Here is a 54,177-nt window from a genome sequence, read left to right on the forward strand (position 1 = left end):
CCCGATAAAATAAAACTGTTTCGTGAACTCTATCCGAATATTCGCGTGGTACTGAACCAGGGCACGCCGGAAGAAATCCGTGCCATGGTCAGTGCCGGTACTGCCGACCTGGGGATTGCTTCCGAAGTACTGTCAAACAGTGAGGCACTGCGGGCCTTCCCGTGGTTTAAATGGAATCATAAAGTACTGATCCCGCGACAGCATCCGCTGGCCGGCCAGCCCGATGTGACTCTGGAACACCTCGCCGCCTGGCCATTAATTACCTATCGCAGTGGTATGACAGGACGGTCAGCCATCGATCAGGCTTTCGAAAGCGCCTCCCTGAAAACCGATATTGTACTGAGTGCCCAGGACTCGGATGTCGTAAAAACCTACGTAAAACTGGGCATGGGGATCGGTATTGTGGCAGAAACGGCAGTGACTGATGCCGATGAGGGGATCAGCGCACTCGATGTCCGCCATCTGTTTGCCGCCAGTACCGTCTGGATGGCCGTAAAACGCGGCCAGTTGCAACGGGATTATCTGTGGCAGTTTATGATGCTGTGTAACCCTAACCTGTCAGTTGATGAACTAAAAGCCAGCGCGCTGCAAAGCACGGCCTCGGGTGAAACCGCCTACAACTTTGAAATCTGACGGCTGCCGCCTGAGCGGCAGCCCTTCCTGTCAGGCCTCACCGTCTGACGGGAAACGAACACCGGTCTGGCGACGTATTTCTGTCAGTAACTGTGAGGTGATCAGGCTGACCTGTAATCCCTGATGTTCCACCTGCAGGCCGGCCACCAGCCCGGCAAAGACTTCTGCCTCATTTCGCATCGAATTATCATATTGCGCGACACCGATAGCCTGCGGCTGACCGCCGCGCGGATACAGGGTCAGTCCTTCACAGGTTGAAATTTTATCCACCCGCAGTGATCCCTGCTCCCCCTGAATCTCACTACTCAGCACAGAGTCGCTGACCTTGGAATGCAGAATAGTTACATCAAAATCGCCATACTCCAGAATAACCGAACCATGGGCATCCACACCGCTCTCCAGCAGACTGGCCTGAGCCACCACCCCCTGCGGTTTGCCCCATAGGGCCACCGCACTGGCCAGCGGATAGAAACCAATATCCATTACCGAGCCATTGGCAAACGCCGGGTTAAAAGTATTCGGATTTTCCCCGGCCAGATAACGGCCATAACGGGAAGAATACTGGCAGTACTGTAACAGGACTTTCCGTAACGTTCCCAGCCGCGGCAGCGTTTCATAAATTACCCGAAAATTAGGCAGGCAGGCGGTTTTAAAGGCTTCAAACAGCACCACCTGATGCTCTCTGGCGCAGGCCACCATTTTTTCAGCCTGCTGAATATCTGCAGCAAACGGTTTTTCGCAAATGACATGTTTACCCTGTTGCATAAACAGGCAGCTCTGTTCACAGTGCAGCGAATTCGGGCTGGCAATATATACCGCATCAAACAGGTCACTTTTGGCCAGTTGCTGCAAATCGGTAAACAGAGTCGTGTCTGCATATTTTGCTGCAAAAGATTCAGCCTGCGCCAGACGACGGGAATAAACGGCAGTCAGCTGGTACAAGCCGCTTTCCAGTGCCGCTGTCACAAAACTATCGGTGATCCAGTTAGTACCTATTACCGCTAAACGTAACATTGAATGCTCTCCCGAAAAATAGCGTATCGCTTCAGCATAATGCTAATTACTGCCGAAGTCGTTTGCTGCTGGCACAACCGGTGCTGTTTCAGCTAAAAGGATCACAGAACTGTCATCTGCTGCTGTCATGCTGAACATGATGATTCATTATTTCGCAACCTGGAGGTTCCCTGATGGCGACAACTTACGCGGTGCAAATTGAAGATATCCTGGCGGCGGGTCAGCGTTACCTGTCCGATGACCTGCTGAGCCCGGAACGGGCCGCGGCCCGTGACCGGGAAGAATATGATGATCAGGGCAGCGCCACTGAACTCTGTTTTGATGAATAACCGATCCACTGCTGTGGTATTCTGCCGCCCGTGATTCGGGCGGTTACCCGCGGTTATGGCAGTAGCATCACCTGCGGTTTCTGCTGCGGCCCTTCCGTACTGACCCTGAGTTCTGCCTGATACCAGCGCTCTAAAATATCCTTTCTCAGTACCTGCTGCGCGGTTCCTTCTGCCACCAGCGATCCCTGATGTAACAGTAACACCCGGTCCGCCCATAAGGATGCCTGGTTAAGATCATGCAGTACACTGCATACCATCAGTTTTCCCTGCCGTGTCAGCCGGTGCAGTAAGCGAAGGATCTGCTGCTGGTGGTAGAGATCCAGCGCAGAAGCCGGTTCATCAAGAAATAAAAAGCCCTGCGGTTCGCCGTCACGCCATAGCTGTGCCAGTACCCTCGCCAGCTGTACTCTTTGCTGTTCACCGCCGGATAATTGCAGATAATTGCGTTCCAGCAGCACCTGACAACCGGTCAGTGCGGCGACTTCTCTGACGATCTGCTGCTGTGGCTGTTGCTGGCGTGGCCAGACCGCCCTGCCAAGGCTGATGACCTGGCGCACCGTCAGGGAAAATGTCAGTGTATTTTGCTGACGCATCACTGCCCGCTGCCGGGCAAGCAACCGGCCGGGCCAGTCAGCCAGCGGTTTACCCTGTAGCAGACACTGTCCGCTGTCCGGCGCAAGATAGCCACTGAGTACCCGCAGCAGGGTCGACTTCCCGGCCCCGTTTGGCCCAATCAGCGCGACCATTTCTCCGGGGACAAATTGCAGACAGATATTACACAACAGCTGGCGTTGCCCGCTGATGACTCCGACCGAGCGTGCCGTCAGTTCATACATCCCCGTTCTCCCGCTGCCGACGGATAATCATCCAGAATAACCAGGGCGCACCGATCAGACTGGTCAGCAACCCGACCGGCATTTCGGCCGGTGTTACCAGAGTACGAGCCAGGGTATCCGCCAGCAGCAGTAAGATAGCGCCACTGAGGGCCGATGCAGGTAATACCATGCGGTGGTCACTGCCAAAACACAGACGCATCAGATGCGGGATCACCAGTCCGATAAAGCCAATCACACCACTGACCGAGACCGCGGTGCCGACCAGTAAGGCATTCAGCACCAGTAACTGACGCCGGGTCCGCAGTACATTTACCCCCATATAATGGGCATCTTCTTCTCCCAGTTGCAGCATATTAAGCTGTCCGGCACAACATAAACTCAGGATTGCCGCAGGCAGGATCAGCACCGCACAGACTGACAGGGCTGGCCAACTGGCCAGGGCGAGACTGCCCATACCCCACAGGGAGAGCTGACGCAATTGTTGATCATTACTGATCCATGAGAGCACCCCGACACTGGATCCGCAGAGGGCATTGATCGCCACACCGAACAGTAATAAACGTGACAGATGTCCGCGGGTAACACGGCTGAGTTTAAAGATCAGTACCGTGACCAGCATGCTGCCGGTAAAAGCCGCCAGCATCGGCAGCCACATTACCAGCACCGGCGGGAGTGCCAGCGGAATAACTATCGCGACTGCCACAGCCAGTCCTGCGCCACTGCTGATCCCGAGTAGTCCGGGGTCAGCCAGAGGATTACGGAACAGCCCCTGCATAACACTCCCCGATACGGCCAGTGCTATTCCGACCAGGGCTGCCAGTAATACCCTGGGTAAGCGGATATTCAGCCAGATATTACGCTCCAGGCTCCCCGGGGCCTGATGCCATAAACTGGCCAGGGATAACTTTATTGCGCCTGACTGACTGGCCACCAGTAATGTCACCAGCAATACCAGCCCCAGCGTGCCTAACCAGAGAAGTGAGCGCTGACTATTGTGCATCAATTTTTTCTGCATCCTGGCGTAAGCGGCGTATTGCCTGTGGTGTATCCGGGCCGAATCCCAGCAAGGCCATCTGGTCAACATACAATAACCGCTGATGCTGCCCTGCCGGCGTCATGGCCAGGCCCGGCAACTGCCAGACGTTAGACGGCCCGCCCAGGGCCGCCACGCCACCGGCATCCATCAGTACCAGATCCGGTGCGGCAGCAATAATGCCCTCAGCAGACATCGGTTGGTAATGAGGCACACTGCCCATCACATTAATCAGTCCGGCACTGCGGATTGCCACATCTGCAGCGGTCTGATTACCGGCCACCAGGGTCGTCATACCACTGTTTGCCATAATATATAGCGCCCTGATAGCTAAGGGATGAGACGGGATAGCCTCGGTTTGCTGCCTGACCTGCTGTAATAATGGCTGTGCCGCGACATTTTCGTTAAGTGCGGCGGCAATAGTGGTGATCTTCTGCAATATGGCAGGCAGTGAGTTTTCTCCGCTCACAGGCACCACCTTCACCCCTGCCTGTGAAAGCTGTTCCAATACCTGCGAAGGTTTGGCCTGTTCACTGACCAAAACCAGCGATGGTTTCAGCGCCAGAATACCTTCTGTATTCAGCTGACGCATATAACCGACATCCGGTAATTTTCTGGCCTGTAGCGGACGAATACTGGTACTGTCACGCCCTGCCAGTTGCTGACCGGCCCCCAGTGCATAAACGATTTCGGTGACATCACCGCCGATGGAAACAATGTGCCGGGTGGCAAACACCGGTAATGCCAGCAGACACAGTATCAGGCCGGCGATTTTCATACGGCCAGGTCTCCGGTGAGGGATTCGATCTGCTCACGCCACTGCCGCTGTTCCGGATTTCCCTCACTGCGCTGTCCATAAAGCTGGATTATCTGCCTGCCGTCGGCAGCAAATAATTCCAGACTGGTGACATGTCCGTCAGCGGTCGGCTTACGGGTGATCCAGCTTTCCGCAATCTGCTGATCCTGAAGATGCAGGGTAAAGTCCCGGTTAAATATATTCAGCCAGCCTTCCCGGGAGGTGATGTTCCCGATAACGCCGGTGAAGATCTGCGTACAGCCACGGTTAGCGGTGAAAATCATAATTTCGTTGCCGGCCTGCTGCACCAGCGCCAGCAACTGTCCCAGTGCCTGTGGGCCGACCTGTTGCGCCAGATCATTACTGACTGCCGAAAAAGCCTGCTGTCTGCTGATATTATGGCGACCAAGCAAACGGAAAAACTGATGTACATCGGTCATTTCACGCCATTCCTGCTCAACCTGTTGTGCATCAAATTGCTCAGAAAACTCTGCCGCCGGAGTAGTATTCAGTGACAGTATTTGCGGATGTGGCAGCACAAACCGGGTGATCAGTGCCTGCCAGGCCGGAAGATCTGTCTTTCCGGTGGTATAAATTTTTAGTACTGCCGCTCCCTTATCATCAAAGATCTGAATACTTTTCCGTTCACCACCGGCTGTCTGCTCCTGAAGATAAAAAGCACTTTGCCATTCAGAGATAAAGAAACGTAAATCCAGCTGGCGCGGGTTAAGGACCAGCCCTGCCCGGGGGCCAATATGCAGATTATGGTAGCTGCCGGTCTGTTGATGAACCGCATACTCATTGCGGGAAATATTTTTGGTTTCCCCGACCCCTTCCAGGGCCTCGAGTAATGCCGGGAAATCGGCACGCAACTGCTGTACGCCTTCAGCCATTCTGGCCTGCAGCAGTGCGGCCTCACTGATACCGATCATTTTTGCCAGATCCCGTGCACGGACTGACGGATGTTGTCGCTTTAATTGCAGATATTGCTGATAAACTGTGTTCATATAGGCTCCTTACTTCTCTGTTCCCTGAGTGCCCTGCCGCAGCGACAAGGCAGATAATAAATAATCAGAAATCGACGTTCAGTCCGAGCTGGAAAGTACGCCCCGGCATCACGGCTAACGCAACATTATTACGATCCTGTGGCGTGGAGGTTTTCAGTTCACGGCTGCTCAGATAATCAATATATTTACGGTCCGTAATGTTATAGACACCACCGCTCAGTTTGACATTTTTCGTCACCCGCCAGTATGCGGTGGCATCGACCATACCGTAGCCCGGGATGCGCATATAAGGGCTGTCCTGTGAGGTAACCGTACCGGTAGTGATGGTATCTCGTGTGGTTTGCTGCGCCTGTTTTCCCTTCACAAAGGTCGCGGTTACCGCACTCCCCCAGCGGCCTGATGGATCATCCCACGCCACTCCCGCCACGGCCTTCATCGGCGCCACACTGTCCAGATCGGTATAGCTGTCACCACTCAGAGAGGACTTCGATTTGCCTTGTGTATAACCCAGCGCCAGACTGGCGCTCAGACCATCAGCAGAGTCGATCCAGTGGCCGATATTGATTCGGGTATTGATTTCACCACCATAGATAAAGGCTTTATCCCGGTTTTCGGCCTGGTAAATAGTGTAGATATTGGACGGTACACGGCTGAACATGCCCGGTGAGCTGCTGCGGTTATAACGTGTATAAGCAATAAAATTATCGTACTGGTTATAGAACAAGGAACCGCTGAAAGTCACCCCGGGGATCAATTGCCCGGTCAGGCCCCATTCAAAGTTATTACTGGTTTCGGTTTTCAGGGCTGAATTACCAATCAGGGCATATTGCCCGCGTCCCGCATAACTGGATCCCAGGTTCCATGAGCCATAAAGCTGGCTGGCATTCGGAAACTCAGCGCCGCGCTGATACTTAATATAGGTCAGTAATTGCGGATTCAGGGAGTATTGCAGGGTCAGAGACGGTAATATCTGAGTATCACTGCTGCCTGAACCGTACAGGGTACTGACCGCGTCCGTTGTCAGTACCGAACTACCGGCAGTCAGTGAAGAGAGGTTCTGTGGTCTGGTTTTCTGGTAGGCAACACGGACTCCCGGCGTAATCGCGAAATTATGCTCCCGGATAGCAAAGTTGATCCGATCGCGGACAAAAGCGCCGAGTCGGGTAGATTTACTGTCTGCTTCAGGCTGCATTACCGAATAATAGGCCAGTGGTAGCGGCGACTGGCTGAACGGGCGTTTGGTCGTATCTTCGCTGGCATTCAGACCAGCACTCAGCTCATGACGCCCTGTAGTTTTACGCCATTCACTGCTCAATCCGATACTGTCTGTATTGTAGTCAGAATGAGTCCGGCCAATCACACCGGTATCGTAGGGAGCCAGAGTATTGTCATGAGCATGGGTTTTTTGCCAGTAAAAACGGGTGGTCAGTGAATCAATCCACGTAGTTAACGGCGTATATTCATCCTGCAGATTTATCCCTGCACGCCGGGTCGCGCTGGACTGGTGACTGGTACCAATAACAGCGGTACCGCCGGAATCCCAGGTATCATAGTGGGTGTGATTGGTTTTATCGTAGTAACTGAAGGTACCTGTCAGTGTGTGCAAATCATCAGGCTGCCAGATACCCGTGGCCAGAAATGCCGTCGAATGCCAGTTAGCAGGATAGGCAGACAGGGTTCCGCTGTTATTCCGGGTTTGCTGGCCATCACGCCGGCTGAGGACAAAAATTCCGCGCAGTGCTTCGTCTCCCGCCGCCGCAGTAATACCGTTGTGCCAGCCACGGTCGGAAGAGTCGTAATCGGACTGATAGCCAAAATAACTTGATTTATCAGGACTCAGATAATCATCAGGAGATTTGGTACGGAAAGATACGATCCCGCCAATAGAGGTATTCGGCTGGGAAACCGCGGTCGCGCCGGCATCAATATCCATGACACCGAACAGATAGGGATCAATATAATCACGCCCGATACCAAAGGTATTTACTCCTGTACGACCAACATACCCCCGGCCGGTTGCTGAAGGTAATTCCACGCCATCCACATCAATGCCGACACGGTTACTTTCCATGCCCCGGATGTTGTATCCCGTATAGCCGCCGCGGTCAAAGCCACTCTTACCGTTACCGGATCCGCCACTGGCGCCGGTCGCACTGACCAGCGTCTGGTAGCGCATTAAGCTGCCAAAATCATTCGCCCCCTGTTTCTGCATCTGCTCTGCGGTGAGTGTTTTCCGGTTATCAGCCCTGAGCTGTGGAGCTGCCGCCCGGACGGTAATTTGAGCCCCGGCGTCCTGATCATCTCCGGCAGAGGGGCTGTCCGTTGCTGCTAAGCTACAGGCAGCATGTACCGAGATCGCAATTGCGGTAACCTGAAATAATACGGGTTTGATTTTGCCCTGATTTATAAATTTATGCATAGTAAAAAGTCCAGACACGCCAAAAATGTCGTTTGCCGGCAGATAAATGCAAACGAATGATTTGATTATCCCCTGATAGATTGTGCGTTTATTCGCCTCTTTTTTTGGGGAATGATAATCTATATCAAAATGATAACCATTATCAATAGTGGGAGGGGGTAAATTTGTGAACCTCTCAGCTGCAGACATCCGGGCCTTCGGGAGGTTGTGGCATGGCTGTTAATGCTGTCAGTAGCAGTATTGGCCGACAACCCATTGAACAGTAAAAGCGGTTAACATAATCGCTGGCAGACTAAAACTATCGGGGAATTACTTAATCAAAACAAAACAATAATTAACAAAATAAAAACAATTCATTAAACTAAATTATTGAAATGAATAAACAGCAGTCGTTTTTATACTGCTGTTTATCCCTGTGAATGCCATTTTCAGGGTAATGAAGGATAAAATGTAGCTACATTTCCGGCCGGAAAAAATTCATTCCATCACTTCTTACGACTAACACCCTGTCCTTTTTTCAAAAATTATGAAAAGTTCAAAATTAAAATAATAATAAGATTATTCCTAGATGGCAGCGATTGTCCGTTGTTCCTTTCTTGCCATCGGTGCACATATAATTCGCTCCAGACTCTCTATTGTTTTAAACGTGCAGGAGCAGGTTATATCCTGACACTGATAGTATGCTTCCTTGGTTGTATCGGTTAAGTAACGGCTTGTACGAGTGTGGGCCGGCTTGTTACAGATCGGGCAACGCATCATAAGTACCACCTATTTTTCACTGAATAATTTTAAAACAAAAAGAGGTATAATTGATCAATCACTGCATTAATGATTATTAATAAATTAAAGATTCTATCTTCTTTTTATCTGGCTGTAGATACTTATTTATCCTCCCAAACAAAGCTATCATTATCTGGTCTGTCACCCACTACACAACAATGTATTTTTTTATAACGTGTTTTGTTGTGTGGGTTATTACAAAATAGAATACGTTTTAATTATATTTCCCGACGTGCTCTTATTAAACCTCATTCAATTACGGAGGTTTAAAATGAAAAACTTAATCGATAAAGTGAAAACGACTGCCTGGAGCCGTGCTGACGCCCTGAAAGTTCACAGTGATGATCCGACAACGACTCAGCCGCTGGTTGGCCTTGATTTCCCGGTAATGAGTGATGAGCTTTTTATCTGGGATACAATGCCATTAAAGAAATATGACGGGAATATTATTTCGGTAAACGGCTGGTCTGTCATTTTCACCCTGACTGCCGAGCGTCAGCCAGAAGTATATAAAGATGCTGACGGTAATTATGATATTGACAGTGACTGGACCAATCGTCACAGCCGTGCCCGTATCTGCTACTGGTATGCAAAAGACAGTAAGAACTGGATCTATGGCGGGAAAGTCATGGCCGAAGGGGTTTCCCCGACAACCCGTGAATGGGCCGGTACCCCTGTACTGGTAAACGAACAGGGTGATATTGAGCTGTATTACACCTGTGTTACCCCTGGTGCGACCATTGTCAAAGTGAAAGGAAAAATAGCGGCAGATGGCCGTGGCGTAACCCTTTCAGGGTTCACTCAGGTCACCGAATTGTTCTCTGCGGACGGATTCCTCTATCAGACAGAGCAGCAAAATGCCTACTGGGGATTCCGTGACCCCAGCCCGTTTGTCGACCCGAAAGATGGCAACCTGTATATGGTATTTGAAGGCAACGTTGCCGGAGAGCGCGGGTCACATATTATTACCAGCGACGATATGGGTGATATCCCTCCCGGTTACGAAGATGTCGGGGGTTCACGTTACCAGACCGGCTGTATCGGATTTGCCGTTGCCAAAGATAAAGAAGGTAATGACTGGCAATTATTACCGCCACTAATTACTGCCGTGGGGGTTAACGATCAGACGGAACGTCCGCATTTTGTATTTAAAGACGGAAAGTATTATCTGTTTACTATCAGCCATAAATATACTTACGGTGATGGTGTTTCCGGGCCTGATGGTGTTTATGGTTTTGTCAGTGATTCATTATTTGGCCCTTACCAGCCATTAAATGGTTCCGGATTAGTTCTCGGCAATCCGTCTTCTCAGCCTTATCAGACTTATTCGCACTGCGTGATGCCTAATGGTCTGGTGACCTCATTTATTGACAGTGTGCCTGAATCCGATGGCGGTTATCGTGTCGGCGGGACAGAAGCACCGACTGTTCAGCTGAAAATAAAAGGCAACCAGACGTTTATGGTGAAAGAGCTTGATTATGGCTTTATTCCGCCAACTGAAAACGTTGTTGTCAGGTAATTAACAATACCGCGCGGCTGATGTCGCGCTTTTATCGGGAAAATGACTGTGGACATAAATAATATCGTGAATGCGGTTAAAGGTGTGGCTCGCGGAGATTCGGTTTTTTTCGGGGTTTTTATTTCCGTCTTTATGGCTTTATTACGGATGATCTATTCGGGACGAAATATTATAGAAACCTTACTTGAAGGCGGGATCTGTGGCTGCCTTACCTTTGTCTCCGTATCTCTGATGAATTATTTAGGTGTTTCCAGCCAGCTGACTGTTTCGGTTGGCGGTTTTATCGGATTTATGGGTGTTAAAAAAATCAGCTTCTGGATCAATCGCATTATTATGAAACGAATCTGATTTCTTCACGGCGCTTGATCGCTGCGGGTAAATATCCGGCCGGGTAAGGGGGCTCTGTGCTCATCCTTGGTTATAAATTTTTATGGGGAATACTGAGTTATCACCACATAACCCTATACATTATAGGGCATTTCTAATATTTGTTAACATCGTGGTTTACATAAGTCACCCGGAGTACCCTGTCTGTTATCAGTAACAGTACCGGGCTCTGTAAGTGCCTTACAGCATCAGGCCGGGAATTTTCCCGGCCTGTTTTTTTATATTTTTCCTCCTCCGGGTCCGGAAAACCAGCCTCTGCTCAGTGACCCTTCTCCTTTTATCACCGGCGTATCATAAAACACCGCGATTATCGTTTTGCCGACTGCCGGAACCCCCTCTCTTTATGGTCCATTCAGGTGTTTGCTGAGGGAAGATTTCGCTAAGGATCACCACAGGAAGGCGCGTAAACCCCATAACAGCCAGCAATTATCCGGCCGAAACCCGCAATCAATGACCACCGCACATCACCACCTTCCGTTAAGCGGGTTTACTTTATGGCTGCCGGGTGGCTATTCATTTTCCCGATGGCAATTCCATTGAAATACAATTTCGTTTTCAGTCTTCATTCTGAATTGTACTGAGCCGCGAGCCGGATTAAGTACGGATCTCTGCAATCAGTGTTGGTCGGTGATAAGACACCATCAGGCAACTGCTCACCATTCCTGCCCGCAAGTCTTTTTACGTTATTGTTTCTGCAACAGGCTATTTCACGACATCCGATTATCTGAAAAATAATATTTCTTATCACGGGAGGGTTATTTTTCTGGCAGGAAAAATAAAAAAACAGAACAGCATGTCATCCCGCTTATTTATTCACAAACGATGTTATTTGTTCCTGCCACCACACAACATAAACTCCTTAATTTTCATTGTGTTTGTTGTGTGAAAGCTGGCAAATCAGTGACTGATTTTTTTTATTTCTCCGGCGTGTTTTTATGAAGCCTCACTTAACTACGGAGGTTTTTAATTATGAAAAATTTACAAGATAAAGTTCAGACTACTGCCTGGAGCCGTGCGGATGCACTTAAAGTCAAAGCGGATGATCCTACCACCACTCAGCCAGTGGTCAGCATTGACTTCCCGGTCATGAGCGATGAAGTATTTATCTGGGATACTCTGCCGCTGCGTAAATACGACGGTAACATTGTATCAGTGAATGGCTGGTCAGTTATTTTTACCCTGACCGCAGATCGTCAGCCATCTGAATATCTGGATGCCAACGGTAATTACGACATTTATACGGACTGGAACAACCGTCATGGCCGTGCCCGTATCTGTTACTGGTACTCTAAAGACAGTACTAACTGGACATTTGGCGGACGGGTAATGGCTGAAGGTGTATCACCCACCACCCGTGAATGGGCGGGTACTCCTATCCTGCTGAACGAAGATGGTGATATTGAGCTGTATTACACCTGTGTCACTCCGGGCGCGACTATCGTTAAAGTTAAAGGTAAAATTGCTGCCGATAACCGTGGTGTGACGCTGTCCGGTTTCGAAGAAGTTATCGAGCTGTTTTCTGCCGATGGTTTCTACTACCAGACCGAACAACAAAACCCTTACTGGGGTTTCCGCGACCCGAGCCCGTTCATCGACCCGAACGATGGCAACCTGTATATGGTGTTTGAAGGGAACGTCGCCGGAGAACGCGGTTCACATGTCATTACCAGCGATGATATGGGTGATATTCCCCCGGGTTATGACGATGTCGGTGGTGCACGCTATCAGACCGGTTGTATCGGACTGGCAGCCGCCAAAGATAAAGAAGGTAATGACTGGCAGTTGCTGCCACCGCTGATTACTGCGGTTGGTGTCAATGACCAGACTGAACGTCCGCACTTTGTGTTTAAAGATGGTAAATACTACCTGTTCACCATCAGTCATAAATCAACTTATGCGGATAACCTGACAGGTCCTGACGGTGTATACGGTTTTGTCAGTGATTCACTGTTCGGGCCTTATGAGCCGCTGAACGGTTCCGGACTGGTATTAGGTAATCCGTCCTCTCAGCCATTACAGACCTATTCACACTGTGTGATGCCAAATGGCCTGGTGACATCGTTTATCGATACCGTACCGGCCAGCAATGGTGACTACGACGGAGAGTACCGGATTGGTGGTACTGAAGCGCCGACCGTACAAATCAAAATCGAAGGCAACCGTACCTTTATGGTCAAAGAATTCGATTACGGCTTTATTCCGCCAATGGAGAACGTAGTCGTTAAATAACCCCCCCCCTCTCAATGCTGACGCAGCCAATGCTGCGTCAGCATTTTTCTGCGTTCAGCCATCTTTTTTCCCGGTTATTCCGTTTCCTGTTGTTCTCTGCCAGCCCGGTCGCTGCCATAAACAGTTCTTCCCCCGCCGCGCGATTAACCGCTATCCGTATCCGCCAGTCCGCAGGCCACCGGAAAAATCTGCCTGCCAGCGCCGGCCACGAAGCAGTGACAGCAGGGATTACCCGTTGAACGGGTCGCCGGTATATCAGCTCAGGTTCCCCGTTGTGGCAGTCTCTGCCACACGGCGGATAACCGGCGAAATAGCAGTACTCACCGGCCATCGAATACAGTTCTGTTACAACAGGGGGGATCACAGGCGTGCAGTAAAAAGAGCAGAGTAACCGCTAACTATTCACAGAATAAAGAGAGAGTAAAGGAACAGACGGCAGGCCCGTCGCCTGCCAGTCCTTGTCAGAGATATAACGAAGCTTCACCCATCGGCCGGGTCTTAAAACGCCGGTGAACCCACATATACTGCTCCGGCGCCCGCATAATCTCTTTCTCAATCACACGGTTCATATACGCAGCTGCCAGGGTTTCTGTGGAAGGAAAATCCTGCAACGGGGCTTCGATATGTAATTTATAGCCTCTGCCGTCCGATTTACGTACCAGCGTAATGGTCAGTAATTCTGCGCGGGATAAACGCGACAGCACATAAGTCCCGTTAGTGGTGGCGACATTATCCACCCCGAAAAACGGAACAAACGAACTGCCTTTACTGCCGTAATCCTGATCAGGGGCAAACCATACGGCTTCACCCTGTTTCAGTTTACTGACCATTCCGCGCAGATCCCTGCGGTCAATCATCTCTTTATTCGAGCGCAAACGACCACGGGTCTGTATCCACTCCATCAGCGGATTATTGTGCGGACGATACGTTGCCATCATCGGCTGGCAAATCCCCATCACCCTGCCACCCAGCTCAAGAGACATAAAGTGAACACCCACACACATGACTCCCCGCTGATTAGCCTGAGCCTGTTGCAGATTTTGCAGACCTTCCACCTCAAACCATTTGCGGATTCGTTTATCTGACCAGAACCACGCCATACCGGTTTCGATAAGGCCCAGTCCGAGAGATTCAAAATTTCGTTGCAGAAACTTTTCCTGGTCCTGCTGACTCATCCCTGGAAAACACAGCCGGATATTCTGGCGGGCAATAGATTTACGTCTTTTCAGGAAGGGCTGTGACCATGAACCAAGCGATTTTCCCAGCCACAGTAGCAGCGGATAAGGCAACTGAACAAGGCACCACAAAATGCCCATACCCAGCCATAACATAAAATATTTGGGATTCAGGAAGCTAAGTTTGAATCCACGACTCTTTTTCATACCAGTACCACCAATTCATAAGCAGAGATCGCGCTACGTCCACTAACTAAGACAAGCCCGCGGATAAATAATTCAGAAACCATAATGTAACAATTTAGGTCCGTGACTATCTTTCCGGAAACTAATGGTATGGTCTTTAACGGCGAGATGATATAGGAAATATGAGCAGTTACGAATAATTATTGAATTACCCGCGGTTATTCGCCACCCTGTGGTTACATACTGAGCACTATAGAGATGTATCCGTTTGTTTTATTAAAATATTTATAAAATATGGTTACTATCGGTAAACGTCTGAACAATGACACCCCGACAGGAAGTTTTTATATTACGGTAACGAAACCAGTAAATATCAGCTTCAGATAACGCCGATATGACATTAATGATTTTAATTAATTAAATTCTGATACTTATCAGAACAATATCTTTTTTTTCGCTGCCAGTCCGCCGAAAGCACGGTTGCTGAAGCAGGATGACATCAGGTTTTGTCATACTGCTGTTTGTTCAACAGGTTAACGTTTAATTGTGTAAAGGCTGCCGAATGATCACGTCATATAAATTTTCCGGAGTCGTTGTACTGACCGGGCTGTTATCCGGGCTGGGGGGCATGCTGCTGGCGATGTTATTACACTCAGTACAACATCTGGGTTTTGGCTATAGCCAGCATATGATCATCAGTGCAGAAAGCTTTTTACAGGGTGTCAGTGCTGCAAGCCCTGAACGGCGTGTTACTGCACTGCTGTGCGGTGGTCTGATTGCCGGAATCGGCTGGTGGCTGCTGGCCCGTTACGGTAAACCCAGAGTGTCGGTTGCTGCCGCCGTAAAAGATATCCGCCATCCGATGCCTTTTATTACTACGCTGATCCATGCCTTATTGCAGATTATTACCGTCGGGCTGGGCTCTCCCCTCGGACGTGAAGTTGCCCCGCGGGAAATCGGTGCGCTGGCTGCAACGTCTCTGTCACGGCGTTTTCAGCTGCCGGCGGAACAAAGTAAAGTGATTATTGCCTGCGGTGCAGGCGCAGGTCTGGCCGCTGTCTATAACGTCCCGCTGGCGGGGGCGCTGTTTACCCTGGAAGTGCTGTTGGTTTCTTTCCGCGGGTCCTGTGTACTTGCGGCATTGGTGACCTCCGCCATTGCCGCACTGGTTGCCAGTCTCGGTCTGGGAAGCGGCTCTCAGTATCATTTTACAGCGCCTGTCGCGGATCATTCTCTGATACTCTGGGCGATAGTGACATCTCCCCTTTTCGGCTGCGCCGCCCATTTGTTCCGCCGTTACACCGCCCGTGCCCGTCAGGGGGTGAAAACAAACTGGCAAATGCCGGTGTTATGCCTGATGAGTTTTGGACTGACCGGTCTGCTGTCTGTCTGGTTTCCGCAGTTACCCGGCAATGGTAAAGGCCCGACCCAGCTGGCGTTGTATGGTGATCTGAGCGGTATGCTACCAGTCATTTTACTGGTACTGAAAATCATTTTAGTCGGTGCCGTATTACGCGCCGGGGCTGAAGGCGGCGTATTAACCCCCGGCTTTACTCTCGGCGCCCTGCTGGCGAGTATCCTGTTCAGTTGCTGTTCTTCATTTCTGCCGGCCAGCGATCAGGCCGGAATTGCCTTGATCGGTGCCGCAGCCTTTCTTGCATCCTCAATGCAAATGCCACTGACAGCCATTACACTGGCCGCTGAGTTTACCCATGCGGACGGTTCTCTGGTGATCCCGATAATGCTGGCGGTTGGAGGCTCGTTTGCCACCTGTTACGCCATAGAGAAACTAAAATAACGATATTGCTTATCGCGGGGAGGCCGCCCGGAATCCCTGCTGTCTGACGACGCGAAGAGCAGCGCCGCCGGGCCTCTTCCGTTTTCGATGTCCGCCATTCTCAGGCCCGCAACTACCACAGCGGGGCAGCTATCTTATTCCCTGTATTCTGCTGATTTAACCGGCCACAGACGATAAGCCGCTGCCGCCGGGGTGAAACACGCACGGTTCTCCGCGGGCCTGTCACCACCCGTTCCTGTCGAAACTTTGTCCGGCTGATGACGCAGGGTACGGAATTATCCGTGTGCTAATTTCCTGTGCAGTGCTAGAGTTAAACTGACGATAACCAGTGACAGGAGTGGACGTGTTACCTTTTATTACCCCGATTATGGCGCTGGTGATTGGCTGGCGTTTTATTTTACACCTTCCCTTTCCGACAGCCCTCAGAGTCATTCTTTTTATTGCCGTATTACTGGTCGCCGAATGTCATCTGATTTACCGGCTGCTGTTCGGTAATATCTTTTCCCCCGAATTCCCGCAACCAATGATGGTGGCGATCAATGCCCTGTTTGGCGCAGAAATACTGTTCACTTTACTGCTGCTGATACAGGCACTGATCGGCGGCATCGCCCGGCTGGCAGGGCATCCTCTGACCGGACAAATGCCGGTCAGTCACGGACTGCTGATTATTTCTTTGCTGGTCGCCGGTTATGCCGCCTGGCAGGCCGTCAAAGTGCCTGCCGTCAAAAATGTGACAGTCAACATTGCTCACCTGCCCCCGGCATTTGAAGGCTACCGGCTGGTACAGCTGACCGATTTACATGCCAGTTCTCTCTTACGTGCCGGGTGGATGGCGCAGGTGGTACAGCGTACCAATGCCCTGCAGCCGGATTTAATCACCATGACCGGTGATATTGCCGATGGTACTGTCGAAAATCGCCGCGCAGATGTTGCACCGTTAAAACAATTACATGCCAGAGACGGGGTACTGGCAATCCCCGGTAACCATGAGTATTACGTTAATTTTTCCGCATGGATGAAAGAAACAGCCGCTCTGGGAATGCAGGAATTACTTAATCAGTCGGTACGTATCTATCGCGGTAATCAGAGTATTGTCGTAGCAGGGGTTACCGATGAAGCCGCATTACGTTTTTCGCAGCCCGGTCCGGCATTATCAGAAGCCCTGCAGGGCGTTTCTGCCGGTGATACCCTGATTCTGCTCGATCACCGGCCAGTCAATGCCCGGCAGAATGCGGCGGCCGGAGCCGACCTGCAGTTGTCCGGCCATACTCACGGCGGTATGGTCCCGGGGCTGGACTTACTGGTGAAACGGGCGAATCATGGATTTTATTCCGGGGAATACCGGCTGGGCCGGATGCTGCTGTATGTCAGCAACGGGACCGGATTATGGAATGGGTTTGCCCTAAGACTGGGACATCCGTCAGAGATTACCTTATTTACCTTACAGAAAGGCTGATCCTGTACCACAGAGAGACTGTCTGCCGGGAAAAATAGCCCGCCAGTGGTGTCTCTGTCTGACAGGTACACGGGTGGGGCGGATCAGATAAAGGGGTGTTATGAAAGCAGAGTGGTTTTCGGCTATCGCAGATGTGACCTCAGCTGCCATTGCCATTGCAGCAGCGATAATTTCGTATATCGCTATTATGAATGGCAGCAGGCAATGGAACAGAGACCGCTGGGACAGGAAAATAAGGGAGTTAAATGAAACAGCCAGAGATATTATTGATTTTCTGCCGTCGGTAAAAAATGTCGACAGTCGTATCAGCGACGCAGAAACAGCCCGCTATTCGGAGATGATGGCAATCTCACGCTATTATATTCTGATCAGCCAGATAGACTCGGCATTAAGCGAATGTCGTACTGCCGGACAGAAAAATGCTGTATTTTCCCTGCCGGTGCTCGAAGTGATTATCCACCTGGATAAACTGGTAGATCATTTCCCTGAGTTCAGTAATACACAGGATGAAATCAGAAGACAGCTGAAAAGACAGGTGATACCGGAAATAAAGCATGGATAAATATTCTGACAGTCCTGAATTATCATCCCCTTCAGATCAAAGATCATCACGGAGAATTATCATGCGCCCGGCCCTCAGAGAGAAGATTATCAGGATCTGTGAAGCAAAAATCGCCACCAGAGGCAGTACTGCCGGGCTGTCTTTTTATGCTTTCTTTGCTAATAAAAATGATGACCCGCACCTGCTGATGGAGGTCGCCCACTGGTGGATTATGGAGATGAAACTGGATCACTTTGAAAAAGCGGAGAAAATAAAAGCTCTCGTCTCTGCCCTGTAGTTCTTTGCTGAATCCGTCCGATCATCAGACAATGCTGCCAGACGGTACCGCCTGGCGCTGTTCACGCAGGGCATCAGCGCCCGGAAATCTTATTTCACAGCGACAGCTCAGCCGGTTACCGGCATGCCGGCCGTTTGCCGGAAGCTGAACTGCCGCTGTGACGGGCAGACCACCCGGCCGTCACGGGTGACAAAAATAGCTTCAATATCATGGCGGGTTGTCAGCCAGTGACCGGCCCGTTGCAGCCCCATTCCGTACAATTGTGTACTGTGAATTTCGCCGCTGACAGAGTCGGCACTGATCACCGTAACACTGAGTAAATCATTATCCAGCGGATAACCGCTGCGGGGATCGAGAATATGATGATAATGGCGGCCGCCACAAATAAAATAGCGCTCACTGACACCTGAGGTGACTACCGACCGGTCATTCACAGTGATCACGCCCAGTAAGGCCCCGTGTTCAGAAAAGGGCTGACGCAACCCGACTGACCACGCGGTTGCCGGCGCAACCGCCTCTGTCACCCTGATATTCCCCCCCAGGTTAATCAGCGCCTGTCGCGTACCCTGCTGTTGCAGAAACCCGCATACCCTGTCGGCGATATAGCCCTTAGCAATCGCCCCGGCGTCAATTTCCATACCGGGCCGGGTCAGAAAAATCGAACAGCGCTGCCTGTCCAGCACCACTGCCCGCGGGTCACAGAGATTCAGTAACGATTTCAGGGTTGCCGGTGACGGCACAGAATCACCGCTGAAGCCAATTTTCCAGCATTTCACCAGCGGGCCAATGGCGAGATTAAAACAGCCGCCCTGCAGGCTGACCTGATGAGCACAGTCAATCAGCTCAAATACCTGCCGGTCAACACTTACCCCATGCTGCCCCGCCGCGCGGTTCACCGCCATCAGCTGAGAATCTGGCCGGTTAACCGTCAGCAGATTTTCCAGCTGTTGAATGATACGGAAAACCTGCCGTGCCAGTTCAGGCTGATGGCCGGCCAGTTGTAATTCAATATCCGTCCCCATCATTACCGCTCTGTAGCAGTAACTGCCCTGTGTCCTGTCCATTGTTTGTACCCCGTTGCGGTGATCTGCGGGCCTGTCGTCAGTCCTGCTGCTGACGCAGCGCATACCCGGCCGCATTTTCACCCGCCATACGGCCAAAGATAACAATATCTGCCACCGCATTGCCGCCAATCCGGTTACCGCCATGAATACCACCGACCACTTCACCCGCGGCAAATACCCCGGCCAGTGGCTGACGGTTCTGCCCGAGGACTTCGGCACGGGTATTGATGGTAACGCCACCCATGGTGTGATGCACCCCGGGAGCGATACGGATAGCATAGTAAGGTCCGTGATCCAGCGGCTGCCGCAGTGCCGTGGTACGGCCAAAGATATCTGCCTGCTGATGTGTCACGACACGATTATACTGATCCAGGGTGGTCTGTAACGCAGCAGTATCCATCGCCAGTGCCGCAGCCAGTGCTGCCGGGGTCTCGGCACTGATTACAAAGCCGCGGGCAATATAGGTTTCGGTGGCTTTATTATGCTCACGGATCTGCTGGTCAAAGATAATCCATGCGGCTTTTTCCGGTAAACCAATAATCCTGGCCGAGACCTTATCGCGGGTATCCATTTCGTTGATAAACCGTTGTCCCTGCTGACTGACCAGAATCGCCCCACCGCCACGTATGGCTTCAGAAATCAGGTAGGAGGTTGTCTGTTCGACGGTCGGATGGATTTGTATTTCCCCCATATCCACGGTTCCGGCACCGAGCGTCTGTAGCAGGGCAATACCACTGCCGGTCGCCCCCGGATGATTGGTCGTCACAAACCCTGCCAGATCCGGGCGGTAATGCACCACCATCTGCGGGTTAGCACTGAACCCGCCGGTCGCCACCACCAGGCTGCGGCAACTGATATCCTGGCTTTCCTGCTGAGTATTCATCAGGGTTACCCCGCAGACCTGCCCGTCCTGACAACAAATACCGGTCACACTGGTATCCGTCATAATTTCAATATCCGGCCGCTGCTGAATATTTTTCAGTAAGCCACTGACCAGATAGCCCCCGACCGCAGAGGCATCCGCCGGACGGTGGGTTCTGTCAATACTCATCCCCCCTGTGATAGTGATATCACTTAATACAATGCCGCGCTCTGCCAGCCAGTCGATAGCCTGCGGAGCCTGCTCCACAAATTCATGCAGCAATACTGTATTATTTTTCCCCTGGCCGCCGGCCAGAGTTTCCTGATAAAACAGCTCTTTACTGTCGCTGATCCCTTTAAGTGTCTGGAAACGGGTTTCCGCTGCGTTCATGCCGACCGACGCTTTCAGAGTATTCCCGCCGGGGATCGGCATTTTCTCGACAATCAGGACTTTCGCCCCCAGCTCACTGGCCTGAATGGCCGCGGTTAACCCGGCCCCGCCACTGCCAATGACCACCACATCATAAGAGGCTGGCTGACCCCCGTTTTCCTGCTGTAACCTTTGGCGTGCTGAGGTCATCATCACCCTGGCTACCGCTTTTTTAATCTCTTCACTCCGGGTCGTCGCCCCGGTCACCGCATCCACATAAGGACTGTTGGCATCAAGGATCCGCGAGCGCAGTTGCTTAAAATGGGTGGTAAATTCGACATCTTCCGCTGGCGCGGCATCAAGCATCAGATCGGTAATGCGGTCTTCTGACAGGACTACGGTAAGCTGACTGTCCCCTTGATCATCCTGCAGGGTTTCACGGAAGCTACCGGCAGCAAACTTGCCCGTGGCGAGGCTCATATCCCGTACCATGGCGGCAACCTGCGGGAAATACCAGAGCGGTTCAGGGATACATAATGCCTCGCGCTGACGATTATCGATAGTTAATGTCAGGGATTCTCCTGCCAGTAAACGCTGGCTCCAGGCCGGACTGGCAATCGCTGCCCGGCCGACAGCCACCAGAGAATAACCATGCGAAAAGGCCTGTGTTACATCCTCTGGCCCGGTAACACTGCCCACACCAATTACCGGCACTGTCGCCAGGGCAGCTGAACGCCCTGCCATATATTTATCAATTAATGGCTGCCGGTCAGCGGTATCCACCAGTGAACTGCGCAAAATATGATTCATCGAAAAATGGACATAATCCAGCCCGGCAGTGGCCAGTTTATCCAGCAAATACAAGGTATCGGCAAAGCGAATACCCGGCTGCTCCGTTTCTTCAGGAGAGAAACGGTAACCGATAATAAAGCCCGGTTCTGCATACTGCCTGGCCATCTGACGGGTAATGTCCAGCACCGCCAGCGGAAAACGGGCGCGTTTTTCGCTGTTACCGCCCCATTGGTCATCGCGGCGGTTAGCATGGGGAGAGAAAAACTGCTGAATCAGGTAAGTATTTGCCCCGTGAATTTCCACACCATCAAATCCGGCGGCAATCGCGCGGCGAACCGCCTGGCCGAATTTTTCCACCATACCACTGACTTCCTCAGCCGATAATGCCCGTGGTGTGGCTGCCCCTTCCCGGGGAATAGCAACCGCGGAGGGAGCGACCGGCTGGCGGCCACCAATCAGCAGGGGTTCGCTCATCCGGCCACCGTGATAAATCTGCAATACCGCTTTTGAACCGCGCTGTTTTATCGCGGAGGCTATTTTCTCCAGCCCGGTAATTTTCATGTCACTGTCAATCCCCAGAGCGCCGGGGAAGGCAGGTCCGTTATCTTCCACATAACAGCATTCAACAATAATCACCGCAGCTTCACCGGCACGCTGACGATAATATTCCACCAGTTCACTGGTCACACTGCCATTATAAAATCCGGCACAGGTCGTCATCGGGGCCATCACTAAACGATTTTTCAGCACGGTGCCACAGGACAGGGTTAACGGCTCCGCTAACTGCGGATCAGGATATGTCATGATCTACTCCGGAAAATGTCTGATGCTTTTTATTGCAGAATATCACGGGGATGGTCGGTATTATCGCCCCCGTAACAGATGACCGGATTCAATCACACCCCCCGGTAAAAACTTATGACATACATTAATTAAACTCAAAAAAAAGAGTTTTAAATATATTGATTATCTGGTCCGGCCTGATAAATACCAATCAGGTTATTTAGTTCAGATTAACAAGCGAATTACAAACAAACAACAAGATAAACTGACCGGTAAGGTTAACAGATCCTCTAATTAACTACTTTTATCTATAATAAAACTGACAGGCAGTTTTTTATTCTGCCAGATATTGATTAACCCTGAAAGTCGCTACAACACCTCGAATTTAAAAATATAATTTAAAAAATAAAATTTTAATTCCAGTTCGTTGATCAGGATCAACGGCTAAAAAAAGAGAGCGCCGATGATATAAACACTTTATCTGTCAGTCAGATGAGGTACTATGCCGGATATAATTACAAGCGCTATTTCAACGGCTTCCGCTCATACGGAATAAAACTATCGCCGGAAATGCAATATTACCTGTACGCTGCTACCTTAATATTTAAACTACTAACAGAAAAAGACGATGAACGTAAAATTAAATACTGCACCGCCGCTGAACGGGTCTCCCCCTGCCGCAGGCAAAAAAAACCGTTTGATATTGTTGCTACTGCCAATAATTGTTGCACTGTTGTTATTAGCTGTACCGGTGCCGGCAGGACTTCCTCCTTATGCATGGCATTTCTTCGCTATTTTCGTCGGGGTGATTGTCGGGTTGATTTTTGAGCCGTTACCCGGGGCAGTGATTGGTCTGACCGGCGTAGTCGTGATTGCACTGTTCAGTCAGTGGCTGCTGTTCAGCCCGGAACAACAGGCTGCTGCCGGGTTTAAACTGGCTGGGCAATCATTTAAATGGGCCGTCAGTGGTTTCGGGAATTCCACTGTATGGCTGATTTTCGGTGCCTTTATGTTTGCTGCCGGTTATGACAAAACGCAGTTCGGCCGTCGTCTTGCCCTGATACTGGTGAAATACCTGGGGCGCCGCAGCCTGACTCTCGGTTATGCCATCACCTTTGCTGATTTACTGCTGGCCCCTTTTACGCCTTCCAACACCGCCCGTAGCGGGGGCACCATCTACCCGATTATTGCCAACCTGCCGCCATTGTATGACTCTAAGCCTAATGACCCCAGCGCCAGGCGGATCGGCTCTTATCTGATGTGGGTCGCCATTACCGCGGCCTGTATTACCAGCTCTATGTTTCTGTCTGCTCTGGCCCCCAACTTGCTGGCCCTGGCGCTGGTTAAAAGTATCACCGGTATCACGATTTCCTGGGGTAACTGGTTTATCGCCTTTCTGCCGGTCGGAGTGATCCTGATTCTGCTGATGCCGTTGCTGGCGTATCTGTTTTATCCGCCGGAAGTCAAAGTCAATGATGAAGTCCCCCGCTGGGCAACCCGTGAGCTGGAGAAACTCGGCAGACTGTCGCGTAACGAAATTCTGCTACTGGTCTTTGTCTGCGCTGCTCTGGCAATGTGGATCTTTGCCACCCGCTGGATTGAACCGGCGATGGCTGCCATGCTGGTCATTACCCTGATGTTATGGACCGGGGTACTGAACTGGAGCGATATCACCGGTAATAAAGCCGCCTGGAATACCTTTGCCTGGTTTGCCACCCTGGTCGCCCTGGCTGATGGCCTTTCCTCCACCGGATTTATTAGCTGGCTGGGTAAAGAAGGCGGGGCACTGATGGGAGGAATATCGCCGGGCGTCGCCAGCCTTATCTTAGTGGTGGCGTTCTTTTTGCTGCACTATCTGTTCGCCAGTACCACGGCACATACCACCGCTCTGCTGCCGGCGATGCTGACCATTGCCGCCACTATCCCGGGCCTGGATATGCAGGTTTTTTGTCTGATGATGGTCACATCCCTGGGGATCATGGGGATTATCACCCCTTACGGTACCGGACCAAGCCCGATATACTATGGCAGCGGCTATCTGCCAACCGCCGATTACTGGCGTCTCGGGACCATTTTCGGGGCTATCTTTCTTGCGGCCCTGCTGCTTATCGGCTATCCATGGATGGCGATGGTCTTCGGCTGACAGATCGGGTTTATCGCTGCAGGTATTAATGCGTTAAATGATTATCCCTCCGCGACCGCTATCAGCGGGTGGCGGGGGGACATAATAATTACCATCAGTATTTTGCGAAGCGCAACGGCATCCCGTTGCTGCCGATTAAGTGAGAAAACATGTCGAATACACCTTTCCATTATCAGGACCCTTTTCCGGTCACCGAAGATCAGACTGACTATTACCTGCTGAGCAGTGATTATGTCTCAGTTGCCAGTTTTGACGGCGAAGAGGTGATCAAAGTCGCCCCGGAAGCACTCACCCTGCTGGCTCAGCAGGCATTCCATGATGCATCATTTATGCTGCGTACCGCCCACCAGCAACAGGTGGCGGCTATTCTTGCTGATCCTGAAGCCAGTGAAAACGATCGCTATGTCGCCTTACAATTTCTGAGAAATTCAGAGATTGCTGCCAAAGGTATTCTGCCAACCTGTCAGGATACGGGAACCGCGATCATTATGGGCAAAAAAGGCCAGCGGATCTGGACCGGTGGCGGTGATGAAGCCAGCCTGTCCCGCGGCGTATTTAATACTTTCCGGCAGGATAATCTGCGTTATTCGCAGAATGCTGCACTGGACATGTATAAAGAAGTGAATACAGGCACCAACCTGCCGGCGCAGATTGATCTGTACAGTGTCGATGGTGATGAATATAAATTTCTCTGTATCGCCAAAGGCGGCGGTTCAGCGAACAAAACCTATCTCTATCAGGAAACCAAGGCACTGCTCAGTCCCGGTAAACTGCAACAATACCTGGTGGAGAAAATGCGCACTCTCGGCACTGCGGCCTGCCCGCCCTACCATATTGCCTTTGTGATCGGCGGTACCTCCGCCGAAAGTACCCTGAAAACGGTGAAACTGGCATCCACCCATTATTACGACGGACTGCCAACTGAAGGTAATCACTATGGACAGGCTTTCCGTGATACGGAACTTGAACAGGCGTTGTTAAAAGAAGCTCACAGCCTCGGGCTGGGTGCACAATTCGGTGGTAAATATTTTGCCCATGATATCCGGGTCATCCGCCTGCCACGCCACGGCGCCTCCTGTCCGATAGGAATGGGGGTGTCCTGTTCCGCGGACCGGAATATTAAAGCCAAAATTAATCGCCAGGGGGTGTGGATTGAAAAGCTGGAACATAATCCGGCCAGACTGATCCCGGAACATCTGCGCCGGGAAGGCGAAAGTACGGTAGTGGATATCGACCTTAACCGGCCGATGAAAGAGATACTCGCCCTGCTGACACAGTATCCGGTCTCTACCCGGCTGTCACTGAACGGCACCATTATTGTGGCGCGTGATATTGCCCATGCGAAGCTGAAAGAACGGCTGGATAACGGCGAAGATCTGCCGCAATACATCAAAGATCATCCGGTATATTATGCCGGCCCGGCCAAAACACCGGCTGGCTATGCCTCCGGCTCCCTCGGCCCGACCACCGCCGGGCGTATGGACTCTTATGTTGATCTGCTTCAGGCCCATGGCGGCAGCATGATTATGCTGGCAAAAGGTAACCGCAGTCAGCAGGTTACCGATGCCTGTCAGAAACATGGCGGATTTTATCTTGGCAGTATCGGCGGACCGGCAGCGGTACTGGCACAACAGAGCGTAAAAAGCCTCGAGTGTGTCGAATACCCGGAACTGGGTATGGAAGCCATCTGGAAAATTGAAGTACAAAACTTCCCGGCATTTATTCTGGTAGACGATAAAGGAAACGACTTTTTCAGCCAGATCCTGCAAAACCAGTGTGCCGGTTGCGCAAAATAACCGCAAACAATCACGGCCTGCTTTCCCGCAGGCCGTTTCCGCAATAACGGGTAACCCCTGCCCGCAGTAATGTAATATTCTCCGCGACGTTTTTTCCGTGACTGTCGTGTAATGTTCTACACTGACAACCACACCCTTGAGAGGAGAACATCATGAGCAAGATTAAAAGCTACGCCGCAGCAGAAGCTGGCGCAGAACTGGAACTGTATGAATTTGATGCCGGCGAGCTTGCTGCCGAAGATGTTGAAGTCAAAGTAGAATACTGCGGTATCTGCCACTCGGATTTGTCGATGATCGATAATGAATGGGGAATTTCACAATATCCGCTGGTTGCAGGCCACGAAATTGTCGGCCGTGTCCACGCTCTGGGCGCAGCCGCACAGAGCAAAGGCCTGAAAATCGGCCAGCGGGTCGGCATTGGCTGGACAGCCCGCAGCTGTGGTCACTGTGACGCCTGTATCAGCGGCAGTCAGAGCAACTGTCAGCAGGGCAGCGTACCCACTATCCTGAACCGTGGTGGCTTTGCCGAGAAGATCCGTGCCGACTGGCAGTGGGTGATCCCGTTACCGGAAGCGCTGGATATCGAATCTGCCGGCCCGCTGTTGTGCGGCGGTATTACGGTATTCAAACCGTTACTGCAGCACCATATCACCGCGACCAGCCGTGTCGGCGTGATCGGGATTGGCGGGCTGGGACACATTGCCATCAAGTTACTGCATGCAATGGGCTGTGAGGTGACCGCGTTTAGCTCATCACCGTCGAAAGAAGCGGAAATTCTGGCGATGGGGGCGGATAAAGTGGTTAACAGCCGTGATCCTGAAGCACTTACAGCACTGGCGGGTCAGTTCGACCTGATCATTAATACCATCAATGTGTCTCTGGACTGGATGCCGTATTTCCAGGCGCTGGCTTACAATGGCAGTTTCCATACCGTCGGCGCCGTAATGAAACCGTTTGAAGTCCCGGCCTTTACCCTGATTGCCGGTGACCGTAGCCTTTCCGGTTCTTCGACCGGTTCTCCTCACGAGCTGCGCAGTCTGGTAAAACTGGCGGCCCGTTCCGGCGTCAAACCACAGACCGAACTGTTCCCGATGTCAAAAATCAATGAGGCTATTCAGCATGTCCGTGACGGTAAAGCCCGTTACCGTGCAGTACTGAAAGCTGATTTCTGATATTTCAGCGGCCCGTCTTGCGGGCCGCAATCTCAGTGATTACTCTCCGGTTTTACCGGCTGTTTCAATGGCAGCCACCACCTGAAACCGGCTGTCGGCCGGTCACCTCCCGGCAATCCTATGGTTCGTCTCTTCCCGGTGATGCAAGTTCCCCCCGATACGGCAAGGGCCAGCGGCAGTTTTAGCTGATCATAAAAGTGCAGCAGTTCTCCGGCTAAAACATTTATCCGCTCCGCCCCCGGCAATAATGCTATCCATCCCCCCGATGAAAGGCGTTGCTCACTGGCCCTGCGGCTGTTCACCTAATGCACCGGGACTGTCAGCAGTAAGTCCCGCCGTTCTGCGGCCATTTTCAGGCCCGCGCTCTGTCGGCAAAAAGCCGGGAATTTATAAGTAATAATTAACCGTTATATCCTGATTTTTCACCGCGACAACCGGCTAACCTCATCACACTTCCCGTTATTTCACGGGGTCTTCCGGCAGTAAGGCAATGATTAGCAAAAAATGTGCAGAGTAATGCACCAATCAGCATTAAATAAATACCCGTCGTCTGGTTATAGTTTTGAAAAAATTACTCACCGGTTACTTACTATGCCAAGAAATGAACAACTGTCGCTGGGGGCTTTTATTCATCCGGCCGGGCATCATGTCGCGGCCTGGCGCCACCCACAGGTGGCCCCCGATCCGCTGGATATTCAGCAGTATATTCAGATTGCGAAAACGGCCGAACGCGCCTGTTTTGATATGCTGTTTTTTGCCGACAGTCTGGCGGTGTTCGATTCTGTCGAAGCCCATAAGATGGCCCGTTCCAACTATTTTGAACCGGTCACATTACTGGCATCGCTGGCGGCGGTGACGCAACATATTGGTCTGATTGCGACCGCGACCACCAGCTACAACCAGCCTTATCATATCGCCCGGCAGTTTGCCTCACTGGATCACCTGTCCGGTGGCAGAGCGGGCTGGAATCTGGTGACATCCGATGCCGCCAATGAAGCCGCTAACTTTAACCGGCACCAACACTTCAGCCATCAGGAACGTTACCTGCGTGCCGCCGAATTTTACCGGGTGGTGGAAGGTTTGTGGAATAGCTGGGAAGACGATGCCTTTATCTATGATAAGGCTTCAGGTCAGACCTACCGTCCGGAAAAAATGCATCCCTTACATCACCGTGGTGACTATTTTCAGGTCAGCGGGCCATTAAATATTGCCCGTTCACCACAGGGTAAACCCGTGGTCGTGCAGGCAGGTTCCTCGGAGGCCGGTAAGGCCCTGGCGGCAAAAACGGCCGATCTGGTATTTACCGCACAGTCTGATCTGAAAAAAGCTAAAGAGTTCTATCAGGACGTCAGGCAGCGCCTCAGTGCCTGCCAGCGTCCCGAAAACAGTCTGAAAATTATGCCGGGCGTACTGCTGGTCACCGGCCAGTCCCGGCAGGAAGCCGAAGAAAAGTATCAGCAATTCCAGCAACTGGTTCAGCCGGAGGTCGGTATCGCGTTATTAGGCAGAATGCTGGGTAATTTTGACCTGTCCGGCTATCCGCAGGATCAACCGCTGCCTGAACTGCCGCTGTCAGATTCAGGGCAGCAGAGCCGTCAGGCTCTGCTACGGGGGATCGCCGCCAGCGAAAACCTGACGCTGGCTGAGCTGGGCCTGCGTATTGCCGGTGGCCGCGGTCACCACACGGTAATCGGGACCGCGCAACAAATTGCCGACGAGCTTCAATGCTGGTTCGAAGAATATGCCGCGGATGGTTTCAATATTATGGTCCCGCACCTGCCTGCCGGACTGGACGATATTGCCCGGACGGTTATTCCCGAATTACAGCGCCGGGGGCTGTTCAGAAAATCCTACCAGGGAAAAACCCTGCGCAGTCACCTGGGGCTGACACCACCACCTTTTCATCCGCCTTTTGAGAGTCAGTAACATGAGTTATCAGCCAGCAGAACAACGTTATCAGCACATGTCCTATCCGCATTGCGGCAACAGTGGTTTAAAACTGCCGCGCATTTCTCTCGGACTGTGGCAGCACTTTGGTGATAACAGTACCCGCGAACAACAGCGAAGTTTACTGCGCTGTGCCTTTGACGCCGGTATCACCCATTTTGACCTGGCAAATAACTATGGCACACCCTATGGCAGTGCCGAACAAAATTTCGGAGAAGTGTTTCGTCGTGATTTTCGTCCCTTCCGCGATGAACTGATTATTTCCACCAAAGCGGGTTACGATATGTGGCCGGGGCCTTACGGCCAGGGAGGCAGCTCGCGGAAATACCTGCTTGCCAGCCTGAATCAGAGCCTGCAACGCCTCGGCCTGGAGTATGTCGATATCTTCTATTCCCACTGTTATGACCCCGCCACGCCACTGGAAGAAACAGCTTCCGCCCTCGCCAGCGCCGTGACACAGGGTAAAGCACTGTATGTCGGGATCTCCTCCTATCCGTCAGCAGAAACCGGTGAAATAGCCCGGTTACTGCAACGGTGGCATATTCCTTTGCTGGTCCATCAGCCTGCTTATAACCTGTTTAACCGCTGGGTCGAAGACAGCCTGCTTGAGACCTGTGCCCGGCAGGGAACAGGGATTATCGCCTTCAGCACCCTCGCTCAGGGACTGCTGAGCGGAAAATACTCCGCCAGTACCCCGGCTGCCCTGCGCCGTCATAGTATTGATCAGCGTGAACTGAGTGCGGAAAACTTTGCCCGCATTGCCGGGCTGGAAAATATTGCCCGACAGCGTGGTCAGTCATTACCGCAGATGGCACTGGCATGGGTACTGCGCCAGCCACAGATCAGCTCCGCACTCACCGGCGTCAGTTCACCGGAACAATTACTGCATAACCTCGGGGCATTGCAAAATATCCGCTTCAGTGAAGAAGAACTGCGGGATATCGACCATTTCGCTATCGACGGCAGCAGCCAGTTTGGCCGAATCAACGACCGACAGACGGAGGGCTGATGTTTACACTGCTGACAACGTTCGCCACATTATTACTGATTATCCTGATCTCTTACTGGCTGACCCGGCGGTTTAAACATACCACCGCACGGGAGTACTTTATGGCCAGCGGCAAACTGAGTTTCGGCTTTATTGCCGGTTCCATGATGCTGACTAATGTTTCCGTCGACCAGCTGATCGGTCTGAATGGTGATGCCTACCTGCATAATCTGAGTGCGGTCGCCTGGGAAGCTACAGCGATTATTGCCATTATCGCCCTGGCACTGTTCTTCCTGCCGCGCTATATGCAGGGCGGGTTTACCACCCTGACGGAATTTATTGAATCCCGATATGATAAAACAGCGCGCAAAATTGTCAGTGTATTACTGCTGATGACCTATACCCTGGTGCTGTGTCCCTCGTCGTTATACCTCGGGGCACTGACCCTGGAAAAAATATTTAATATTCAACAGGCGCTGGGGGTCAGCTACCAGACCAGCATGATCCTGATGATTTGCCTGACCGGCTTTATTGGTACCGCCTATGCGGTACTGGGAGGGCTGCGGGCTATCGCCGTCTCCGATACCATTAACGGGGTGTTTCTGATCATCATCATTCTGCTGGTGCCAGTACTTGGTTTCCTCGCTCTTGGTCACGGGCACCTGCTGGCCGGAATGCAGGAGTTACTGCGACAGAATCCGCAAAAACTGAATATGATTGGTAATAATCATGACAGCGTGCCTTTCAGTACCCTGTTTACCGGCATGATCTTTGCCAACCTGTTCTACTGGTGTACTAACCAGGCAATTATGCAGAAAAGCCTTGCAGCACGCTCGCTGCAGGAAGCCCAGAAAGGGATCCTGCTGACCGGTGCCTGTAAGCTGGTGCTGCCGTTACTGATGATGTTACCGGGAATTATTGCGTGGCATTATTTTCATGGCCATCCCCTGACCTCTTCCGACCTGGCCTATCCTTCGCTGATTGCGGCATTACTTCCCTGGTGGCTGAAAGGCTTTTTTGTCGCCATCATTCTGGGAGCAGTAATGAGCCACTTTAATGCCATTATTAATGCCTCTGCCACGTTGCTGACTTATGATTTTTACCTGTCATACCGACCAAAGGCCACAGACCATCAGCAGGTACGCTTTGGTAAGCAGATGAGTTTACTGGTTGCGTTAATCTCCATCGCCTGTGCTCCGCTGTTAATGGATGCACCGGAGGGCATCTATACATTACTGCGGCGTTTCACCGGTTTCTTTAATATGCCGGTGATTGCTGTCGTGCTGTTTGCTTTTATCGTCGCCCGCCCGCCGGCTATTGCTGCCAGAATTGTGCTGATATCACATGCTCTGATATACGGTATTTTTATTCTGGGGCTGAATGTTGATGCCCGCTGGGGGATCAGCTTTATTCATCTGATGGGGATCTTGTTTGCCGGTGAGATGTTACTGTTGTTTATTCTGCACCGTTACCTGCCCGGCAAGACAATACCGCCGATCACTGCCACCGGTAAGGAGCTGGTTAGCTGGCAGTATGCGGTTCCTGTCAGTGTGGTGCTGGTCGCCGCACTGATCAGTCTTTATCTGACCTTCTCTCCGCTGGGGATCGTCAGCGGGCATCTGACCTCTGGCTGGTATCTGTCAATGGGCCTGCTCTGGACACTGGCGTTAGTGATTGCCGGCCGCAGCCATCTTCGCCATAAACCGTTATTATCATCCCGCACCCGTCAGGGCAGCCTGCCACTGGATAATAATTAACGGTGTTCAGGGCGGCAGTACTGGTATCAGGTACGTCACAGGGCTGCCGTCAATATTCAGGGACAACCAATGGGGCCGGAGGTGTTTATCACCGCCCCCTGTAACACGGACCGGTTGTCGCCGGTCCGCCAGAGGTTCGCAGCATCAGCCGGTCGCAGAAGAACCATAAACTCCCGGCAATCAAAGGTTTTCAGCAGCGGCGGGACATTATTTTTCAAAGGCAGGTTTCAGGCTGATATGGGCGATAAGCCCGGTCAGTGACAGAACCATCACCGAGCGAACTATCTGCTGATAGCGTTGCTGTTGCATAATATTTAATTCCTTATCCTCACTGACAAAATCGGCAGGCGGCGGAATAGTCACACAATGCAGTTCAGCAAAAGGCCCGAGAACTTTATCATCAGTAAAACTGTACTCGGTGCCGTCATGATTCAGGGCTTCACGCAGTGTCATAAGCCGTTCACAGTCTTCATACTCAGCGCGATTAATGACCCCCAGGCCGTAAATCAGTTTCAGGCGTACCGATAACTCCCCCAGCGGGCCATTACCCAGCAATAAAGGCCCGACCGCATACTTGACCGCATAATCATCTTTACGGAATACTTTGACCAGCAGAACATTCACGGCTTCCGACAGCATTTCAATGGCGGCGATCAGAAAACTTCTGACAGACTGCCCGCTATTCAGCCGTTCCAGCACCCGGTTTTCAAAAGCCTGCGATTGTTCCATTGGTCCCTGCATATCACCCCGGTCGTCTGATAATACCCGCAAGGGCACAGTAAGACTGTGCCCTGAATATTTATATATCAGGAATAAGGGGCCGATTATACCATAGCGTTCCGGGCCGCCACTATCGCCCTGACAAGCTCACTGTCAGCCTCCAGCCCGGAGATTTCAGCCAGGGTGGCAGCAACACCCTGTTTCTTCAGCAAACTGGCCAGCTCATACGACTGAGGATCCTGCTCACTGTGGAAGTGTAATGCCGCAGCTACCCCCGTAATCAGATGTTTCTGTGGCAGTTGATATTCGAGGGTGCCGAGTATCGGTTTAATCAGCCGGTCACCGGCACTGAGTTTGCGCAATGGCTGACGCCCTACCCGCTCCACATCATCATCCAGGCAGGGATTCTCAAACCGACCGAGAATACTGCGGATATAAGCCGCATGCTGGTCAGCATCGAAAGCATAACGACGGATCAGCACCGCGCCGCTTTCCTCCATCGCGCCCTGCACTGTCCGACGGATATGCGGATCCAGCACCGATTCGCGGATAGTTTTGTGCCCCGCCAGGTGACCAAGGTAAGCCGCGATCGCATGGCCGGTATTCAGTGTGAACAACTTTCTTTCGACAAACGCCATAAGATTGTCGGTCAGCGTCATCCCCGGAACTAACGGAAACTCGCCTTTCAGCCGGGTCTTATCGACAATCCATTCACTGAAACTTTCAGCAGTCACTGCCAGAGGATCACCGCCGGCGAGGGCAGGCAGGACAATACGGTCAACCGCAGAATCAGCAAACCCCGTATGTTGCTCAACCCATGGCTGATAATCCGCTGGCAGCGCGGCCATAACACAGGCTTTTAGCCTGGTGGTGGCCGATAACTGGTTTTCACAGGCAATAATATTCAATGGCCGGTGATTGCCATTCTCCTTACGACGCATAAGCCCCGTAGCCAGGGTTGCGGCAACAGCACCGAGAACCTGAGCACCGACGGCGGTGGTAATCAGATCCGCTGAAGCAATTAAATCCATGATTGCTTCGCTGGTACTGTTGACCGCCCTGACCCCCGTGACAACAGAGAGTTGCGGTTTCTCGCCGGCGATTTGCACCGGATATTCTCCGCGGCGGTTCAGTTCATCCACCACCCGCTGATTAATATCGGCAAAAATCAGTTCTGCCCCCGCTTCTGCCAGCAATTTCCCGATAAAACCACAGCCAATATTACCGGCACCAAAGTGTAATGCTTTCATAGTACGTCCTTTTACAGTCACAATCAGAATCAGCAGCAGATTGCGCAGCCGTATCCCTGCCACGCCGCTGCGCCTTGCATGGATATCAGGTTTCAGCTGGCGGGCTTATCCGCCAGCAGTGCCAGAACTTCCGGCACACTTTGGGTGGTAGCCAGCCGGGTGATGATGTGTTCGTCATCCAGAGCTGTCGCCAGCCGGGAGACCACCTGAATGTGTTCGTCATTACGCGCAGCAATACCGATCACCAGCCGCGCGATATCCTGCGGCTGGTCACCGAAGTGCACCCCGTCAGGGTACTGGCAGAACACTATCCCGGTTTTCAGCACACGATCTTTGGCGGCTACTGTGCCGTGTGGCACCGCAATCGATTCTCCGAGGTAGGTTGACGCCAGGGTTTCCCGTTCCAGCATGGCTGCCACATATTCCGGCCGGACATAGCCTCTTTTCACCAGTTGTTCACCGGCAAAACAGATAGCCTGTTGTTTAGTCTCAGCGTAATTGCCCAGCAGCACATCACCGGCAGATAGCCGGAAAGAGGGCCCCGGATGTTGTCCGCCACTGTTGTCAGCGACCCGGCTTAGCGGCTCAGCCTGCGGGCTGACCAGCTGCAAACGGACAGCCAGATCCTGATACAGATCGCTGTCAAGGAAACGGGTCAGAGAAATATGCCGGGCCTGAGGTGCCTGGCGCATCGCCCGTTCAGTCAGTTCACGGTGGGTAATGACCAGGTCCGCATCCTCCGGCAGGCTATTGATTGCAGCATGGGAGACAGAAATATGCGTCAGACCGGCATCAGTGATTTTTTTACGCAACATCCCGGCCCCCATCGCACTGGATCCCATCCCTGCATCGCAGGCGACGATGATCTGGCGAACATGCCGGAGATCATCCGGCAGCGATATCTCTGCTGAGACCTGCTGGCCAGTTTTCATGGCCCGCACGCGACGGGAAGCGGCATCCATATCCTGCTCTCTGACTTTCCCTGTTTTCAGCAGGATGACGGCAATAATAAAAGACACCAGAAATGCTGTGATAATGGCGGCAATATTGGCAAAGTAAGCGCCTTTAGGCGTCATTGCCAGTACCGCCAATACCGAGCCAGGCGAGGCCGGAGAAACCAGCCCTCCGTCCAGCAACGCCAGGCTAAATACACCACTTACCCCGCCACAGATCACCGCAAGGATCAGCCGCGGATTCATCAGTACATATGGGAAATAAATCTCGTGGATCCCCCCGAAAAAGTGGATGATGGCTGCGCCTCCGGCAGACTGCCTGGCATTTCCGCGGCCAGACAGCATATAGGCCAGTAACACTCCCAGTCCGGGACCGGGGTTGGCTTCAATCAGAAAGAACAGGGATTTACCGGCCTCACTGGCCTGCTGGATCCCCAGCGGGGAGAATATCCCGTGGTTAATCGCATTATTCAGAAACAGGATTTTCGCCGGTTCAACAAAGACAGAAGTAAGGGGCAGCAGACTATTCTGCACCATCAGATTAACCCCTGATGCAAGCAGGCGAGACAGCCCCTCAGCCAGTGGCCCGATGGCCAGGAAGGCCAGAATAGCCAGTAACATACCGATAATTCCGGCGGAGAAATTATTGACCAGCATCTCAAAACCGCTTTTAATTTTATCGTCCGTATAACGGTCAAAGATTTTGATTATCCGGCCGCCCAGCGGACCCGCGATCATCGCCCCGAGGAACATTGGCATATCCGCCCCGGCGATAACGCCCATCGTGGTAATCGCCCCGACCACCCCGCCACGCTCTCCCCCGACAAGACGACCGCCGGTATAACCAATTAATAAAGGCAGCAGATAGGTAATCATCGGCGAAACAAGTTTCGCCAGGGTCTGACTGGGTAACCAGCCGCTGGGAATAAACAGCGCGGTAATCATCCCCCAGGCGATAAAGGCACCGATATTTGGCATTACCATATTGCTTAAAAAGCGGCCAAAGCTTTGTATTTTTATTCTGATAGCTGATGAAAACATATAAATATTCCTTATAAATATGCACCAACACATAAAAAGGCACGGGAATGTACTGTCCTGCAGATATCAGCATGACATCTCCGGGAGTGATCACTCTGGCGGACTCTATCACGCAGATCTGGCGGCGCATATTCGGGTTAAATAATGTGATATGTATCACCATAAAGCGCCGTGAAGAGGGGGTGAATTAGTGATATGAATCACATTAAAAGATAATATTGCAGAGCAATATGCGGATTATTTTTACAAAATCCTGTTTTTATGTGATTTAAATCACATTTTCTTCTTATTTATTTTATTTTGATTTGTGATCTGATTAACAATTTATTTTTAGCCATCATGCGCCGCTTCACATTTTTATTCTGGCCAGTCAGCAGCCTGTATCCGCCGCGGAAATGTAAGGGTGTATGATTATTCAGACCGGATACTCCGGTTAATTTAAATCAGAAAAAATAATCGATTTACTGATTAGTCTTGTCTGCCGTGGCACTTTTGTCAGAGTCCGGCAGCACTGGCCGTTCCGGCTGCGATCTGAATCACAGAAAACCGCCGGCGGCCGCGGGCAGAAAACCACTCAGGACCTCCGGTAACCGCTCTGCCACGCATATTGCCACTCAGCTATTTTTATTCCCGCCGCCTGCAAAAAATCGCCAGGATATTCTGACCGGTAAAGGAATATCCGGCTCAGGGGCGCTGCGGTGCCCCGGGGATTCCCTCGTATAACACAATATAAAACAGCAGGTTAATCATGGATAAACATAAAATTCTCAGGCACATCCCCTGGGCGGTGTTAGGGGTCATTGGTGCGTTTTGCCTTGCTGTGGTGGCATTACGGCGCGGTGAACATGTCAGTGCTATGTGGCTGGTGGTCGCCTCCGTTTCGGTCTATCTGGTGGCATACCGCTATTACAGTCTGTATATCGCGCAAAAAGTGATGCAGCTGGATCCTTCCCGCGCCACCCCTGCCGTGATGAACAATGACGGCCTTAATTATGTTCCGACCAACCGCTATGTCTTATTTGGTCACCATTTTGCGGCTATCGCCGGGGCCGGCCCGCTGGTCGGGCCGGTTCTGGCTGCACAAATGGGCTATTTACCCGGCACTCTGTGGCTGCTGGCCGGTGTGGTACTGGCCGGTGCGGTACAGGACTTTATGGTGTTGTTTATCTCTTCGCGCCGTAATGGCGCATCCCTCGGCGAGATGATCAAACAGGAAATGGGGCCGGTGCCGGGTACCATCGCTCTGTTTGGCTGTTTTCTGATTATGATCATTATCCTCGCTGTACTGGCGCTGATTGTGGTTAAAGCACTGGCCGAAAGCCCGTGGGGAGTATTTACCGTCTGTGCCACCGTGCCGATAGCGCTGCTGATGGGCGTATATATGCGCTATATCCGCCCCGGCCGGGTACTGGAAGTCTCGGTCATCGGGCTGGTATTACTGGTGCTGTCTATCTGGTTTGGCGGTGTCATTGCCAGTGACCCTTACTGGGGACCGGCACTGACATTTAAAGACACCACTATTACCTATGCACTGATTGGTTATGCTTTTATCTCCGCTCTGTTACCTGTCTGGCTGATCCTCGCCCCGCGTGACTATCTGGCAACCTTCCTGAAAATCGGGGTGATTGTCGGTCTGGCGATCGGGATCGTGATCCTGAATCCGGATCTGAAAATGCCGGCGATAACTCCGTTTATCGACGGCAGCGGCCCGTTATGGAAAGGCGCTCTGTTTCCGTTCCTGTTTATTACTATTGCCTGTGGTGCGGTTTCCGGTTTCCATGCACTGATAGCTTCCGGCACCACACCAAAATTACTGGCTAACGAAAAAGATGCCCGGCTGATCGGTTACGGTGCCATGCTGATGGAATCGTTTGTCGCGGTCATGGCACTGGTTGCTGCCTCAATTATCGAACCGGGTCTCTATTTCGCCATGAACACTCCGCCGGCAGGGCTGGGCTTTACCATGCCTAATCTGCATCAGCTGGGGGGAGAAAATGCGCCACTGATTATGGCACAACTGAAAGACGTGACAGCACAGGCCGCCGCCACAGTCAGTTCCTGGGGATTTGTGATTTCACCGGAGCAAATCCTGCAAACGGCCAAAGATATTGGTGAGCCTTCGGTGCTTAACCGCGCCGGGGGAGCGCCTACCCTGGCGGTAGGTATTGCCGATGTATTCCACAAGATTATGCCACTGGCCGATATGGGCTTCTGGTATCACTTCGGGATCCTGTTTGAAGCCCTGTTTATCCTGACAGCACTGGATGCAGGCACCCGATCCGGACGCTTTATGTTGCAGGATCTGCTGGGTAATTTTGTACCTTTCCTGAAAAATACCCGCTCCCTGCCCGCAGGAATAGTGGGTACTGCCGGCTGTGTCGGACTGTGGGGTTATCTGCTGTATCAGGGGGTTGTGGATCCGCTGGGTGGCGTGAAAAGCCTGTGGCCACTGTTCGGTATTTCGAACCAGATGCTGGCGGCCGTCGCCCTGATGCTGGGTACTGTGATCCTGATTAAAATGAAACGTACCCGTTATATCTGGGTAACCACCATCCCCGCAGTCTGGCTGCTGATCTGCACCACATGGGCTTTAAGTATGAAACTGTTCAGCGCTAATCCGCAACTGGAAGGATTTTTTTATATGGCACGGGAATACCAGGCGCGGATAAATGACGGCAGTGCACTGAGTGCTGCTCAGATAGCGAATATGCAACAGATCGTACTGAATAATTACACCAATGCCGGCCTGAGTATTCTGTTCCTGCTGGTGGTGTACAGCATTATGTTCTACGGGGTGAAAATCTGGCGTCAGGCGGCGAAAAACCCTCAACGCAGCGATAAAGAAACCCCTTATGTTCCCGTCCCGGAAGGGGGGGTGAAAACCTCCTCCGGCCATTAAGCGACCGAAGGCCCGCCGTAATATGCGGGCCATTATTATCAGGAGACACGATGTTTGGTAAAGCAGGCTCTGCATCAAAATATCTGGGGCAGGCGGCAAGAATGCTGGTAGGTGTCCCGGATTATGACAACTATGTTGAACATATGCGCAACCGTCACCCTGATTTGCCGGCGATGAGTTATGAAGAATTTTTTCGTGAACGTCAGCAGGCAAGGTATGGCGGAGACGGTAAAGGCGGCATGCGTTGCTGTTAACCAGGGAGAGTCTATGACACCGGTAAAAGTGACTTTACTGAGCGGTTTTCTCGGGGCAGGAAAAACGACCCTGCTGAAGACTATTTTGCAGACAGACCACGGCCACCGAATTGCCGTCATAGAAAACGAGTTTGCTGACACCGGCATTGATCAGCAGATTATCGGGGATCGTGCCAGCCGGATCACTACCCTGGCCAACGGCTGTATTTGCTGTGACCGTTCGGGTGAACTGGAAAATGCCCTGCTTGATCTGCTCGCTGCCCGCACGGCAGGATCGATCAGTTTCGATCGACTGATTATTGAGTCTACCGGGATGGCGGAGGCCTGTCATCTTGACGGGGTTATTACCCTGGTGGATGCCGTTCACGCAAACCAGCAACTGGATAACTGTCAGGTTGCACAAGCCCAGATCGGTTATGCGGATCGCATTCTGCTGACAAAAACCGATCTTGTTGCAGACTGTGAAGCCCTGACAGAACGTTTACAGCGTATCAATGCCCGTGCCCCGATACAGCGGGTGTTGCACGGTGATACGGATATTGACAGTTTGTTTGATCTGCGGGGATTTATGCTGGAACACAGGGAGATTCGGCCGGCCTTAGCGTTCCGTTTTATGCCACAACACCGCGACAGGGTCAGCTCTCTGACCCTTCAGCTGGATTTTCCGGTCGATCTCCAAACCCTGTCAGGCGTTATGGAATCCCTGTTACTGCAATATGCCGATAATCTGTTGCGCTACAAAGGGATGTTATGGGTCAGCGGAGAGCCATGCCGCTTACTGTTTCAGGGGGTACAGCGCCTGTATAGCTTTGGCCATGACCGGCCATGGCAAGCGGATGAAACGCCCTGCAGCCAGCTGATTTTTATTGGTACTGACCTGCCCGAACAGCTGCTGACTCAGACATTTGAAGCTCTGCGGCCGGAACTATAGGCCGAGAGTTTCTTTCAGACGTTTCAGATAACGGCGGCTGACCGGCACTGTCTGACCGCCCTTCATCTTCAGTTCTCCCTGACCGTTCTCTCCCATACGGATCTCCTGTAACTGATCCATATTGATCAGATGCTGGCGATGGCAACGCAGCAGCGCAGTACGCTGCTCAAGGGTACGCAGTGTCAGCCCGGTCACCCCCTGTTTGCCCTCACGGCTGGTCACCAGCACCCCGCCAATCCGGCTGCTGACACAGGCCACGTCCTCCATCGCCAGCAGGTAAATCCGGTTCTGTCCGTTACAGGGGATATATTTCAGCGCTGACTGCAATCCGGGCAGCCGGGCCAGATCCTGCGGATCACTGGCCTGTCGCAGGCGCATCAGGCACTTTGTCAGCCTGGCCGGTTCGACCGGTTTCAGCAGATAGTCAAAGGCGGCTTCATCAAAAGCCTGTAATGCATATTCATCAAAAGCCGTCAGAAATACGATATGTGGCCGGTGTTGCGGGTCGAGCATACCGGCCATTTCCAGGCCAGTGATACGCGGCATCTGGATATCCAGGAACACCACCTGCGGGCGCAGGCGGTTAATGGCCGCCATCCCTTCAATGGCATTTGCAGCCTCACCGGCAATATCAATATCACTGTGCTGCTGCAACAGCAGCCGGAGATTTTCCCGGGCCAGTGGTTCATCATCGACAATCAATACTTTCATATCTCCTGCACCTCCGGCGGTAAACGGATAATTACCCGTGTGTAATTGTCAGTGTCATAGTCGACACACAGCCCGCAGCCATTGCCAAACCGCGCCCGCAGACGGCGGTCCACCAGCCCCATGCCCATGCCCTGCGATTTACCTGTCGGCGAGACAAATAGCCCGGCATTATCCTGTACCGAAATTTCCAGATACTCAGCTGACTGGCAGGCGGTGATGGTAACTTCTCCGGTCCCCGGCAGCTGGGACGTACCATGTTTGATGGCATTTTCTACCAGAGGTTGCAGGGTAAACGCCGGTAAACGATGATGACACAATGCTTCAGGGACCCGTAAATTCACCTTTAGCCGTGACTGAAAACGGGCCTGCTCAATCTGCAGGTAGGCATTTACGTGTTCCAGCTCATCGCCAAGAGTCGCGACTTCGGAACTGCGCTTAAGATTTTTACGGAAGAACGTCGACAAATACTGCACCAGCACCCCGGCACGCTGCCGGTCATTACGGATCACAGCCTGCAGAGTATTCAGTGCATTAAACAGAAAATGCGGATTCACCTGGGCATGCAGCAGTTTAATCTCAGCCTGTGCCAGCAGGGCTTTTTGTCGTTCATACTGACCGGCAAGGATCTGCGCTGACAGTAACCGGGCAATACCTTCGCCCAGTGTCCGGTTGATAGAACTGAATAAGCGGTTTTTCGCTTCGTATAACTTGATGGTGCCAATCACCTGCTGGTTTTCACCATACAAAGGGATCACCAGAGTTGAGCCCAGTTTGCACTGCGGATTCACGGAGCAGCAATACGGCAGTTCGTTACCGTCCGCATAGACCACTTCCCCCGTTTCAATGGCACGCCGGGTATAGTGAGAAGAGACCGGTTTCCCGGCGATATGATGATCATCACCGATCCCCGTAAAAGCCAGCAATTCCCGGCAGTCAGTAATCGCTACCGCCCCGATATCCAGTTGCTGATGCAGCACCCGTGCGACTTTTAGACTGTTTTCGCGGTTGAATCCCTGGCGCAATATGCCCTCAGTTTCTGCAGCCACCCGCAAGGCGGTAGCCGAAAAGGCAGAGGTATAGCGTTCAAACATTGCCCGTTTATCCAGCAGGATACGCATAAACAGCGCAGCACCGACCGTATTGGTAATAATCATCGGGGCGGCAATATGGCTCACCAGTTGCAGTGCTTCCGAAAAAGGCCGGGCAATTAACAGAATAATCAGCATTTGCAGAGCTTCCGCCAGCAGAGTCAGAGCCCCTGCCGTCAGCGGACTAAACAGTTTATCTGCCCGTCCGCGCCGGACCAGAATCCGGTGTAGCCCTCCCCCCAGTAAGCCTTCTGCCAGAGTGGACAGCATACAACTCAGGGCGGTCATCCCGCCAAGAGAATAACGGTGCAGACCGCCGGTCAGCCCCACCAGCCCGCCAACAACCGGCCCGCCGAGTAAGCCCCCCATTACCGCCCCAATGGCACGGGTATTAGCAATCGAGTCATCGATATTTAATCCGAAATAGCTGCCGAGAATGCAGAAAAAAGAAAAGGTGATATAACACAATAACTTATGAGGAAGTCTGACCGTCACCTGCAGTAACGGAATAAACAGCCGTGTTTTACTCATCAGCCAGGCGATTACCAGAAATACACACATCTGTTGCAGTAACTGTATAACTAACCGGAATTCATGCATACGGGATGCCCCGGGGGAGTGACAAAACCGCAGAATATCCTGTCCTGGCAGGAATTTCTTTGAATCAGCGCCGGAAACCGCTCACGGAAAAATATCCGTCATTCAGCCTCTGGTTCCGGTGATATATAGTTGAAAGACGACGACCGTTTCCAGTCACCGGTCATGTTATCCAGCCTGAACTCATCCGGGAGAAACTATATTATTCGCTGCTGCAGATTTAGTCTCTGTTTCCGCCTTTGCAGATAACGGGCAAGGCGGTAATCCTGCCGGTGTCTGAACTGGCATACAATTCCCCGCGCAACATGAAATGCAGCGTATTGCCGCTGAGGCCGGTTTTTCGGAAACCGTGTTTGCGATTCCGGTGCAGGGAGAGCCTGCCGGGGTCTGGCGGGTCCGTTATTTTTCTCCGGAAACCGAAGTGCCTTTCTGTGACCATGCCACCATTGCCACCACCGCGGTGCTGGTGCAACGCTTTGGTGCGGGGGAATATCAGTTTCAGTTAAATCAGGCCACCCTTCAGGTGTCGGCTGAACCCGACGCACAGGGCAACTGGCAGGCCGCTTACCCGCAGCCAGCCGGTCTAATCAGGATCGGCTACCGGCATCATGAGCCGGATATGCGTATCCCTCCGGCGTTGATCCATGGCGGAGCCGACCATCTGGTGCTGGCATTAAAAGAGCGCTCATCTCTGGCGGCAATGCGTTATTTTCAGCCCGCAGGCCGTGAACTGATGCGGCGCAACGGCTGGGTGACTATCCTGCTGGTCTGCGGGGAAGATGCACAGAAATTTTATACCCGTCACCCGTTTGCCTATGGCGATGTTTACGAAGATCCGGCTACCGGTGCAGCTTCGGCAGCATTTGCCGGTTATCTGCGCGACCTGCAGTGGTCACATAACGGCGCGATAGAAATTGTGCAGGGCGAAGATATGGGGATGCGCTCACGCATTTTTGCCGGAATCAGCGATCTGACAGGCAGTCCGATTGCCATATCAGGACAGGTGCGGCAACTTATGTAAATTGCCTTAACGATAACCTCATGAGAGTATCTGCGAAGCATTATAACGCTGTTTCCGTCCCGCCCTGCGGGCGGGATATTGGTTGTTATTCCCCCTGACGCTTCAGAAAGGATATTTCATGCCAGTCTGCTCCAAATGTCATCAGCACATGACTAATGATTACTGTTCTTCCTGTGCCGAAAAAGCCCGTGAAGCCGACAGACATCATAATCACGGCAATAACGCCGCGACTCCGGTAACCGGTGACCCGCGCCCGGAGAATAACCGGCCCCCGTTGCCTGCCGGTGACGCGGCTGGCGGAACACCGGTAAAAACCACCCCGCTGCCGCTGGATAATTTCGCCGCAAAATTTATTTATGCCCGCTGGGTACCTCTGGCACTGATGGCGTTACTGGCCTTTGAAATTGTCGCCAGCCTGAAGTTTTTACAGAGTTATCAGCACTATTATGGTTATGGCATTTTTACTCTGCCCTTTCCGCTGCTCTATGCCCCGCTGGTCATACTGCTGTTTATTAACCTGCTGATGATGTTCAGATTCCGCGAATTTCATCAGCAAAAAAGTACCCGCCGTGGTCACCCGACTTTTTGTCTGTTTGTCTTCTTCTGGTTCTGGTATATGCGCACCATCGGCCTGACCGTCGGTTTCTGGTTACTTCGCCATTTCTAACGTCTTTGCCGGTGGTATTCCCTGCTCTCCGCCAGCAATACCACTGGCCGGCTCTCTCTCCTTCGCCCCATGACAGTGCCCCCTGTAGCCGGCCTGCACCTTCAGGGTGCACAGCACCTCCCACGGGCGGTTCTCCGTCAGTCGGGTATCCTGCGGTTAAACAATAAGAATATTTTATAGTTAATCGCAAAAAGTGACTGGCACAGATATTGCTTTCTTATTTTACCGGTTGTTAAAAGGGACAATAATGAAAATCGCAATCTGGCAGGCACAAAGCAGTTACTGTGATTATGCGGCTAACCTGGCACGGCTGGCGGCGGCACTTCAACAGGCTAAATCACAACAGGCTGAATTACTGATCACACCTGAAATGTTTATGTCAGGTTATGTATTACAGCAGCATCTCCTTGCCATGGCAGATAGCTTCCCGCTGACAGAATTACTGGCCCTGGCCAGAGAGCGGCAAATGGCAATGATTGTTACCGGCCCGCTGGCAGAAGCAGGGCAGATTTTTAATGCCAGTTATTTTATCTCGGCACAGGGGGAGTTGCAGTGCGTATACCGGAAAACCCATCTGTTTGGTGAGCTGGATAAACGTCAGTTCAGCCCCGGCAATCAGCCGGTATGTATCACCCGCTATAAGGATCTGAATATTGCGCTACTGATCTGCTATGACGTTGAATTTCCTGAAACCGTCCGGGCTGCGGCCCGCGCCGGTGCCCATCTGGTGGCCGTCGCCACCGCGCAGATGAAGCCCTTCGATTTTGTTAACCGCCACCTGATTGCCACCCGTAGCTGGGAAAACCAGCTGTATATGGCCTATGTCAATCAAACCGGCCGTGAACAACACCTTGAATACGTCGGATTAAGCCTGGTCACTTCTCCTGACGGGGAGGTGCTTTGCCAGGCCAGCGAATCTGAAGAACAGTTGTTATATGCAGAAATTGATCCGTCACAGGTCACTGAGGCTCAGAAACAGAATCCGTACCTGAGTGATTTGCGGACAGACATACTATGAATAGTGTAATAATAAGTGCGAGGAATTCCGTATGACTGAGGCTAAAACACGTCAGAAAACCGCCAGACTGAGCGGAAACCTGGGCGTTGGCAGTATTGTATTTATGGTGATTGCCGCCGCCGCCCCGCTCACGGTGATCGGCGGTAATGTTCCGCTGGCGATCGGCATTGGTAACGGAGTCGGTGCACCGTTCGGTTTTCTTATTGCGTCGTTAATCTTGCTGGTGTTCGCCGTCGGGTTTGTCGCCATGACTCCCCATGTCAAAGAAGCCGGTGCCTTCTACTCTTATATCAGTCAGGGGCTGGGACTACGTGCAGGGATGGGTTCAGCCTATCTGGCGCTGGTCACCTATACGGCGATCCAGGCGGGTGTCTACGGTTATATGGGCTGGGCGGTGAATGATTTGGTGGTTCATTACGGGGGAACCGCGCATCCGTGGTGGATGTACTCGGTGCTGGCTATCGCGGCAGTCGCCATTCTCGGGTACCGCCATATTGACCTGAGTTCCAGAATTCTCGGTATCGCGTTAGTTCTGGAAATTGGCGTGGTGCTGATCATGAACTTTTCAATTCTGTCTGAAGGCGGTGCCCAGGGAGTCAGCCTGGTATCCTTTGAACCAAAAACAGCGTTTACTCACGGACTGGGAATGTCGGTATTATTCGCTCTGACCGGGTTTATCGGTTTTGAATCCACCGCTATCTTCCGTGATGAGTCACGTAACCCGGAGAAGACGATTCCCCGCGCGACCTATCTGGCAGTCATTATTATCGGTGTGTTTTATACTTTTTCAGCCTGGGCGCTGATTACCGGGGCCGGTTATACCCGCTCGGTGGCAGTGGCTAATGACACCTTAAACGGTACCGGCAATATGCTGCTGGATATTGCCCGTCAGTATAACGGTGCCCTGATGAGTAATGTGATCCAGGTATTACTGATCAGCAGTATTTTCGCCTGTGTGCTGAGTTTCCATAATGTGTTATCCCGCTATCAGTACGTATTAGCCGGTCAGGGGTTTATGCCAAAATTTTTGTCGGCGGTGCACGGTGAGCATAAGTCACCCTGTAATGCCTCACTGGCTCAGTCGGCCACCGCCCTGTTGCTGATCACAGTGTGCGCAGCCTGTAAACTGCAGCCGCTGACCCAGGTGTTTGGTTATATGGCCGCCGTATCGACGGTCGGTATTGTACTGCTGATGCTGCTGACCAGTGTGGCTGTGGTGGCATTTTTCAAAAAGAATACAGCACTGGCCGCCGGCAAACACTGGCGTACCCGCATTATTCCGGCGATATCCGTGCTGGCACTGTCTGTATCACTGATTATGGTGTTATCTAACTTCACCACCCTGACCGGCGGCAGTATGTTTATCAGTACATTACTGGCGATTATCCCGGTTGCAGCCCTGGTGACTGGCTATTCGGTGATTAATAAACGTCAGATTCTGGTCGCCAGTACTAACACCTGACCCTGCCAGCACCGCCTGATGTACAACTGACACAGCCAGCACCACGCTGGCTGTGTCATATCCCCGCGTCTTAACCTTCCGATCCCCCCACCGCACACGACAAATAACCTGCAGTCCGGCCCCCTCAGAGAAAAACATCGTTAATTATTCATTTTTTTTGAATGACATCAGCAGAATGATTAGATTTCGTTCAGTCAGCAGTCAGCGTAATCTTCTGTTTATCGGGACAACATCCCACTGTATAAACAAGATTACCCTGAGGAACACACCATGAAAGCTATCAAAAATATTGTTGCTGTTATTGCCTTTTCTGTTATCTCCGGCGCAGCCTTTGCTCAGACCATTACTGCCACAGCCTCCACTCTGGATGGTGCAGAAGCAAAAATTGCGGCACAGGCCAGCGCAGAAGGTGCCCGTTACAATATTACCGAAGCGTCTGCCGGTAACCGGATACATATGACCGCAGAGCTGAAAAAATAATCAGTGACGGGGGCTGCTAAAAGGCCGCCCGTAACGGCGGCCGGGGAACAAAAAACTGAACAGATCGCCGATCAGCGGTGCGTTTTTTCGAACGCTTTAAAACCGTCTTCAATGGTCGGGATAATGTCTGCAATTTCAAAGTACGGGGTGGTAATTAATTCAGAATCACGCAATCTTTCGATGGAAAAATAAAAAGACTGCATATCTTCGGCCTGGAACATTGCCACATCCGTACAACGGGTAGTAAACGCCTCCGCATCAAACATTCTTAAACTCACCTTACCGTCACTCAGTACATCGGCCAGTACCTTATCCGCAATACGGTTTCTCTCGCTGCGGGCCAGCCGCAGCCATGCAGGGGTGGTTTTTAACAGCACAAAAACAGTGATCATTATCGCCTCAGATATTCAGTATTTTTCACAGATTATCATCACGTTATTACAACCTTAGCAGCACGAGGGTGCATTTTTGTAACCGTTAATGTCACCGTCTGATAGCCCCGTCACTTATTTCCGGCCCCGGTGGCGGTCACAACAATATCAGCCGGTGACCGGTGGCCGGGCGCAGCAACAGCACTGTCAGAAACGCTTCGCTGGCCGGAGCATAAATAAAAGATAAAAAAACCTTGCTAATTTTTTACCGCTATGGATTAATAGCGCCATCGGTTTGTAAAACAGACCTTATGAAAGCAGTTTTAGTAAAGCAGTCTTCAGTTCAGGTGTTATCTACAGATACCCTCCTTTGCGAGTCTCCTCCTAAGTGCCCAATAAGTAACTCTCGAATAACAGGCCATCATCGCCGCAGTTAGTGGCTCATCAATTAAGGAAGTATCTATGTCTGACAAAATGACTGGTTTAGTAAAATGGTTTAACTCTGATAAAGGTTTTGGCTTTATCACCCCGAACGACGGTACCAAAGATGTGTTCGTACACTTCTCTGCTATCCAGAGCGACAGCTACAAAACTCTTGATGAAGGCCAGAAAGTTTCCTTCACCATTGAAAACGGCGCGAAAGGCCCGGCAGCAGGTAACGTTACCCCGCTGTAAGCCGCGCTGATTATCAGTGATGTTTACAATAGCGATGACGGTAAAGACCTGAGCAGATAAACCCGCTGATAGTAAAAGAAACCCGCCCCGTGCGGGTTTTTTATTGCCTGAAATTTATCCGCAAGGGCCGCCGGATATCTGCCGGGTTGTAGCGCGGTCTGGCCCCGCTTCACCCGTATATGACAGAGGCAACAGCCTGATGGCTGACTGCAGGGATCATATTCATTTCGGGGCAATGACAGACTGGTAATGCCGGCAGCGCGTGTAACCATGCCCGCCAGTAGGATACGGCAGAGAAAACCCGACATACGGTTCAGGGTAGTCCGGGGTTTCTTCCGCCAGCACTATCGGGTCGCGGCTAACCGTCCGGCATTCATCATCACAGAACGATCACACATATGGTCGATAACATCAGGATCATGGCTGACCAGTACCATTGTCAGTTGATTTTCCTGTCTGAGATCATTCAGTAAATTAAGTATTTCAGCCTGTACCGACATATCCAGCGCCGAAGTGGGTTCATCGAGCAGTAAGATTTTCGGCTGCAGTAACAGGGCACGGACAATCGCCACCCGCTGACGCTGCCCGCCGGATAACTGATGGGGATAACGGTCAATCAGGCTGGTATCCAGACCGGCCTGCCGGAACCCGTGCATAATCCGATCATCAATAGCATCCAGTTTCAGCCGTTTGAGAGGTTCCGCGAGCGTCCGCCGCAGCCGGTGACGCGGATGCAAAGAGGCGTAAGGATCCTGAAATACCATCTGTACATCACGGCGTAACTGGCCGGTAAATTCTTCGCCCGCCCGTACGGCCGTGCCTGCCAGAGTCATTTGCCCTTGCCAGTGGGGATTAAGACCAGCCATAACCCAGAGCAGGGATGATTTTCCGCAACCGGAAGGTCCGACCAGACCGAAACACTCCCCCGCGCCAATACTGAGGCTGGCGTCTGTCACTACCTGCCGCAGCTGATACCCGTCAGGATGAAATACACTGACCCCGTTCAGCCGGATAACACTCATGATAATACCTCCAGTGCGGCACGATCTAATGTAGGTAAACGCTTACCTTTGGTTGTCAGCCCGGGGCGACAGGCCCACAGAGTACGGGTATAAGGATGGCTGGCATGGGCTAACTCTGCCGCAGGCAGTGTATCGAGCAGCTGTCCCTGATACATCACCATCACCCTCTGACAATGGTCTGCCACCTGTTGCAAATCGTGACTGATCAGCAGCAGCCCCATATTACGCCGGGAAACCAGTTCACGGATCAGGGCCAGCACCTGATCTCGCATCCGGTGATCGAGGGCAGAGGTGGGTTCATCCGCAATCAGAAATTGCGGATCGGTGATCAGGGCTATAGCCAGCATAATACGCTGCCCCATCCCGCCCGAAAGCTGATTCGGGTAGCGTTTCATCAGTTGTTGCGGGTTTGGCAGCCCGACAGCATCCAGCATAGCGGTCACTTTTTCTCTGCGCTGACGACGGTTCAGAGAACCGTGTAATATCAGGGGTTCTTCCACTTGCCAGCCAATCGTCTGTGCCGGATTCAGGGCGTATTTCGGGTCCTGCATCACCATAGATAGCTGGCTGCCGCGCAACCGGCTCCAGTCACCGGCCGACAGGTGCAATGCATCCTGCCCTGCGATTGTCAGTTGACGGGCATCCGCTTTAAGCCCTGCCGCCAGTAATCCCATCAGGCTGCGTGCCGTCAGTGACTTTCCGGATCCGGACTCTCCCACCAGCGCGACACGCTCTTTGCCTAAGCAGAAAGAGAGGTTGTTCACCAGCGGCCGCCCTTCCGGCAACACAATAGATAAGTGATCGGCAATAATGAAGGGTGTCGGTTCAGTTGTCATGTCGGCTATCCAGTCGGTCTCGCAGACCGTCCCCGATAAAATTAAAGGTCAGGCTGGCCAGCAAAATAGCGCCGCCCGGCGCTGCGGCTACCCACCACTGATCAAAAATCACTTTGCCGCCTTCTGCGACCATTGAGCCCCATTCTGCCGCAGGGGGGCGAACCCCCATTCCCAGAAAACCGAGTCCGGCGGCAGACAAAATAATCCCGCCGAGGCTGAGGGCGGCACGCACTACCGCCCCCGGTAAACAGAGCGGTAAAATATGGCCGAGCAGTAACGGCAAACCGCGTATTCCCTGCATCCTGGCGGCAGCAAGGTAATCACTGCGCCGCAAGCGCTGTGTTTCGGCACGGGCCTGACGGGCAAACGGTGGCCAGCTGGTCAGGGCGAGAGCCAGTGCGCCGTTCAGTAACCCCGGGCCAAGTACCGCCACCATCGCCAGGGCGATGACCAGACTTGGCAGTGATAAAAAGATATCGGTGATACGCATCAGGATCTTTTCAGCCCAGCCTCCCGCATAACCGGCCACCATGCCGACAGCCATTCCGGCCGGGACAGTTAACAGCAGGATAAAAATAATTAATACCAGCGTCGGACGTGTTCCGTAAATCACACGGGAAAGCAGGTCCCGACCGAAGCTGTCAGTACCAAACCAGTGGAGTGCTGACGGCGGCAGCAAGCGTCCGGCCATCTGCTGGGCATCAGGGTCAAACGGAGCGATCCACGGTGCAAAGATCGCCGTCACTACCAGCAGAGTTAATAATCCGCAGCCGGTCACCAGTAAAAAAGGAATTTTCCGCCGCGACGGGGTTGCAGATAAGCGGTGAGATAAATCAGTCATCGTGTTGCGGGATCCGTGAGCCAGACTAATGCATCAGTCAGTGCATTGATCAGAATAAAACAGGTACCTATCACTAAGGTTGTCCCAAGGATCGCCGGGAAATCAGAAGCAAACAGCGCATTAGTCAGATAGCGTCCCATGCCCGGCCATGAGAATACACTCTCTGTTAATACAGATCCTTCCAGTAAGGAAACGTAAGAGAGCATAATGACCGTGATTAATGTTCCGCGGGTATTCGGCAGCAGGTGATGCCAGATAATACGCCAGCGGCCCGCCCCTTTGGCCAGTGCCAGGGTGACATATTCTTTATTATTTTCTTCTAATAATGCGGCACGTAACAGGCGTGTCACTGACGCGGTGGATAATAACCCGAGGATCGCCACCGGCAGCCACAAGTGGGCCAATGCATTGATAAACATTTCACGATCACCGGATAACCAGCTGTCGAGCAGGACAATGCCCGTTTTCGGTTCCAGCGTATAAGTATACAGGTCATCCAGCTGACCGGGCCCGGCTGACCAGTGTAATACGGCATAAAATAGCAGTAAGCCCAGTAAACCGAACCAGAAGACAGGCACCGAGTATCCCAGCAGAGAAATAATCCGTGCCAGGTGGTCAAGCCAGCTTTTCGGACGCCATACAGAGAGCAACGCCAGACCAATTCCGCACACCGACCCGACAATCAGCGCACAGGTCGCCAGAGAAAATGTCGCCGGAAAGGTGCGCAGTAAATCACTGAGGACTGGCTGACCAGTGCTCTGTGAAATGCCCAGATTTCCCCCGGCCAGCTGCCGCAGATACTCGAGGAACTGCACAGGCAGTGACTGGTCCAGTCCCAGCTGATGCCTGATCTGCCCATAGGTCGATGCACTCGCATGGTCGCCCGCCAGCTGTAATACGGGATCGACCGGTGAAAGATGAGACAGCGTGAAGGTAAACGCCAGTAATCCGAGCAGTGTTACCACCAGTGATAACAGATTACCGGCGAGGCGCTGTATCAGCCGCCTCAGCCCCGCAGCGCGACTCGGGGGTTGCGCTGTGGTCACCATTACTTTGTCACCCGGTTGTAGTACACCATGTCCGGGTTCATTCCCTGCTGATAACCTTTCAGATTATTACGCAGGGCAATTAGCTGACGCGCCTGTAAGCCGATCACATAAGGTGAGTTTTTCAGTACCTGACGTTGTAGCTTCTGATACATCGCCGCGCGCTGCTGGTTGTCACTCAGCGCCACTGCCTGCCGGGTTTCAGCCGTCAGTTCAGGAATATCCCAGCCGGCACGTTCAGCCAGGGTGCTGCTGCCATCCTGCGGGTTTGATGCAAATGCTGCCGCATTACTGTTCGGATCGAAGTAATCAGGGCCCCATGAGGTCACGGTTGCATCGAATTTATGGCTGGAAATTTTCGAGGTGATTTCACTGCTGATCCCCGGGATAAGGGTGACTTTCACCCCCCCTTTGGCAAAACTGGCCTGTAATGCCTGGGCAATATCCAGATAAGGTGGCTGATTATTCACAATCAGGTTAAAGCTGATATTTTTCAGCCCGGCTTTTGCCAGAATCGCTTTCGCCTTTTCCGGATCATAGCTGTACGGGTTGTCTTTTAATGCCCCCAGATAACCATCCGGTAAGAATGTCTGATGAACCGAGAACTGGCCACGTAGCAGATCATCCGCAATACCTTTATAGTCAAAAAGATAACGGGATGCTTCGAGGAACGCAGGATTACTCAGCACCGGAGAGGCTTTGAGGTTAAATAACAGGTAGTAGAGTGAGGCAATCGGCACTGCTACTGGCTTGACTGAAGGCTGGTGTTGTAATGCACTGAACTGGTCACTGCCCAGGTTACGGGCAATATCCGCATCCCCCTGTTCAACCAGCAGCACCCGGGTAGCAACTTCCGGAACGTTTTTGATCAGTACATTCTTCAGCTCAGGTGGCCCTGCCGGAGAGTCAGGATTGGCAGTCATTAACAGTACTTCATGGGGAATATAGCGGCGGATCTGATAAGGGCCGCTGCCGGCAGAATGGGTATTCAGCCATTGATGACCAAAATCCCCCGCGGTCTGATGACTGTCCGCTAATTTTTCATCGACCACTGATGCCACCGGTGCCGAAAGCAGGCTCAGGACAAAGGACGGGCTGACATCCGCCGTCCAGTGGATAGTGACCTGATTATCACTGACTTTTGTCAGCTGGCTGTCGATATTCTTTGCATTCCAGCCTAGCTGAGTAAGGATAAACGACGGTTCCAGATTTAATTTCACCACCCGTGACAGAGAGAACATGACGTCCTCCGGACGGACAGGATTACCACTGGCAAACCTGGCACCGTCACGCAACGTGAAAGTCAGGCTACGATTATCGGCACCCGCTTTCCAGGAAGATGCCAGCGTCGGACGTAAATCAACAGGATTTTCCGGGTCCGATTGCAACAGGCGCTGATACAGGCTGTTAAAGGATTGCACGGTAGAAAGTTCAAACCCCTGAGCAGGGTCGAAGCTGATGGCATCATCCAGCGACTGGGCAACCACCAGCGTATCGGGAGGTGTTGCACTGAAAGCGGCCATTGAGGTTGCCATCATCGCCAGTGCGAGGACGGTTAACGTTTTTTTCATCTGATTTCCTTGCTGAGCACTGACCGTACGCCTGACCGGAAACCCGGTGTCCCGCGGCAGGATGTCAGTTGTTATTCTTTATTGTTATATATAAAGGGTTACTTATCACTCCAGTAATCTATCGGATTTTTTCCACCCCTGCCAGTCCCGGATAACAGAAAATCCGTCGCCGGAAACAGCGGGGTAACAAGGCTGTCGGTACGCACGGATACTGAGCCGATACTGCGGCCTGGTTGAATAAATCAAACGCCGGACGGATATTTCTGTAGCAGAGCGGGTTTTCAAACGTACCTGTTTTCGTCAGTTTATTCAGCGCAAACACCGTGACCAGAGGTTATGGTAAGCAGAACAGTTTTAGCTCCGGACACTTTCTGAGGTTTCCGTTTTTTCATTTCCCGTACTTCATTCAGTGTTCTGAACAGATAAAAATCCAGTATTTCAGTCCGGTATGTCCGGTAAGTGTCAAGGTAGTTGTCACCCCCGGTTAATTTAAGCCGCCTGTTTTTCCCGTTCCGGGTTCAACGTTACCGGACCTTCAGGCTGCCAGTTTCTCGTTTTACCTGACCACCGTTCAGGATGTATTTTCTGTGCCTGACGGTACAGTTCATCCCGTT

General features: G+C 52.1%; 46 protein-coding genes (1 of these 46 cut by a window edge). 25 read left to right on the forward strand and 21 right to left on the reverse strand.

All coding sequences use genetic code 11. From position 1 onward, the window contains the following. Positions 1-633, forward strand: the 3' portion of a protein-coding gene (locus JK198_RS10965) for a LysR substrate-binding domain-containing protein (protein WP_212708606.1). Its footprint begins 324 nt before the window's first position; the window shows 633 of its 957 coding nt (coding positions 325-957); its start codon lies beyond the left edge, outside the window; the stop codon is at positions 631-633. Positions 634-663: 30 nt separating this feature from the next. On the opposite strand, the gene JK198_RS10970 is transcribed toward JK198_RS10965, so the two are convergent. Continuing rightward, positions 664-1,647, reverse strand: coding sequence for a Gfo/Idh/MocA family oxidoreductase (locus tag JK198_RS10970; protein ID WP_212708607.1), 984 nt, complete (start codon positions 1,645-1,647; stop codon positions 664-666). Positions 1,648-1,820: 173 nt separating this feature from the next. Between JK198_RS10970 and JK198_RS10975 the strand changes: the two genes are divergently transcribed. Next, positions 1,821-1,976 carry a hypothetical protein gene (locus JK198_RS10975; protein WP_212710672.1) on the forward strand — a complete coding sequence of 52 codons (156 nt, stop codon included), beginning with the start codon at positions 1,821-1,823 and terminating at the stop codon, positions 1,974-1,976. A 53-nt stretch (positions 1,977-2,029) separates the two neighbouring features. Here the strand turns inward: JK198_RS10975 and JK198_RS10980 are convergent, their stop codons facing one another. From JK198_RS10980 to JK198_RS11005, 6 genes are all read right to left on the reverse strand, one after another. Next, positions 2,030-2,812 (reverse strand): heme ABC transporter ATP-binding protein, encoded by a 783-nt coding sequence (locus JK198_RS10980; RefSeq protein WP_212708609.1) that lies wholly within the window; start codon positions 2,810-2,812, stop codon positions 2,030-2,032. Next, positions 2,805-3,812: an iron chelate uptake ABC transporter family permease subunit gene (locus JK198_RS10985; RefSeq protein WP_212708610.1), complete on the reverse strand. Its 1,008-nt coding sequence runs from the start codon at positions 3,810-3,812 to the stop codon at positions 2,805-2,807. The genes JK198_RS10980 and JK198_RS10985 overlap by 8 nt, the downstream gene beginning before the upstream one ends. Then, a complete protein-coding gene (locus tag JK198_RS10990; protein ID WP_212708611.1) occupies positions 3,802-4,623 on the reverse strand; it encodes an ABC transporter substrate-binding protein in 822 nt (273 codons plus the stop codon). The genes JK198_RS10985 and JK198_RS10990 overlap by 11 nt, the downstream gene beginning before the upstream one ends. Next, the gene (locus JK198_RS10995; RefSeq protein WP_212708612.1) at positions 4,620-5,648 is read right to left on the reverse strand and encodes a ChuX/HutX family heme-like substrate-binding protein; all 1,029 of its coding nucleotides are present in this window, start codon (positions 5,646-5,648) and stop codon (positions 4,620-4,622) included. Before JK198_RS10995 ends, JK198_RS10990 begins: the two co-directional genes overlap by 4 nt. A 64-nt stretch (positions 5,649-5,712) precedes the next feature. Next, positions 5,713-8,067, reverse strand: coding sequence for a TonB-dependent receptor (locus JK198_RS11000; RefSeq protein ID WP_212710671.1), 2,355 nt, complete (start codon positions 8,065-8,067; stop codon positions 5,713-5,715). A gap of 564 nt (positions 8,068-8,631) precedes the next feature. Continuing rightward, positions 8,632-8,826: an ogr/Delta-like zinc finger family protein gene (locus JK198_RS11005; protein ID WP_212708614.1), complete on the reverse strand. Its 195-nt coding sequence runs from the start codon at positions 8,824-8,826 to the stop codon at positions 8,632-8,634. 292 nt (positions 8,827-9,118) lie between these two features. On the opposite strand from JK198_RS11005, the gene JK198_RS11010 reads away from it, so the two are divergent. The 4 genes from JK198_RS11010 (at position 9,119) to JK198_RS11025 (ending at position 13,221) form a co-directional block, all read left to right on the forward strand. Further along, positions 9,119-10,366, forward strand: coding sequence for a glycoside hydrolase family 68 protein (locus JK198_RS11010; RefSeq protein WP_212708615.1), 1,248 nt, complete (start codon positions 9,119-9,121; stop codon positions 10,364-10,366). A 48-nt stretch (positions 10,367-10,414) separates the two neighbouring features. Then, positions 10,415-10,714 carry a phage holin, lambda family gene (locus JK198_RS11015; protein ID WP_212708616.1) on the forward strand — a complete coding sequence of 100 codons (300 nt, stop codon included), beginning with the start codon at positions 10,415-10,417 and terminating at the stop codon, positions 10,712-10,714. Positions 10,715-11,722: 1,008 nt separating this feature from the next. Further along, the gene (locus tag JK198_RS11020) at positions 11,723-12,982 is read left to right on the forward strand and encodes a glycoside hydrolase family 68 protein (protein WP_212710670.1); all 1,260 of its coding nucleotides are present in this window, start codon (positions 11,723-11,725) and stop codon (positions 12,980-12,982) included. Positions 12,983-13,011: 29 nt separating this feature from the next. Further along, complete coding sequence (locus JK198_RS11025) at positions 13,012-13,221, forward strand: hypothetical protein (RefSeq protein WP_212710669.1); 210 nt, start codon at positions 13,012-13,014, stop codon at positions 13,219-13,221. A gap of 222 nt (positions 13,222-13,443) precedes the next feature. On the opposite strand, the gene lpxP is transcribed toward JK198_RS11025, so the two are convergent. Beyond that, positions 13,444-14,364 (reverse strand): kdo(2)-lipid IV(A) palmitoleoyltransferase, encoded by a 921-nt coding sequence (gene lpxP, locus JK198_RS11030; RefSeq protein ID WP_212708618.1) that lies wholly within the window; start codon positions 14,362-14,364, stop codon positions 13,444-13,446. Positions 14,365-14,905: 541 nt separating this feature from the next. Here lpxP and JK198_RS11035 point away from each other — a divergent pair. The 4 genes from JK198_RS11035 to JK198_RS11050 all read left to right on the forward strand — a co-directional run bounded on the left by JK198_RS11035 (position 14,906) and on the right by JK198_RS11050 (position 18,436). After that, positions 14,906-16,141 (forward strand): chloride channel protein, encoded by a 1,236-nt coding sequence (locus JK198_RS11035; protein ID WP_212708619.1) that lies wholly within the window; start codon positions 14,906-14,908, stop codon positions 16,139-16,141. A gap of 343 nt (positions 16,142-16,484) precedes the next feature. Next, on the forward strand, positions 16,485-17,597 hold the full coding sequence (locus JK198_RS11040; RefSeq protein ID WP_343876666.1) for a metallophosphoesterase: 1,113 nt from the start codon (positions 16,485-16,487) through the stop codon (positions 17,595-17,597). Between the two features lie 100 nt (positions 17,598-17,697). Next, positions 17,698-18,159: a hypothetical protein gene (locus JK198_RS11045; protein WP_212708620.1), complete on the forward strand. Its 462-nt coding sequence runs from the start codon at positions 17,698-17,700 to the stop codon at positions 18,157-18,159. A 61-nt stretch (positions 18,160-18,220) separates the two neighbouring features. Further along, on the forward strand, positions 18,221-18,436 hold the full coding sequence (locus JK198_RS11050) for a DUF6500 family protein (protein WP_212708621.1): 216 nt from the start codon (positions 18,221-18,223) through the stop codon (positions 18,434-18,436). A gap of 107 nt (positions 18,437-18,543) precedes the next feature. On the opposite strand, the gene JK198_RS11055 is transcribed toward JK198_RS11050, so the two are convergent. Beyond that, positions 18,544-19,500, reverse strand: a complete 957-nt coding sequence (locus JK198_RS11055; RefSeq protein WP_212708622.1) for an FAD:protein FMN transferase — start codon at positions 19,498-19,500, stop codon at positions 18,544-18,546. Between the two features lie 37 nt (positions 19,501-19,537). Further along, the gene (locus JK198_RS11060) at positions 19,538-22,327 is read right to left on the reverse strand and encodes a flavocytochrome c (protein WP_212710668.1); all 2,790 of its coding nucleotides are present in this window, start codon (positions 22,325-22,327) and stop codon (positions 19,538-19,540) included. 607 nt (positions 22,328-22,934) lie between these two features. Between JK198_RS11060 and JK198_RS11065 the strand changes: the two genes are divergently transcribed. The 6 genes from JK198_RS11065 (at position 22,935) to JK198_RS11090 (ending at position 32,109) form a co-directional block, all read left to right on the forward strand. After that, positions 22,935-24,449, forward strand: a complete 1,515-nt coding sequence (locus JK198_RS11065) for an anion permease (protein WP_212710667.1) — start codon at positions 22,935-22,937, stop codon at positions 24,447-24,449. Positions 24,450-24,598: 149 nt separating this feature from the next. Next, complete coding sequence (fumA, locus tag JK198_RS11070) at positions 24,599-26,245, forward strand: class I fumarate hydratase FumA (protein ID WP_212708625.1); 1,647 nt, start codon at positions 24,599-24,601, stop codon at positions 26,243-26,245. Between the two features lie 152 nt (positions 26,246-26,397). Next, a complete protein-coding gene (locus JK198_RS11075; RefSeq protein WP_212708626.1) occupies positions 26,398-27,417 on the forward strand; it encodes an NAD(P)-dependent alcohol dehydrogenase in 1,020 nt (339 codons plus the stop codon). A gap of 591 nt (positions 27,418-28,008) precedes the next feature. After that, entirely contained in the window at positions 28,009-29,343 is a 1,335-nt protein-coding gene (locus JK198_RS11080; RefSeq protein ID WP_212708627.1) for an LLM class flavin-dependent oxidoreductase, read from the forward strand. 1 nt (position 29,344) lies between these two features. Next, a complete protein-coding gene (gene mgrA, locus JK198_RS11085) occupies positions 29,345-30,373 on the forward strand; it encodes an L-glyceraldehyde 3-phosphate reductase (RefSeq protein WP_212708628.1) in 1,029 nt (342 codons plus the stop codon). Further along, positions 30,373-32,109, forward strand: coding sequence for a solute:sodium symporter family transporter (locus JK198_RS11090; RefSeq protein ID WP_212710666.1), 1,737 nt, complete (start codon positions 30,373-30,375; stop codon positions 32,107-32,109). Before mgrA ends, JK198_RS11090 begins: the two co-directional genes overlap by 1 nt. A 207-nt stretch (positions 32,110-32,316) precedes the next feature. Here JK198_RS11090 and JK198_RS11095 read toward each other — a convergent pair whose 3' ends face one another. The 3 genes from JK198_RS11095 to JK198_RS11105 all read right to left on the reverse strand — a co-directional run bounded on the left by JK198_RS11095 (position 32,317) and on the right by JK198_RS11105 (position 36,073). Further along, positions 32,317-32,850, reverse strand: coding sequence for an MltR family transcriptional regulator (locus JK198_RS11095; protein ID WP_212708630.1), 534 nt, complete (start codon positions 32,848-32,850; stop codon positions 32,317-32,319). Positions 32,851-32,933: 83 nt separating this feature from the next. Next, a complete protein-coding gene (locus tag JK198_RS11100; protein ID WP_212708631.1) occupies positions 32,934-34,079 on the reverse strand; it encodes a mannitol-1-phosphate 5-dehydrogenase in 1,146 nt (381 codons plus the stop codon). Positions 34,080-34,171: 92 nt separating this feature from the next. Beyond that, a complete protein-coding gene (locus tag JK198_RS11105; RefSeq protein ID WP_212708632.1) occupies positions 34,172-36,073 on the reverse strand; it encodes a PTS mannitol transporter subunit IICBA in 1,902 nt (633 codons plus the stop codon). Between the two features lie 748 nt (positions 36,074-36,821). On the opposite strand from JK198_RS11105, the gene JK198_RS11110 reads away from it, so the two are divergent. Genes JK198_RS11110 through yjiA form a run of 3 tightly spaced genes read left to right on the forward strand, consistent with a single transcriptional unit; the run spans position 36,822 to position 40,157 of the window. Continuing rightward, entirely contained in the window at positions 36,822-38,972 is a 2,151-nt protein-coding gene (locus JK198_RS11110) for a carbon starvation CstA family protein (RefSeq protein WP_212708633.1), read from the forward strand. Positions 38,973-39,022: 50 nt separating this feature from the next. After that, a complete protein-coding gene (locus tag JK198_RS11115) occupies positions 39,023-39,226 on the forward strand; it encodes a YbdD/YjiX family protein (protein WP_212708634.1) in 204 nt (67 codons plus the stop codon). 13 nt (positions 39,227-39,239) lie between these two features. Next, on the forward strand, positions 39,240-40,157 hold the full coding sequence (gene yjiA / locus JK198_RS11120; RefSeq protein ID WP_212710665.1) for a GTPase: 918 nt from the start codon (positions 39,240-39,242) through the stop codon (positions 40,155-40,157). Here yjiA and btsR read toward each other — a convergent pair. Together btsR and JK198_RS11130 are read right to left on the reverse strand one after the other, a co-directional pair. Then, positions 40,152-40,868: a two-component system response regulator BtsR gene (gene btsR, locus JK198_RS11125; RefSeq protein WP_212708636.1), complete on the reverse strand. Its 717-nt coding sequence runs from the start codon at positions 40,866-40,868 to the stop codon at positions 40,152-40,154. The two genes, yjiA and btsR, sit on opposite strands and share 6 nt — an antisense overlap. After that, the gene (locus JK198_RS11130; protein ID WP_212710664.1) at positions 40,865-42,556 is read right to left on the reverse strand and encodes a sensor histidine kinase; all 1,692 of its coding nucleotides are present in this window, start codon (positions 42,554-42,556) and stop codon (positions 40,865-40,867) included. Before JK198_RS11130 ends, btsR begins: the two co-directional genes overlap by 4 nt. 307 nt (positions 42,557-42,863) lie before the next feature. Here JK198_RS11130 and JK198_RS11135 point away from each other — a divergent pair, with 307 nt between their 5' ends. From JK198_RS11135 to JK198_RS11155, 5 genes are all read left to right on the forward strand, one after another. Next, positions 42,864-43,574, forward strand: coding sequence for a PhzF family phenazine biosynthesis isomerase (locus tag JK198_RS11135; RefSeq protein ID WP_212710663.1), 711 nt, complete (start codon positions 42,864-42,866; stop codon positions 43,572-43,574). 118 nt (positions 43,575-43,692) lie between these two features. After that, on the forward strand, positions 43,693-44,241 hold the full coding sequence (locus JK198_RS11140) for a hypothetical protein (protein WP_212708639.1): 549 nt from the start codon (positions 43,693-43,695) through the stop codon (positions 44,239-44,241). 247 nt (positions 44,242-44,488) lie between these two features. After that, positions 44,489-45,259, forward strand: coding sequence for a nitrilase-related carbon-nitrogen hydrolase (locus tag JK198_RS11145; RefSeq protein WP_212710662.1), 771 nt, complete (start codon positions 44,489-44,491; stop codon positions 45,257-45,259). A gap of 31 nt (positions 45,260-45,290) precedes the next feature. Then, entirely contained in the window at positions 45,291-46,721 is a 1,431-nt protein-coding gene (locus JK198_RS11150; RefSeq protein WP_212708641.1) for an APC family permease, read from the forward strand. Positions 46,722-46,991: 270 nt separating this feature from the next. Continuing rightward, the gene (locus JK198_RS11155; RefSeq protein WP_212708642.1) at positions 46,992-47,201 is read left to right on the forward strand and encodes a YdgH/BhsA/McbA-like domain containing protein; all 210 of its coding nucleotides are present in this window, start codon (positions 46,992-46,994) and stop codon (positions 47,199-47,201) included. Positions 47,202-47,272: 71 nt separating this feature from the next. Here the strand turns inward: JK198_RS11155 and JK198_RS11160 are convergent, their stop codons facing one another. Beyond that, positions 47,273-47,593: a darcynin family protein gene (locus tag JK198_RS11160; RefSeq protein WP_212708643.1), complete on the reverse strand. Its 321-nt coding sequence runs from the start codon at positions 47,591-47,593 to the stop codon at positions 47,273-47,275. Positions 47,594-48,034: 441 nt separating this feature from the next. Here JK198_RS11160 and cspA point away from each other — a divergent pair, with 441 nt between their 5' ends. After that, positions 48,035-48,247, forward strand: coding sequence for an RNA chaperone/antiterminator CspA (gene cspA, locus JK198_RS11165; RefSeq protein WP_212708644.1), 213 nt, complete (start codon positions 48,035-48,037; stop codon positions 48,245-48,247). Positions 48,248-48,591: 344 nt separating this feature from the next. Here cspA and JK198_RS11170 read toward each other — a convergent pair whose 3' ends face one another. From JK198_RS11170 to JK198_RS11190, 5 genes are read right to left on the reverse strand one after another with little or no spacing between them, the layout of a single operon-like run. Next, the gene (locus JK198_RS11170; protein ID WP_212710661.1) at positions 48,592-49,269 is read right to left on the reverse strand and encodes an ATP-binding cassette domain-containing protein; all 678 of its coding nucleotides are present in this window, start codon (positions 49,267-49,269) and stop codon (positions 48,592-48,594) included. After that, on the reverse strand, positions 49,266-50,105 hold the full coding sequence (locus JK198_RS11175) for an ABC transporter ATP-binding protein (protein ID WP_212708646.1): 840 nt from the start codon (positions 50,103-50,105) through the stop codon (positions 49,266-49,268). The genes JK198_RS11170 and JK198_RS11175 overlap by 4 nt, the downstream gene beginning before the upstream one ends. Further along, entirely contained in the window at positions 50,095-50,946 is an 852-nt protein-coding gene (locus JK198_RS11180) for an ABC transporter permease (protein ID WP_212708647.1), read from the reverse strand. The genes JK198_RS11175 and JK198_RS11180 overlap by 11 nt, the downstream gene beginning before the upstream one ends. Then, positions 50,943-51,995 carry an ABC transporter permease gene (locus tag JK198_RS11185; protein ID WP_212710660.1) on the reverse strand — a complete coding sequence of 351 codons (1,053 nt, stop codon included), beginning with the start codon at positions 51,993-51,995 and terminating at the stop codon, positions 50,943-50,945. Before JK198_RS11185 ends, JK198_RS11180 begins: the two co-directional genes overlap by 4 nt. Next, the gene (locus JK198_RS11190) at positions 51,995-53,563 is read right to left on the reverse strand and encodes an ABC transporter substrate-binding protein (protein ID WP_212708649.1); all 1,569 of its coding nucleotides are present in this window, start codon (positions 53,561-53,563) and stop codon (positions 51,995-51,997) included. The genes JK198_RS11185 and JK198_RS11190 overlap by 1 nt, the downstream gene beginning before the upstream one ends. Between the last annotated feature and the right edge of the window lie 614 nt (positions 53,564-54,177).

The sequence above is a fragment of the Tatumella sp. JGM91 genome (assembly GCF_018257575.1).
Classification (GTDB): Bacteria; Pseudomonadota; Gammaproteobacteria; order Enterobacterales; family Enterobacteriaceae; genus Tatumella; species Tatumella punctata.

Coding starts and splice junctions, on each gene's coding strand:
- JK198_RS11100 (WP_212708631.1), bottom strand. CDS start 34,079: ATGAAAGCATTACACTTTGGTGCCGGTAATATTGGCTGTGGTTTTATC.
- JK198_RS11095 (WP_212708630.1), bottom strand. CDS start 32,850: ATGCAGGGACCAATGGAACAATCGCAGGCTTTTGAAAACCGGGTGCTG.
- JK198_RS10995 (WP_212708612.1), bottom strand. CDS start 5,648: ATGAACACAGTTTATCAGCAATATCTGCAATTAAAGCGACAACATCCG.
- JK198_RS11005 (WP_212708614.1), bottom strand. CDS start 8,826: ATGATGCGTTGCCCGATCTGTAACAAGCCGGCCCACACTCGTACAAGC.
- JK198_RS11025 (WP_212710669.1), top strand. CDS start 13,012: ATGCTGCGTCAGCATTTTTCTGCGTTCAGCCATCTTTTTTCCCGGTTA.
- cspA (WP_212708644.1), top strand. CDS start 48,035: ATGTCTGACAAAATGACTGGTTTAGTAAAATGGTTTAACTCTGATAAA.
- JK198_RS11140 (WP_212708639.1), top strand. CDS start 43,693: ATGCCAGTCTGCTCCAAATGTCATCAGCACATGACTAATGATTACTGT.
- JK198_RS11080 (WP_212708627.1), top strand. CDS start 28,009: ATGCCAAGAAATGAACAACTGTCGCTGGGGGCTTTTATTCATCCGGCC.
- JK198_RS11110 (WP_212708633.1), top strand. CDS start 36,822: ATGGATAAACATAAAATTCTCAGGCACATCCCCTGGGCGGTGTTAGGG.
- JK198_RS10975 (WP_212710672.1), top strand. CDS start 1,821: ATGGCGACAACTTACGCGGTGCAAATTGAAGATATCCTGGCGGCGGGT.
- JK198_RS11185 (WP_212710660.1), bottom strand. CDS start 51,995: ATGGTGACCACAGCGCAACCCCCGAGTCGCGCTGCGGGGCTGAGGCGG.
- JK198_RS10985 (WP_212708610.1), bottom strand. CDS start 3,812: ATGCACAATAGTCAGCGCTCACTTCTCTGGTTAGGCACGCTGGGGCTG.
- JK198_RS11135 (WP_212710663.1), top strand. CDS start 42,864: ATGCAGCGTATTGCCGCTGAGGCCGGTTTTTCGGAAACCGTGTTTGCG.
- JK198_RS11180 (WP_212708647.1), bottom strand. CDS start 50,946: ATGACTGATTTATCTCACCGCTTATCTGCAACCCCGTCGCGGCGGAAA.
- fumA (WP_212708625.1), top strand. CDS start 24,599: ATGTCGAATACACCTTTCCATTATCAGGACCCTTTTCCGGTCACCGAA.
- JK198_RS11050 (WP_212708621.1), top strand. CDS start 18,221: ATGCGCCCGGCCCTCAGAGAGAAGATTATCAGGATCTGTGAAGCAAAA.
- JK198_RS11055 (WP_212708622.1), bottom strand. CDS start 19,500: ATGGACAGGACACAGGGCAGTTACTGCTACAGAGCGGTAATGATGGGG.
- yjiA (WP_212710665.1), top strand. CDS start 39,240: ATGACACCGGTAAAAGTGACTTTACTGAGCGGTTTTCTCGGGGCAGGA.
- JK198_RS11000 (WP_212710671.1), bottom strand. CDS start 8,067: ATGCATAAATTTATAAATCAGGGCAAAATCAAACCCGTATTATTTCAG.
- JK198_RS10970 (WP_212708607.1), bottom strand. CDS start 1,647: ATGTTACGTTTAGCGGTAATAGGTACTAACTGGATCACCGATAGTTTT.
- JK198_RS11065 (WP_212710667.1), top strand. CDS start 22,935: ATGAACGTAAAATTAAATACTGCACCGCCGCTGAACGGGTCTCCCCCT.
- JK198_RS11105 (WP_212708632.1), bottom strand. CDS start 36,073: ATGTTTTCATCAGCTATCAGAATAAAAATACAAAGCTTTGGCCGCTTT.
- JK198_RS11190 (WP_212708649.1), bottom strand. CDS start 53,563: ATGAAAAAAACGTTAACCGTCCTCGCACTGGCGATGATGGCAACCTCA.
- JK198_RS11150 (WP_212708641.1), top strand. CDS start 45,291: ATGACTGAGGCTAAAACACGTCAGAAAACCGCCAGACTGAGCGGAAAC.
- JK198_RS11075 (WP_212708626.1), top strand. CDS start 26,398: ATGAGCAAGATTAAAAGCTACGCCGCAGCAGAAGCTGGCGCAGAACTG.
- JK198_RS11175 (WP_212708646.1), bottom strand. CDS start 50,105: ATGACAACTGAACCGACACCCTTCATTATTGCCGATCACTTATCTATT.
- JK198_RS11035 (WP_212708619.1), top strand. CDS start 14,906: ATGATCACGTCATATAAATTTTCCGGAGTCGTTGTACTGACCGGGCTG.
- JK198_RS11010 (WP_212708615.1), top strand. CDS start 9,119: ATGAAAAACTTAATCGATAAAGTGAAAACGACTGCCTGGAGCCGTGCT.
- JK198_RS11170 (WP_212710661.1), bottom strand. CDS start 49,269: ATGAGTGTTATCCGGCTGAACGGGGTCAGTGTATTTCATCCTGACGGG.
- JK198_RS11160 (WP_212708643.1), bottom strand. CDS start 47,593: ATGATCACTGTTTTTGTGCTGTTAAAAACCACCCCTGCATGGCTGCGG.
- JK198_RS11145 (WP_212710662.1), top strand. CDS start 44,489: ATGAAAATCGCAATCTGGCAGGCACAAAGCAGTTACTGTGATTATGCG.
- JK198_RS11130 (WP_212710664.1), bottom strand. CDS start 42,556: ATGCATGAATTCCGGTTAGTTATACAGTTACTGCAACAGATGTGTGTA.
- JK198_RS11045 (WP_212708620.1), top strand. CDS start 17,698: ATGAAAGCAGAGTGGTTTTCGGCTATCGCAGATGTGACCTCAGCTGCC.
- JK198_RS11155 (WP_212708642.1), top strand. CDS start 46,992: ATGAAAGCTATCAAAAATATTGTTGCTGTTATTGCCTTTTCTGTTATC.
- JK198_RS11115 (WP_212708634.1), top strand. CDS start 39,023: ATGTTTGGTAAAGCAGGCTCTGCATCAAAATATCTGGGGCAGGCGGCA.
- btsR (WP_212708636.1), bottom strand. CDS start 40,868: ATGAAAGTATTGATTGTCGATGATGAACCACTGGCCCGGGAAAATCTC.
- JK198_RS10990 (WP_212708611.1), bottom strand. CDS start 4,623: ATGAAAATCGCCGGCCTGATACTGTGTCTGCTGGCATTACCGGTGTTT.
- JK198_RS11020 (WP_212710670.1), top strand. CDS start 11,723: ATGAAAAATTTACAAGATAAAGTTCAGACTACTGCCTGGAGCCGTGCG.
- lpxP (WP_212708618.1), bottom strand. CDS start 14,364: ATGAAAAAGAGTCGTGGATTCAAACTTAGCTTCCTGAATCCCAAATAT.
- JK198_RS11060 (WP_212710668.1), bottom strand. CDS start 22,327: ATGACATATCCTGATCCGCAGTTAGCGGAGCCGTTAACCCTGTCCTGT.
- JK198_RS10980 (WP_212708609.1), bottom strand. CDS start 2,812: ATGTATGAACTGACGGCACGCTCGGTCGGAGTCATCAGCGGGCAACGC.
- JK198_RS11090 (WP_212710666.1), top strand. CDS start 30,373: ATGTTTACACTGCTGACAACGTTCGCCACATTATTACTGATTATCCTG.
- mgrA (WP_212708628.1), top strand. CDS start 29,345: ATGAGTTATCAGCCAGCAGAACAACGTTATCAGCACATGTCCTATCCG.